The organism is Pseudomonas sp. OTU5201 (assembly GCF_038440135.1).
GTDB lineage: Bacteria > Pseudomonadota > Gammaproteobacteria > Pseudomonadales > Pseudomonadaceae > Metapseudomonas > Metapseudomonas resinovorans.
In genome coordinates this window covers 1-43504 of record NZ_JASATC010000045.1, presented here as the reverse complement: position 1 = coordinate 43504, position 43504 = coordinate 1, and the positions used below count along the sequence as shown (strand labels likewise).

The 43504-nt window shown below is 64.8% G+C and carries 42 protein-coding genes and 1 pseudogene; 21 read left to right on the top strand and 22 right to left on the bottom strand.

The window, feature by feature from the left end:
• Positions 1-91: 91 nt before the first annotated feature.
• The 8 genes from AAHM40_RS22765 to AAHM40_RS22730 all read right to left on the bottom strand — a co-directional run bounded on the left by AAHM40_RS22765 (position 92) and on the right by AAHM40_RS22730 (position 8698).
• On the bottom strand, positions 92-1564 hold the full coding sequence (locus AAHM40_RS22765) for an inorganic phosphate transporter (protein ID WP_342246700.1): 1473 nt from the start codon (positions 1562-1564) through the stop codon (positions 92-94).
• Positions 1565-1718: 154 nt separating this feature from the next.
• Positions 1719-1916 (bottom strand): hypothetical protein, encoded by a 198-nt coding sequence (locus AAHM40_RS22760; RefSeq protein ID WP_028628576.1) that lies wholly within the window; start codon positions 1914-1916, stop codon positions 1719-1721.
• Between the two features lie 303 nt (positions 1917-2219).
• Positions 2220-3641, bottom strand: a complete 1422-nt coding sequence (gene mapR, locus AAHM40_RS22755; RefSeq protein ID WP_342246702.1) for a GntR family transcriptional regulator MpaR — start codon at positions 3639-3641, stop codon at positions 2220-2222.
• A gap of 81 nt (positions 3642-3722) precedes the next feature.
• Complete coding sequence (ccoG, locus tag AAHM40_RS22750) at positions 3723-5138, bottom strand: cytochrome c oxidase accessory protein CcoG (protein ID WP_342246699.1); 1416 nt, start codon at positions 5136-5138, stop codon at positions 3723-3725.
• A 234-nt stretch (positions 5139-5372) separates the two neighbouring features.
• Positions 5373-5546, bottom strand: a complete 174-nt coding sequence (locus AAHM40_RS22745; protein WP_342246698.1) for a hypothetical protein — start codon at positions 5544-5546, stop codon at positions 5373-5375.
• A gap of 43 nt (positions 5547-5589) precedes the next feature.
• Positions 5590-6174 carry an ADP compounds hydrolase NudE gene (nudE, locus tag AAHM40_RS22740; RefSeq protein WP_342246697.1) on the bottom strand — a complete coding sequence of 195 codons (585 nt, stop codon included), beginning with the start codon at positions 6172-6174 and terminating at the stop codon, positions 5590-5592.
• A gap of 238 nt (positions 6175-6412) precedes the next feature.
• The gene (locus AAHM40_RS22735) at positions 6413-7543 is read right to left on the bottom strand and encodes a LuxR C-terminal-related transcriptional regulator (RefSeq protein ID WP_342246696.1); all 1131 of its coding nucleotides are present in this window, start codon (positions 7541-7543) and stop codon (positions 6413-6415) included.
• Positions 7544-7651: 108 nt separating this feature from the next.
• A complete protein-coding gene (locus AAHM40_RS22730; protein ID WP_342246695.1) occupies positions 7652-8698 on the bottom strand; it encodes a Rieske 2Fe-2S domain-containing protein in 1047 nt (348 codons plus the stop codon).
• 180 nt (positions 8699-8878) lie between these two features.
• On the opposite strand from AAHM40_RS22730, the gene AAHM40_RS22725 reads away from it, so the two are divergent.
• The 9 genes and pseudogenes from AAHM40_RS22725 to AAHM40_RS22690 all read left to right on the top strand — a co-directional run bounded on the left by AAHM40_RS22725 (position 8879) and on the right by AAHM40_RS22690 (position 15975).
• Positions 8879-9211, top strand: a complete 333-nt coding sequence (locus AAHM40_RS22725) for a hypothetical protein (RefSeq protein WP_342246694.1) — start codon at positions 8879-8881, stop codon at positions 9209-9211.
• Positions 9201-9839 carry a Dabb family protein gene (locus AAHM40_RS22720; RefSeq protein WP_342246693.1) on the top strand — a complete coding sequence of 213 codons (639 nt, stop codon included), beginning with the start codon at positions 9201-9203 and terminating at the stop codon, positions 9837-9839. Before AAHM40_RS22725 ends, AAHM40_RS22720 begins: the two co-directional genes overlap by 11 nt.
• 148 nt (positions 9840-9987) lie before the next feature.
• Positions 9988-10143 (top strand): annotated as a pseudogene (locus AAHM40_RS27365) (alcohol dehydrogenase catalytic domain-containing protein); the annotation flags it as partial.
• 51 nt (positions 10144-10194) lie between these two features.
• Positions 10195-10827 carry a zinc-binding dehydrogenase gene (locus AAHM40_RS27360; protein WP_446731607.1) on the top strand — a complete coding sequence of 211 codons (633 nt, stop codon included), beginning with the start codon at positions 10195-10197 and terminating at the stop codon, positions 10825-10827.
• A gap of 87 nt (positions 10828-10914) precedes the next feature.
• The gene (locus tag AAHM40_RS22710) at positions 10915-11730 is read left to right on the top strand and encodes an SDR family NAD(P)-dependent oxidoreductase (protein WP_342246691.1); all 816 of its coding nucleotides are present in this window, start codon (positions 10915-10917) and stop codon (positions 11728-11730) included.
• An 11-nt stretch (positions 11731-11741) separates the two neighbouring features.
• Positions 11742-12668, top strand: coding sequence for an alpha/beta hydrolase (locus tag AAHM40_RS22705; protein ID WP_342246690.1), 927 nt, complete (start codon positions 11742-11744; stop codon positions 12666-12668).
• Between the two features lie 11 nt (positions 12669-12679).
• Positions 12680-13768, top strand: a complete 1089-nt coding sequence (ribB, locus tag AAHM40_RS22700; protein ID WP_342246689.1) for a 3,4-dihydroxy-2-butanone-4-phosphate synthase — start codon at positions 12680-12682, stop codon at positions 13766-13768.
• Positions 13765-14976 (top strand): NADH:flavin oxidoreductase, encoded by a 1212-nt coding sequence (locus AAHM40_RS22695; RefSeq protein WP_342246688.1) that lies wholly within the window; start codon positions 13765-13767, stop codon positions 14974-14976. The genes ribB and AAHM40_RS22695 overlap by 4 nt, the downstream gene beginning before the upstream one ends.
• 228 nt (positions 14977-15204) lie before the next feature.
• Positions 15205-15975, top strand: coding sequence for an SDR family NAD(P)-dependent oxidoreductase (locus AAHM40_RS22690; RefSeq protein ID WP_342246687.1), 771 nt, complete (start codon positions 15205-15207; stop codon positions 15973-15975).
• 156 nt (positions 15976-16131) lie between these two features.
• Here the strand turns inward: AAHM40_RS22690 and AAHM40_RS22685 are convergent, their stop codons facing one another.
• The 3 genes from AAHM40_RS22685 to AAHM40_RS22675 form a co-directional block, all read right to left on the bottom strand.
• Complete coding sequence (locus AAHM40_RS22685) at positions 16132-17124, bottom strand: 5'/3'-nucleotidase SurE (RefSeq protein ID WP_342246686.1); 993 nt, start codon at positions 17122-17124, stop codon at positions 16132-16134.
• A 111-nt stretch (positions 17125-17235) separates the two neighbouring features.
• A complete protein-coding gene (locus tag AAHM40_RS22680; RefSeq protein ID WP_342246685.1) occupies positions 17236-18612 on the bottom strand; it encodes a DUF1329 domain-containing protein in 1377 nt (458 codons plus the stop codon).
• A gap of 23 nt (positions 18613-18635) precedes the next feature.
• Entirely contained in the window at positions 18636-20273 is a 1638-nt protein-coding gene (locus AAHM40_RS22675; protein WP_342246684.1) for a DUF1302 domain-containing protein, read from the bottom strand.
• A gap of 285 nt (positions 20274-20558) precedes the next feature.
• Between AAHM40_RS22675 and AAHM40_RS22670 the strand changes: the two genes are divergently transcribed.
• The 4 genes from AAHM40_RS22670 to AAHM40_RS22655 all read left to right on the top strand — a co-directional run bounded on the left by AAHM40_RS22670 (position 20559) and on the right by AAHM40_RS22655 (position 25120).
• Positions 20559-22352, top strand: a complete 1794-nt coding sequence (locus tag AAHM40_RS22670; RefSeq protein ID WP_342246683.1) for an FAD-binding protein — start codon at positions 20559-20561, stop codon at positions 22350-22352.
• A gap of 32 nt (positions 22353-22384) precedes the next feature.
• On the top strand, positions 22385-23221 hold the full coding sequence (locus AAHM40_RS22665; protein WP_342246682.1) for an SDR family NAD(P)-dependent oxidoreductase: 837 nt from the start codon (positions 22385-22387) through the stop codon (positions 23219-23221).
• Between the two features lie 37 nt (positions 23222-23258).
• Positions 23259-24137, top strand: a complete 879-nt coding sequence (locus tag AAHM40_RS22660) for an SDR family NAD(P)-dependent oxidoreductase (RefSeq protein WP_342246681.1) — start codon at positions 23259-23261, stop codon at positions 24135-24137.
• Positions 24138-24214: 77 nt separating this feature from the next.
• Positions 24215-25120: an NAD-dependent epimerase/dehydratase family protein gene (locus AAHM40_RS22655; protein WP_342246680.1), complete on the top strand. Its 906-nt coding sequence runs from the start codon at positions 24215-24217 to the stop codon at positions 25118-25120.
• A gap of 278 nt (positions 25121-25398) precedes the next feature.
• Here the strand turns inward: AAHM40_RS22655 and AAHM40_RS22650 are convergent, their stop codons facing one another.
• The 4 genes from AAHM40_RS22650 to AAHM40_RS22635 all read right to left on the bottom strand — a co-directional run bounded on the left by AAHM40_RS22650 (position 25399) and on the right by AAHM40_RS22635 (position 28247).
• On the bottom strand, positions 25399-26175 hold the full coding sequence (locus AAHM40_RS22650; RefSeq protein ID WP_342246679.1) for an SDR family NAD(P)-dependent oxidoreductase: 777 nt from the start codon (positions 26173-26175) through the stop codon (positions 25399-25401).
• 14 nt (positions 26176-26189) lie between these two features.
• Positions 26190-26945 carry an SDR family NAD(P)-dependent oxidoreductase gene (locus AAHM40_RS22645; protein ID WP_342246678.1) on the bottom strand — a complete coding sequence of 252 codons (756 nt, stop codon included), beginning with the start codon at positions 26943-26945 and terminating at the stop codon, positions 26190-26192.
• Positions 26946-26959: 14 nt separating this feature from the next.
• Entirely contained in the window at positions 26960-27727 is a 768-nt protein-coding gene (locus tag AAHM40_RS22640; protein WP_342246677.1) for an SDR family oxidoreductase, read from the bottom strand.
• A 94-nt stretch (positions 27728-27821) separates the two neighbouring features.
• Positions 27822-28247 carry a nuclear transport factor 2 family protein gene (locus AAHM40_RS22635; protein ID WP_342246676.1) on the bottom strand — a complete coding sequence of 142 codons (426 nt, stop codon included), beginning with the start codon at positions 28245-28247 and terminating at the stop codon, positions 27822-27824.
• 185 nt (positions 28248-28432) lie between these two features.
• Here AAHM40_RS22635 and AAHM40_RS22630 point away from each other — a divergent pair, with 185 nt between their 5' ends.
• Positions 28433-28912 carry a nuclear transport factor 2 family protein gene (locus AAHM40_RS22630; RefSeq protein ID WP_342246675.1) on the top strand — a complete coding sequence of 160 codons (480 nt, stop codon included), beginning with the start codon at positions 28433-28435 and terminating at the stop codon, positions 28910-28912.
• 15 nt (positions 28913-28927) lie between these two features.
• Here AAHM40_RS22630 and AAHM40_RS22625 read toward each other — a convergent pair whose 3' ends face one another.
• Entirely contained in the window at positions 28928-29887 is a 960-nt protein-coding gene (locus AAHM40_RS22625) for a GlxA family transcriptional regulator (protein ID WP_342246674.1), read from the bottom strand.
• A 98-nt stretch (positions 29888-29985) separates the two neighbouring features.
• On the opposite strand from AAHM40_RS22625, the gene AAHM40_RS22620 reads away from it, so the two are divergent.
• The 3 genes from AAHM40_RS22620 (at position 29986) to pbpG (ending at position 31901) form a co-directional block, all read left to right on the top strand.
• On the top strand, positions 29986-30426 hold the full coding sequence (locus AAHM40_RS22620) for a thioesterase family protein (protein ID WP_342246673.1): 441 nt from the start codon (positions 29986-29988) through the stop codon (positions 30424-30426).
• Positions 30427-30438: 12 nt separating this feature from the next.
• Positions 30439-30825 carry a DUF488 domain-containing protein gene (locus AAHM40_RS22615; protein ID WP_342246672.1) on the top strand — a complete coding sequence of 129 codons (387 nt, stop codon included), beginning with the start codon at positions 30439-30441 and terminating at the stop codon, positions 30823-30825.
• A gap of 179 nt (positions 30826-31004) precedes the next feature.
• Positions 31005-31901 carry a D-alanyl-D-alanine endopeptidase gene (gene pbpG, locus AAHM40_RS22610; RefSeq protein WP_342246671.1) on the top strand — a complete coding sequence of 299 codons (897 nt, stop codon included), beginning with the start codon at positions 31005-31007 and terminating at the stop codon, positions 31899-31901.
• A 71-nt stretch (positions 31902-31972) separates the two neighbouring features.
• On the opposite strand, the gene AAHM40_RS22605 is transcribed toward pbpG, so the two are convergent.
• The 4 genes from AAHM40_RS22605 to AAHM40_RS22590 form a co-directional block, all read right to left on the bottom strand.
• On the bottom strand, positions 31973-33238 hold the full coding sequence (locus AAHM40_RS22605; protein WP_342246670.1) for an MFS transporter: 1266 nt from the start codon (positions 33236-33238) through the stop codon (positions 31973-31975).
• A gap of 43 nt (positions 33239-33281) precedes the next feature.
• Positions 33282-34355 carry a sugar phosphate isomerase/epimerase family protein gene (locus tag AAHM40_RS22600; RefSeq protein ID WP_342246669.1) on the bottom strand — a complete coding sequence of 358 codons (1074 nt, stop codon included), beginning with the start codon at positions 34353-34355 and terminating at the stop codon, positions 33282-33284.
• 117 nt (positions 34356-34472) lie between these two features.
• Entirely contained in the window at positions 34473-35969 is a 1497-nt protein-coding gene (pdxR, locus tag AAHM40_RS22595) for a MocR-like pyridoxine biosynthesis transcription factor PdxR (RefSeq protein WP_342246668.1), read from the bottom strand.
• Positions 35970-36051: 82 nt separating this feature from the next.
• A complete protein-coding gene (locus AAHM40_RS22590) occupies positions 36052-36978 on the bottom strand; it encodes a LysR family transcriptional regulator (protein ID WP_342246667.1) in 927 nt (308 codons plus the stop codon).
• A gap of 119 nt (positions 36979-37097) precedes the next feature.
• Here AAHM40_RS22590 and lysA point away from each other — a divergent pair, with 119 nt between their 5' ends.
• The 3 genes from lysA (at position 37098) to AAHM40_RS22575 (ending at position 41423) form a co-directional block, all read left to right on the top strand.
• Complete coding sequence (lysA, locus tag AAHM40_RS22585; RefSeq protein WP_342246666.1) at positions 37098-38336, top strand: diaminopimelate decarboxylase; 1239 nt, start codon at positions 37098-37100, stop codon at positions 38334-38336.
• Positions 38337-38493: 157 nt separating this feature from the next.
• The gene (gene zapE, locus AAHM40_RS22580; RefSeq protein ID WP_342246665.1) at positions 38494-39600 is read left to right on the top strand and encodes a cell division protein ZapE; all 1107 of its coding nucleotides are present in this window, start codon (positions 38494-38496) and stop codon (positions 39598-39600) included.
• Between the two features lie 92 nt (positions 39601-39692).
• Positions 39693-41423, top strand: a complete 1731-nt coding sequence (locus AAHM40_RS22575) for an AMP-binding protein (RefSeq protein WP_342246664.1) — start codon at positions 39693-39695, stop codon at positions 41421-41423.
• On the opposite strand, the gene AAHM40_RS22570 is transcribed toward AAHM40_RS22575, so the two are convergent.
• Positions 41401-41991 (bottom strand): Crp/Fnr family transcriptional regulator, encoded by a 591-nt coding sequence (locus AAHM40_RS22570; protein WP_342246663.1) that lies wholly within the window; start codon positions 41989-41991, stop codon positions 41401-41403. The genes AAHM40_RS22575 and AAHM40_RS22570 overlap by 23 nt on opposite strands.
• 164 nt (positions 41992-42155) lie before the next feature.
• On the opposite strand from AAHM40_RS22570, the gene AAHM40_RS22565 reads away from it, so the two are divergent.
• Complete coding sequence (locus AAHM40_RS22565; RefSeq protein WP_342246701.1) at positions 42156-42575, top strand: hypothetical protein; 420 nt, start codon at positions 42156-42158, stop codon at positions 42573-42575.
• A 54-nt stretch (positions 42576-42629) separates the two neighbouring features.
• Here the strand turns inward: AAHM40_RS22565 and AAHM40_RS22560 are convergent, their stop codons facing one another.
• The gene (locus tag AAHM40_RS22560; protein WP_342246662.1) at positions 42630-43349 is read right to left on the bottom strand and encodes an EthD domain-containing protein; all 720 of its coding nucleotides are present in this window, start codon (positions 43347-43349) and stop codon (positions 42630-42632) included.
• Positions 43350-43504: the final 155 nt, after the last annotated feature.

Genomic DNA, 43504 nt, shown 5'->3' with positions numbered 1-43504 from the left:
TCCTACAAGGCTCTTGGCCGAATGGGAAATTTCTCGCAACAGCCAAACGAAGAAGGGCGCCCGAGGGCGCCCTTCTTCAAGCTCGTCCGGATCAGACGATAAAGGTAATGGCCACCCAGAACAGCGCTGCGGAGAGCAGGATCGTGGTGGGTAGGGTAAGCACCCAGGCCATCAGGATATTGCGCACAGTCCCGCCTTGCAGGCCGCTGCGGTTGGCGACCATGGTACCGGCGACGCCCGAGGACAGCACATGGGTGGTGGACACCGGCAGGCTGTAGATGTTGGCCATGCCGATGGCGCATGCGGCGGTGATCTGGGCACTCATGCCCTGGGCATAGGTCATGCCCTGCTTGCCGATCTTCTCGCCGACGGTGCGCACCACGCGTTTCCAGCCAACCATGGTGCCGATGCCCAGTGCCAATGCCACGGCCAGGATCACCCAGAACGGGGCGTACTCGGTGGTGGCGGTCAGGTCCTTGCGCAGCTTCTCCAGGTCGGCCTTTTCGCGAGCCGGCAGTTCAGAGAGCTTGCCCACCTTCTTGGCGGTGTCGTCCAGGCAGAGCAGGTAGCGGCGCACCTCGACGCGAGTGTCGTCGTTCAGGTCGTTGTAGTTGGCCACGCCGTTGAGCTTCTGGAGCAGGGCGTTGATGGTCGGCTCGGTCTGCTTCGGATCACAGCGATAGAGCTGCGGCATCTCGCTGCCATTGCTCTTGCCCAGGGCCAGCATCTCTCCAAGGGTGTCGGTGTGACGCTGGTAGAACTGGCTCAGGTGATTCGCCGCGTCGCGGGTACGCTCGATCTGGTAGGTGGTGCTATTGAGGTCCAGCACGAACTTGGCCGGAACGATACCGATCAGTACCAGCATGATCAGGCCGATGCCTTTCTGGCCGTCGTTGGAACCGTGAACGAAGCTCACGGCCATAGCGGAAAGCACGAGGACCAGGCGGTTCCAGAAGGGCGGATGCTTCTTCTCGTCCAGCTCCTTACGGGTTTCCGGCGTCTTGTGCATCTTCGATAACGGGTACATCCACTTCAGGCCCAGCAGCAGCAGGGCTGCGACCAGGAAACCGGCCGCCGGGGAGAAGATCAGCGACAGGCCGATGTCGATGGCTTTGCCCCAGTTCACACCTTCGCCCAGGGGCAGGTCGGTGAGCAGTGCGTTGGCCAGGCCGACCCCAAGGATCGAACCGATCAGGGTGTGCGAGCTGGAAGCCGGGATACCGAAGTACCAGGTGCCCAGGTTCCAGGCGATGGCCGCGGTGAGCAGGCTGAACACCATGGCCAGGCCATGGCCGGTATTGACGTTGATCAGCAGCTCCACCGGCAGCAGGTGGACGATGGCATACGCCACGCCGACGCCGCCTAGCAACACACCGAGGAAGTTGAAGATCCCCGAGAGGATCACCGCCCGGTAGGGCGACATGGCCTTGGTGTAGATGACAGTGGCCACCGCGTTGGCGGTGTCATGGAAACCGTTGATGAACTCGAAGGTCAGAACGAATGCCAGGGCGAGACAGAGGCTCAGCACCAGCCAGGCATCTAGCCCGCTGAATAGATCGAACATGAAAGTTTTGTGACTGGCTCATGGAGGGGCCGCGATTATGCCAGAAAACCGGTCGTCGCCCAGACCCGGGCGTCGAGCGGCTCCTGGCATTTCCTACTCAAGTTGTCGCAAATCTATACGGAAGATTTCCCAACTGACCGGGTGCGACAAATTGTCAGGGTTCCTCTCTGAGCTCTTTCTCGATCTTCTCGAGCTCTTTCTCGAAGCTCTTGTCGAGCAGGCTGGGTTTCTTGCGCCAAGGCTTGCGCTCAGGATCCCTTTGAGCGGCATAGGTTGTGACCTCGCCGCCGTATACATCCTTGTAACGTTGCGCCTGGCGCTCAAGTTCGGCGCGCAGTTCGTCTTTCGTCACGTGGTTTTTCCGTCTCTTTGATCAATGGTCTTAAGGTAGAACGGGCGATCTAGAGGTCTCGGCCCCCATAGCGTCAGTCGCCCGGTCGAGGCCGTCGTCGCGGCCTTCTTGTAGGACAAAGTTCGATGGTCGCAACTACGGTGGACTTTCCTACGCACTACGGAAAGACCCTGCGACAGTTCCGGGAATAGAAGTCGATTTCTCTGAAGGCCCGGAACGAACATTAGGAAGTATAACAAGCAAACGGGAAAGCTCCATTACAGAAGAATCCCATGAGCGTGAAGGATATCTATTCTCCGGGAATCAGGGATTGCCCATAAGAGACCGAATAATCCTGCCGAGAGTTTCCATCGCCTGCTCGCTGGAGTTGCTCCAGGGATGACCATAGTTGAGGCGGGCGCAATGGCCGAAACGCCGTGTTGCAGAAAAAATCGGCCCCGGAGCGATGCTGATGCCCTGGGCCAGGGCGAGCTGGAACAGGCGCAGAGAATCTACCTGCTCGGGGAATTCCAGCCAGAGGAAGTAGCCCCCTTCGGGCCGGCTGACGCGGGTTTCTTCAGGGAAGTGCCGGGCCACAGCGGCCAGCATGGCGTTGCGCTGGCTTTCCAGGGCGTAGCGCAACTTGCGCAAGTGACGGTCGTAGCCGCCGTGTTGCAGGTAGTCGGCGATGGCCGCCTGGGCCGGCACCGAGGCGGAGATGCTGGTCATCAGCTTCAGCCGTTCTATCTGCCCGGCGAATCGTCCACCGGACACCCAGCCAACCCGGTAGCCGGGCGCCAGGCTCTTGGAGAAGGAGCTGCAGTGCATCACCAGACCTTCGCTGTCGAACGCCTTCACCGGTTTGGGCGCCTGCTGGCCGAAGTACAACTCGGCGTAGACATCGTCCTCGATCATCGGCACCTGGTGCTTGGCGAGCAGGGCCGCCAGATGGCGCTTCTTGTCTTCGGAGAGACTTGCCCCCAGCGGGTTCTGGAAGTTGCTCATGAACCAGCAGGCTTTGATCGGCAGCCGCTCAAGGCTGTCCTCCAGCACTTGAAGGTCGATACCGTCGCGCGGGTGCACGGGGATTTCCACGGCTTTGAGCTTCAACCGCTCCAGCACCTGAAGGCTGGCATAGAAGGCCGGTGCCTCAATGGCCACCAAGTCGCCCGGACGGGCCACGACCTGCAGGCAGAGATTGAGTGCTTCCAGCGCCCCGTTGCAGATCACCAGTTCCTCGATGGGCAGCGGAAGGCCGCCGACCATGTAGCGCAGGGCGATCTGTCGGCGCAGGGCATGATTACCCGGGGTCATATCGGCCACTGTGGAGCGCGGGTCCATCTCGCGAACCGCGTGGGCCATGGAGCGGGCCAGGCGCTGTAGGGGGAAAAGCTCAGGGCTGGGGAAGGCCGAACCGAAGGGCACCGTGTCCGGGTCCTTGATGGAACTCAGCACCGAAAACACCAGTTCGCTGACGTCTACTTCCGTGGTCGCCGCCTCCCGTGGGCCTGGCTGCGGCTCCGGCAGCGGCCGGCGCACGTGTTCGCAGACGAAGTAGCCGGAGCGCGCGCGGGCCATGATCAGCCCGCGGCTTTCCAGCAAGTAGTAGGCCTGGAATACCGTGGATGCGCTTACACCGTAGGTGCAGCTGGCGTGGCGCACCGAGGGTACTTTCTGCCCAGGGGCCAGGACCCCGGTGCGGATCAGTTCGGCGATGTCGTCAGCGAATTTCTCGTAGCGCTTCATCTTTTCCTGGTTGGGTAGCGGCCAGCTGGTGCCCAACTCTAAGCGCTCGACGTGTTCGCCGCCATCATCCCAGGCCATGCGTCAGCGCCTCGGACTGACGAAGGTGCTGCTGGCGCTGGTTATGGTGCCCGGTTCATCCAGGCTGCGCACCACGAAGCGCAGTGGACGCGACCCGGCGGGGCCGCTGTCGTCGGTCAGTGCAACCGAGACTGGCAGCGACACGATCTCGCCCGCGCCGATGTTCACTTCGTGCTCGCCCTGCAGGCGGAAACCCGGGACCTCCTCAAGTTCCACCACGTAACGCTGTTCCCGCTGGGTCTTGTTGATCAGCTTGAGGTTGTAGATGTTCTCGATCTCGCCGGCGGCATTCTCGCGGAACATGCCGCGGTCCTTGATCACATCCACCGACAGCTGCGAACGGGTCGCGCCCATCCAGGCCAGGACGACGATCATCAGCAGCAGGGCGACGGCATAGCCGATCAGGCGCGGACGCAGCAGCCGGGTCTTGCCGCCTTCCAGCGCGCGTTCCGAGCTGTAGCCCACCAGGCCACGGGCGTACCCCATGTGGTCCATGATCGAGTCGCAGGCATCGATGCAGGCTGCGCAACCGATGCAGGCGATCTGCAGTCCATCGCGGATGTCGATGCCGGTGGGGCAGACCTGTACACACATCTGGCAGTCGATGCAGTCGCCCAGGCCCTGGGTCTTCGGGTCACTGCCCTTCTTGCGTGGGCCGCGGGATTCGCCGCGGTTGGCGTCGTAGGAGACGATCAGCGTGTCTTTGTCGAACATCACGCTCTGGAAACGGGCGTAAGGGCACATATGGATGCACACCTGCTCGCGCATCCAGCCTGCATTTATATAGGTGGCGGCGGTGAAGAAGATCACCCAGAACAGTGCGGTGCCGCCGATCTCCCAAGTGATCAGGTTGGCCACCAGTTCGCGCACCGGGGTGAAGTAGCCGACGAAAGTGATGGCCGTGGCCAGGCTGATCGCCAGCCAGAGGCTGTGCTTGACCGTGCGCCGCAGGAACTTGTTGAGGCTCCAGGGCGCGGCGGACAACTTGATGCGCTGGTTTCGGTCACCCTCGGTGACCTGCTCGCACCACATGAAGATCCAGGTCCAGACGCTCTGCGGGCAGGTGTAGCCGCACCAGACACGACCGGCGAACACCGTGATGAAGAACAGGCCGAAGGCGCAGATGATCAACAGCCCCGACAGCAGAATGAAGTCTTGGGGCCAGAAAGTGGCGCCGAAGATGAAGAACTTGCTTTGCTCCAGGCTCCAGAGCACCGCTTGGCGGCCATCCCAGTCGAGCCACAGCGTGCCGAAGAAGAGCAGGCACAGGAGCCCCGCGCCAAGGCGGCGCAGGTCTCGGTAGAAACCTGTGAAGCGGCGGGTGTGGACAGGTCCGTTGGAGGCGGAAAGGGGTTTGCTTGCAGCGGGCGGCAGGGAGGGAGCTACCTCAATGACCTGCGCCGGGATTCTCTCGCTCATGATCAGTGCCCATCAGGCTGTTACGGCGAGACGGACTATAGGAAGGCACTGATGGGCAAAACAGATTCAGATCAGCCGGTAAAAACCATATCAGATGTTTCGGAACAGGGCGCCAGGCCGCAAGGCGCATGAATTGGGCACCTGACAGCAGAATCCGTGGCAGCTGTGCGGCATCCGGTCGCGGGCGTCGAGCGGGTTGGCCGCTCAGTGTGGCTCAGAGCTGACAGCGTCCGCTCAGGGCAGCATCGTTCCAATGGTTGGAACTGGCATGAAACAGCTAGGGTAGGCGGGCGGGCAGTATTGCGTGGCAGCCAGCGTCGGTGGCAGGGGACGCATGATCATGGCGGTGTAGGCAGCGCCGAAGCCGCAGATGACAAGGGCGAGGTACAGCTTTTTTCTTGTTTTCATGGTCATTCCTCTACACAGGAGGGACATGTTGTTTGGGGCAAGACTAGGAACCGCTGCGACAGGCCGCCTCGTCCGAATGGACTAGATGTCGGATTGGCCGACTAAGTGCCATGAACAGCGCAGCAATGGCGCGTGCTTCCTGCAGCTCTCCTGAAGCCACCAGGGCCGGCAGCTTCGATACGGGTACGCGCACGACCTCCAGGGGTTCCGGTTCATCACCCTCGGCTGTACAGGGCTGGAGGTCTTCGGCCAGTACCACGCGGCAGCTGTGGCACAGGTGGCCGGGGGCCAGGGTCAGCAAGCCCAGTTCCTGCACTCGGTTGGCACGCAGGCCGACCTCCTCCATGAGTTCGCGAGTGGCGGCCTGCTCCGGGCTTTCGTCGCCTTCGACGCCGCCCTTGGGCAGACCCAGGACCCGTTGCTCGACCCCCACCGCGTACTCGCGCACCAGCAGGACATGGTCGGGATCGGGTTGTGCCACCACGATCACCGACTGGTAGCCGGAGCCACGCAGGCGCTCATAGATCCGCTGCTGGCCGTTGCTGAATTCAAGGTGCAGAGCTTCGATCTGGAACCAGTCGCTCTTGGCCAGGAGTTCGGTCTTCAGGATGGTGGGCAAGCTGCGCATGGCGGGCTCCCGTGGCGTGACCAGGCAGAGCGTCGCGCGCATTGGGTGTCGGGGCATCGTCTGGATGGACTAGCACGGCGAGGGTCGGCGGGACCGTCCCGTTGGGTGGGCAGCGCGTTCTATCCACCCGTCGGCGCAACGGAGAAATCCCCATCATCCGAATCGCGGGAGGGGCCCGGTTTTGAATCGGTGGAAATCCCATGACGGATTTCCACCCGGCGACCCGGTGCCGACGGGCTCAACCCAGTGTCGCCACACTTCGCAAAATCAACCGCACCAGCATGGTCTGCCGCGTGACCCCGGTCTTGGAGAAGGTCGAGCGCAGATGCGCCCGCGCGGTGTTGCGACTGATGCCGAGGGCGTCGGAGGCTTCATCCAGGGTCAGGCCGTTGGCCAGAAGCATGGCCAGCTGCGCCTCCGCCGGGGTCAGGTCGAACAGCGCCTTGACGATCTCCTGGGGTGCGCTGGACTCCTGCTCCGGGTCGCTGATGAAGATCACCACCGAGGGGCACTGCTTGCCCTCGTTCCAGGCCGACAGCGGTACTGAACGCACGATGATGCCCAGGTCTGTCTTGCCCGATGGCCGCTGGACCCGCAGCGCCTCCACCACCGAAGGCAGGTTGTTCTTCTGCGACTGCAGGGCCTGCTTCACCAGCCGGCGGAACTCCTGAGTGTCGCGCGGGTTGCCCACCTGCAGGCCGTCATTGACCAGCTTGAGGCCGTCCTTGTCATGCAGCAGGCGCTCGGCAACGCGGTTGGTCTGCAGCACCTTGCCGTCTTCGTCGAGGATGATGGTGCCCACCGCCAACTGGTCCACGGCGCCAGCGTAGAGGTTACGCTCGGTCTCGATGCGGTTGAGCTGCATATGAATCTTGATCGAGCGTTCCAGGTGCGGAATGAACCGCGCCACCAGGGCCTTGTCGTCCTCGGTGAAGTCAGGCTCCTCCGGGCCGCGGCTGATGCGAATGCGGCACTGGGCGCCGTCGCTGGTGCGGATGTCGGCACCGAGGATGTGAAACACCCCGACGGGCTCCAGGAAGCTCTTGTAGAACTCCGACTCCACCCACTCCTGGCGCGAGAGGAACTCGCCACTGGTGACCACCTGGCGGTTGGGCAAGTCGACGAAAGGGTCGAGGGCGAAGAAGTGCTTGTTATAGGAGGCCGTTACTTCCGAAGAGCTGCCGGTGGTGTTCACCATCAGACCTTCGGCATGTTCGCTTGGAGGGCGCAGGATGAAGGTGACGTACTTGCTGTGCAGATACAGGTTCAGTTGATTGAGGAATGTCGCCCATGGGACGTCTTCCAATGGCCCCTGGTAGAGGTTGCCGAGCATCTCACTGAATTCGTCGAGCAAGGGAGTGTGTGCCATATCTGAACCGCTTCTTATTTTTGTAGGGAGCTTCTTACCGGCTTATGGGATGGTTCATCAAGCTGGATCGTCCCCCGTTGATCGGGAGACGATCGGCCCAGTCCGGACTCAGGCGGTTTCGGTTTCATCCAGTACGACGAAGGAGCGTGGCTCCTTGATGTTGGCGGGCAGTTCGGCGACATCGGTGTAGAACTGGTCGTACCACTTGCGCAGCTGATAGACCGGGCCATCGCCGTCGCACAGCAGCGGGTTGTCCACACGGGTCTTGCTGTGCCAGATGGCGACGTCTTCATAGAAGGCCGCCTGCGCCTGGGCCACATAGGCCTTGGCCATCTCGCGGTTCTGCTCTTCGGTCAGACCAGGAACCTTCTTCACCAGTACGCCGTAGCGCAGCGTGAAGCTGTGCAAGTCGATGGGCACGTGGCAGTTGAGCAGGATGGAGTGGATCTGCACGCCGTCCATAGCGCCGGTCATCTCGGTGATCTGGTAGGCCGGGCCGTAGTAGGTAGCGACCGTGGTCAGTTCACTTTCGCCGGACAACCGGGCACTGCTGCCACGCATCACCTGCACCGCCTTGTGGCCTTCGAAGGTGTTGCTGAAGTGGTTGAGGTCGGTGCCGTGTACGGAATCGAAGTGCGCCATGTCGGAGACGTTGTCGATCAGCTCACGGCAGTTGGTGTCGATCTTCAGTTCGGCCACTTCCCAGTCGGCCCATTCGTCGCTGAAGCATTCGTCGATTCGCGGAATGGCCTGCTCGGCAATGGGCGGGTTGCCCTCGGGGTCGTTCCAGACGAACAAAAGCTGGTTCTGTTCCAGTACCGGCCACGACTTGATCTTCGCGCGGGGCGGAATGCGCTTGGCGTAGGGAATGTCGTCGCACACGCCGTCGGCGCGCCAGCGCCATTCATGGAAGGGGCAGCGAATGGCATCACCTTCGACGCAGCCCTGGCTCAGGTCGGCGCCCATGTGCGGGCAGTAACCGTCGAGGATGCGGATCTGTCCATCCTCCCCGGCAAAAGCCACCAGGCGGGTGCCGAAAGCATCCAGCCGGTGGGCCTTGCCATCGCGGTACTGCCCGGCCAGCCCCAGGCAATGCCAGCCACGGGCGAAACGCGGTTCCAGTTGCTTGGTTTCGATTCGGTGCAGGGTACTCATCTTCTTGTTCTCCCATCAGGGTTCTCGTGGGCTGCATCCGGCTTCTGAGAGCCGCTGCGGCACATGCACTGACGGGATTCTGCGGTGCCAGCATTTCCCGGCATCGTCTGATCGGACGATGGCCCCGAACTGTCCCCCGGTTTTACTGCGCGGCAGAACAACAATCAGGGGCGCCTGAAGGTGATCCACATACTCGATGAGATTCCGCTCGTCGCCGGGCGCGTCGCTCAGGTGCTGGAGGCGCTGGACAGGCTCTACCTGCCGGCCTGCTCCGGTCGGGGCCTGACCCTGGAACAGCGCTGGGTGTCGCCGCCGGTCGTGGTGCCGGGGCAGCCCAATACCCTTTGGCTGCTCTGGCGCGTGGCCGATGTCCCGGCTTACTACGCCATGCGCAGCGCCGCAGGCGCCGAGGTACGTGCCTTCTGGGACCTGGTGGAGGAGGGCGGCAGTTGCCGTCGCCGCCATGTGCTCGGATCGGCGGACCACCCCCTGGAGGCTCCCGATGTCGAGTGAATCGCTGCAGCTGAACTTGTCCGGCGGCGTTGACCCCGTGGAATTCGAAAACCGATTGCGTGAGCACCTCCAGGCTTTGTCCGGTCTCCTGTATTTCGGGTTTGGCCGCAACCTGCCTGGCAGTTGGGGGGCCGCCGATTGCACCCTCGACCTGCTGTTTGCCGATACGGCGCCGGCGAACCTGGATAGCGTGCTCGGTGAGCTACCCGGCATTGCCGGCGTCGACCGCGTGGCGTACCGGCGCATTGGTGGTGGCTTGCGCGAGCCGGGCCTGACGGGTGGCATCTGGCGCACCTTGCTACTGCGGGTTCGCCCGCAGGCCACGGCCGAACAGCGCGCGGCCCTGGAGCGGGACCTGCTGCGGATGCCGGACTACATCGGTGGCATCCGCAACTGGCAGCTCGCCCGGGTCTCGACGCCGGGGCGCTGGACCCATGTCTGGCAGCAGGAATTCGCCTGTGTCGACGACCTGCTGGGCGAGTACCTCATTCACCCCTATCACTGGGCCTGGGTGGACCGCTGGTTCGACCCCGACTGCCCGGACTGGACGGTGGACGCCATCGCCCATGCCTTCTGCCCCTTGCAGTCCAGCCTGCTTGGCCGGGCCGCCTCAAATCCAGACAACTGACCGGGAGACTCGCATGCGCGCAGTGGTCATCGAACGCCTCGGCGGAGCCGAGGTGTTGCAACTGAAGGAAGTCGACCGCCCACAACCCGGCCCCGGCGAAGTCCTGGTCCGGGTGGTCTGCGCCGGGGTCAATCCTGCGGACTGGAAATGCCGCGAGGGCTACCTCGGAGCCTTCCTCACCTATCGTTTCCCCTTCGTGCTCGGCTTCGATCTGGCCGGCACGGTCGAATCCCTGGGCGAGGGCGTCGAGGACCTGCCGCTCGGTATCCGGGTGTTTGCCCAGAGCGATGTCGGTGCCGGCAAGTGGGGCTCCTACGCCGAGTACGCCTGCGTGTCCCGTGCCGCGCTGGTGCCCATGCCGGACAACCTCGATTTCGCCGCCGCAGCGGCCGTACCGACCCCGGCCCTGGCAGCCTGGACCGGCCTGTTCGACGAAGGTGGCTTGGTGCCCGGGCAGACCGTGCTGATCCACGGCGGCGGCAGCGCGGTGGGCGGTTTTGCCATCCAGTTCGCCCGCTGCGCCGGAGCGCGCATCGCCACCACCTGCGGCGCGGACAATGCCAGGCAGGCGCGAGCCCAGGGTGCCGAATGCACCATCGACTACCGCACCGGAGATATCCACAAGACCCTGCGCCAATGGGCGCCGGACGGCGTTGACCTGGTGCTCGATTGCATCGGCGGCGGCAGCCTGCCCAATGGCCTCGACCTGTTGCGGCCGGGCGGCATCCTGGTCGCCATTCTCACCCTGGCGCCGGGGGATGCCGGCCCCGACCATGCCGCGGCGGCCCAGCGCGGGCTGCGCACGGCGATGGCCTACAGCCGCATGCCCAGCGGCGAGCTGCTGGGGCGCATCGCCAGCCTGCTGGCCGCCGGGCGGGTGCGTCCGCCTGCCATCGACCTGTTGCCACTGGCCGAAGTGGCCGGTGCCCACGAAAGTCTCCAGCAGGGGCGGGTGCGGCGCAAGCAGGTGCTGCAGGTCGCCGGCTGAACGTGCCCTCGTCCGCACGGACGATGGCCGACCGGACTGAAGCGGCTCTACTGGCGAGCACTACAACAATAGGAAGGGGAGTCACCCATGCGAATCGAACGGGGCCAGGTGGCGGTGATCACCGGAGCGGCCGGTGGCATTGGTCGTGGTCTGGCGGAGGAAGCCGGCGCGCGTGGCTTGCGCCTGGTGTTGAGCGATGTGAGCGGCGAGCGCCTCACGGCCCTAGCCGAAAGGCTGCAAGGGCAGGGCGTGGAAGTTGCCAGCCTGGTGGTCGATGTGGGTGACTCGAAGCAGGTGGATGCCCTGCGCGATCTCGCCGTGCAGCGCTTTGGCGGCGTCGACCTGCTGTTCAACAACGCCGGTGTGATGCAGACCGGCTTCAGTTGGGAAATCGACAGCGCCCAGTGGCAGCGTCTGCTGGCCATCAACCTGGGCGGCGTGATCAATGGTGTCCGCAGTTTCGTGCCGCTGTTGCTCGGCCAGCAACGGCCGGCCCGGGTGGTCAACACCGCGTCCCTCGCCGGGCTGATCTGCAGCCCCATGCTCGGCCCCTACACCGTCAGCAAGCAGGCGGTGGTGGCGCTCTCCGAGACCCTGCACTACGAACTGGCCATGCTCCAGTCACAGGTGGCGGTGGCCGTGCTCTGCCCGGGGCCGGTGGCCAGCGACATCATGGCCTCCAACGAGGCTGGCGGCGCCGCCACGCAACAGCTCGATGACCTGCTCGACAGCAGCATCCGCCAGGGCATGGACCCGCGCGAACTGGCCCGCGAAGTGTTTGCCGGCCTCGAGGCCGGGCGCTTCTGGCTGCTGCCCCACAAGAATTTCAAACCGGCGCTGGAACGGCGCCTGTCCAGCATCCTCGACGAGACCAATCCGGTCTTCCAGATGGCCGACGCCTAAGGAAATCCAGCATGTCCCTCGACCCCCAGATCGCCGCCGTGCTCCAGCAGTTCAGCGGCATGCCGCAGCCGGACTACAGCCAACTCGACCCGGTCCAGTACCGCCAGTTCTCCGACAACCTGATGCCGCCCATGCCCGGCGAGCGCCTGTTCGAGGTGCGCAACCTGCGCCTGGCGGGCGCCGAGGGCGAGCTGGACGCGCGCCTCTATCGTCCGGAAGACCGTGAGGACCTGCCCCTGCTGGTGTTCTTCCACGGCGGCGGCTTCGTCATCGGCAATCTCGATACCCACGACAACCTCTGCCGCAGCCTGGCCCGCCTGACCGGCGCCGTGGTGGTTTCGGTGGGCTACCGGTTGGCCCCGGAGCATCGTTTCCCGGCCGCCCCGCATGATTGCTACCGCGCCACCTGCGACCTGGTGGAGCGGGCCCGTGAACTGGGCTTCGACGCTAGCCGCCTGGCCCTTGCCGGTGACAGCGCCGGGGCCAACCTGGCCATTGCCGTGAGCCGCCTGGCGCAGATCCGCAAGGGCCCGCGCATCGCCTCGCAGTGCCTGTTCTACCCGGCCACCGACGCCCGTTGCGAGAGCGCCTCCCAGCGCGAGTTCGCCGAAGGCTACTTCCTCACCCGCGAACAGATGCAATGGTTCTGGCGGCAGTACCTGCCACGCGCGGAGCAGGGCGACGATGCCCTGGCCTCGCCGCTGCGTGCCGAGGAACTGGCCGGCCTGCCGCCGACCACGGTGTTCAGTGCCGAGTACGACCCGCTGCGCGATGAGGGCGAGGCCTTCGCCCGGCGCCTCGAACAGGCGGGAGTGAAGACCCGGCTGGAACGCTGCGCGGGCATGATCCACGGCTTCATCAGCATGGCTGCTTTCGTCTCCGGCGCTCAGGCCGTGCTGGAATCCGCCGCGGCCGACCTGCGCCACGCGCTGAACTGAAGGGGCACTCCATGGACAGCCCGCAACGACTGATCGAGGCCATGGCCAGCGGCACTATGCTGGTGGTCACCGACGACGAGGGAGATGGCGAAGGTTCGCTGGTGATCGCCGCCGGTCGCGCCGATGCTGCCGCCGTCAACTTCATGGCCCGCGAGGCGCGTGGGCTGATCTGCCTGGCCCTGACCGAAGAGCGCTGCCAGGCCCTCGGCCTGGAACTCATGGTGCCCAACTCGCGAGCCCGTCACGGCATGGGCTTCACCCTCTCCATTGAGGCCCGCAGCGGAGTTTCCACCGGAATCTCCGCGGCCGACCGCGCCCACACCATCGCAGTGGCCGTCGACCCGAACAGCACCGCGACCGACCTGGTACAGCCCGGCCACATCTTCCCCCTGCGTGCGCAACCCGGCGGGGTGATGCAGCGCGCCGGCCATGTGGAGGCGGCCTGCGACCTGGCACGCCTGGCCGGACTGATGCCCGCCGCGGTGCTGGTGAGCATACTCGACGAAGACGGCGAACCCGCACGCGGCCTGGCCCTGCGCGACTTTGCGCAACGGCACGGTCTGCCGCTGGGCAGCGTTGCTGACCTGATCCACTACCGCATCCTCCACGAGGGCACCATCCGCCGTTCGGGCGAGTACCCGATCCAGACCCGTCACGGCGAGTTCCGCGTCGTCACCTACCTGGACGACTACCAGGGGCAACTGCACCTGGCCTTGGTACGTGGCGAAATCCGCCGCGACCGGCCGACACTGGTGCGGGTGCAGGCTGCGGAAACCCTGCGCGACTTGCTGGACAGCCATCCCGACCAGTGGAACCTCGAACGCTCCCTGGCGAAGGTGGCGCAGGAAGGCGCCGGCGTCGTGGTGCTGCTGGCCCATCAGGAAACGCCGGCCGCCTTGATCGAACAGCTCCAGCAGGGCGCGTACAAGCCTCGCCCGCCAAGCTTTCCGCAGCGCGCGCTGGGGATCGGCGCGCAGATCCTGCGGGACGTCGGCGTTCGCAAGATGCGCCTGCTGAGCTTCCCTGTGAGCTACAAGGCGGTGTCCGGCTTCGAGCTGGAAGTCGCCGAATTCGTCCCCTTCGATCGGCAGCAGGCATGAACCCGTACCTCGACAGCCTGCTAAAGCCGGCTCGACTGGCCGGCCTTCAGCTGCGCAACCGACTGATCAAGACGGCCACCTTCGAAGGCATGTGCCCCGGCGGGGTTCCCGGCGACGACCTGATCGAGCATCACGCGACCATGGCTCGCGGCGGCGTCGGTCTGACCACCGTTGCCTATTGCGGCGTCTCGCCCGACGGCCTGACCTTTCCCGATCAGATGTGGATGCACGCCGGCATCTTCCCGCAGCTGCAGCGCCTGACGTCTGCGGTGCATGCCGAGGGGGGCGCCATATCCGCCCAGCTCGCCCACTGCGGCTACTTCAGCCGCAATCGTCCGCTCAACATTCCACGGCCGCGCGGTCCCAGCACCTGCATCAACCCGTACGGGCTGTTCTCCGGCATTCCATTCGGAGGTGCCATGAGCATCGCCGATATCGGCCGCACGGTCGCTGAGTACGCCGCGGCGGCCAGCCTGGTCCGCGACGCGGGTTTTGATGCCATCGAAATCCACATGGGTCATGGCTACCTGCTCAGCCAGTTCATCTCGCCGGCCCTGAACAAGCGTCGCGATTCCTACGGCGGCATGCTGGAGAACCGCATGCGCCTACCACTGCAGGTGCTGGCGGCGGTGCGGGGTGTGGTGGGGCGCGATTTCCCGATTCTGGCCAAGCTCAATCTCAGCGATGGCTTTGCCGGTGGCCTACAGATCGAAGAAGCCTGCCAGGCCGCGCGCCTGCTGGAAGAGGCGGGGCTGGACGCCGTCGTCATGAGTGGCGGGCTGGTCAGCCGCACGCCGATGTTTCTCTTCCGGGGCGCGAGCCCGTTGGCGCAGATGGTGCCGCTGGAGAAGAACCCGCTGCAACGCACCGCCATGAAGTGGTTTGGCGGCGCCAGCTTCCCCGACCTGCCCTTCGAGGAACTCTACTTCCTCGATTTGGCCCGGCAGATGCGGCGCACCGTGAGCATGCCGCTGGTTTACCTGGGTGGCGTGGCCAGCGGCGAAGGTATGGCGCGGGCGGTGGAGGAAGGCTTCGACTTTCTCGCCCTTGGGCGCGCCTTGCTCAATGACCCGCACCTGCCGCATCACCTGCAGCATCAAGGCGCGACCTGGCGCAGTGCCTGTACCCACTGCAACCAGTGTGTGGCCAGCATGGGGCTCCCCGGTGGAATTCGTTGTGTGCTTAACCAGCCGGCGGTCTTCCGGTAGGGGCGAAGAATTTGCGATGTCTGCGTTAGCTGTTGCGAGAGATTTACCCTCGGGCCAAGAGCCTTGTAGGCGCTGGCTTGCCAGCGAAACGGGGCCATTCGCCGGCAAGCCAGCTCCTACGGGCCATGCAGCTGCGTGCACCACGTAATGCAGACATAGGCAATGATTTCGCCCCCCCAGCCAGCAGCCTCTATCTCCGAGTTCATCCCACAAAAAGAAGGAACACTCATGACTCGTGAAGCATTCCCCGAAGGCGTCGCCCTGGTAGTGGGCGGCAGCGGTGGCATGGGCCAGGCAATCTGCGAGCGCCTGGCCGATGCCGGCACGGACCTGGTGCTGACCTATCATTGCAATACCACTCGCGCCGAAGCTGTGGTGGCCGCAGTGCGTGAACGCGGGCGCAATGCACAAGCGCTGCAACTGACCCTCGGCGACGAGGCCTCGGTCACCGCCAGCCTGCAGAAGCTCACGGAAGGACGGCGTATCCATACCCTGGTGGTGGCATCGGGGTCGGATATTGCCCAGCCGAAGATCAGCGAACTGAACCTGGCGCAATGGAAGCGGGTGATCGATGCCGACCTCAACGGTTTCCTCAACCTCGTGCTCGGCGTGTTGCCGCACATGCGCGCCCACGGCGGCGGCTCCATCGTGCACATCAGCTCGGCCGGACTGTTCCGCTGGCCGGAGGGCGACGTGCTGTCGGTGGCGCCCAAGGCGGCCATCGAGTCGCTGATCCAGGGCATCGCCAAGGAGGAGGGGCGTTTCGGTATCCGTGCCAACAGCGTGGCCATCGGTGTGATCGATGCCGGTATCTTCCATCGCCTCTGGGCTGACGGCACGTTCGACGAGCAGTGGAAGCAGGCGGTGCAGGGCAAGCTCTGCATCAAGCGCTGGGGCATGGCAGAGGAGGTGGCCGAGGCTGTGGCTTTCCTGGCCTCCAGCCGCGCCGGCTACACCACGGGCCAGGTGCTGGCGGTGGACGGGGGATATGGCGTCTGACACGCGTCGGCAAGGAACCTGGACGCAGGACATCGGATGGGTAGAGGTACGAAACCCATCGAGATGCGGTGACGGATTTCGCTACGTAACGCCGCCTGACCCCCTGCTACGCATGAAAAAGCCCCGTCAGGGGCTTCTTCTTTCATTGATCAAACCTCAAGGTTTTACGCCACCCAGCATCAGCTTGGCTTGCGCCTGCACCAGTGGCGACGCGGTGTAGTTGCCGTCGATCGGGGTGATCACTGCCTTGCCCAGCGATAGCTGGTAGGCGTCGCCCTGTTTCTGTTCGGCGGTCGGCGCTGACGGGGCGACGAGGTTCATCCGCACTACACCGTCGGCACCCTGCTGCGGGGCGAAGACCACGCTGCCCCAATCGCCGATGGGCGCAAAGGCCACGCCCGTTACCTGGCCAGCTTCCAGCGCCGGGTAGTTGATGTTCAGCCCGGTGATGCCCGGCAGGCCGATCACGTTGGTTTCGCAGTAAGCCTTGGCGTTGCCGCGGCTCTTCTCGCAGATGCGCTTGGCTTCGGCGCCGATGGCGGCGGCGCGGTTGATCACGCGGACGGCGAAGCGCGCAGTGTCGTCCATGGCATTGAGGGTCTTGAGGTAGCCGGCCTGCTGGTCCTGGGCGATCAACTGGAGGTCGATGGCGGTGGATACGGCCACCGCTGGCACGCCCTTGAACATGGCGCGAACAGCAGCGTTGACGGTGCCCGACATCTGCGTCAACGGGCCAACGTTGTCACCGAAGTTGGTGCCGGAGACCACCAGGTCCGGGCGGCTGTCTTTCAGCAGCAGGTCGAGGCCGACGTTCACCGCATCCACCGGAGTGCCGATGGCCGATGTCTTGCCGGCCGGCGGTGTGTAACCCGCAGGGGCACCGACGCAGTACTTGTCCTGGGCGAGTTGGGTGATGGCGACGGCCTGGCCGGGCACTACCACGCTGGCGGCGCCGATGCCGCTGCTGTCGTTCTGCGGGCCTACCAGCGTCACTTGGTGACCGGCAGCGATCAGTGCCTGGTAGACGGCATCGATGCCCGGTGCGCGGCAACCGTCATCGTTGGTCAGGAGGATGTTAAGGGCGTTGGCCTGGAGCGAAAGGGACAGGGCGGCCAGGCTGATGGCGGATTTCAACAGCGTGTGTGTCATCTCGTTTCCTCTGTTGAGAGAAGGGAGCCTTGGGTCGACTGCTGGCTGAACGAAGGCAGCTTCGCGGGGCACAAAAAAGCGAGGCCCGGGGGCCTCGCTCGATCAGGGCATTTATTTGCCCAATTTGCGCAGGTTGGCGACGGTGAAGTAGTCGGCTTCGTAGTCGCTGCTGTTCAGCTTCGCCGGCGGCTTGCCGTTGAGCAGGCGGTCGGTCAGGTACGAGCCTGCGATCAGGTCGTGGAAGATCGCCACCCGGGCCTGGAAGCCTTGCAGGTCGTAGGCGTATGCGGTGGTCTGCATGTTGCTGCGCCAGAGCTGGCCCTTGCCGTCGTAGTTGTCGGCCATCACGGCGATCCAGGAGTCCTCGTCGATGTACAGCACGCGCTTGCCATAGATGTGGCGTTTGCCGGGTTTGAGCGTGGCTTCCAGCACCCAGACACGGTGCGGCTCGTAGCGCATGAACTCGGGGTTGATGTGGCCGTTGGTGGACAGCAGGTCGTCGAGCTTCAGGCTGGGGTCGTCGAGCTTGTAGTTGTTGTAGGGGATGTACATCTCCTGCTTGCCCACCAGCTTCCACTCGTAGCGATCCGGCGCGCCGTTGAAGAGGCGGTCTTCGTCCATCACGCGGAAGCCGCCGGCGCCGAACGGCGTGTCATAGGCCACGGTCGGCGCGCGACGCACGCGGCGGTTGCCCGGCAGGTATTGCCAGGACTGCGACGGCGAGGCGATCGGGTCGGTGAAGGTATGGGCAAGGATGATCTCGCCTTTCTTGCGGGTCGGTTCCAGGGTTTGCACAAGCGCAAAAGCCTGCTGGCCGCCGAAGGATTCCACGGTTTCCTTCGGGGAGTCCCACACCGAGAGGATCTTGTAGTCCATGGACTCCAGCGAGCGGGTCCCGTTGGCCAGGGTGAGGGCCATGGTGTAGATGGCGTCTTCCTTCCAGGCGCGGGCCGGCAGGTTGAGGTTCCACATCAGCTCGTAGCCGTTCTTCGGAATCGGGAAGGGCGAGGCGCCGATGGCATTGATCACACCGTTGCCCTCGCTGACCAGCTCCGCGCTGGTGGCATTGGCGAGGGTGCGCTGCAGGACCCGGTCGGAGTAGCGGAAGTCGCGGTGGCTGGGATAGACCGGGATCTTGAAGCTGCTCGGATAGCGCTGGAACAGCGCCTTCTGGCCTTCCGAGAGCTTGTCGGCGTACTGCGCCATGTTGGCTGCGGTGATGACGAACAGCGGCTTGTCGCCGGCATAGGGGTCGCCATAGGCGGTGCCCGAGCCTGCGTAGTTGACATGGGGCGGTGCCCCCAGCCATTTGCCGCTCCAGGCGGGGATGCTGCCGTCGGCGTTGCCGGCTTTTTCCGCCCCCATGGGGGTGAGGTCGTTACCCAGGCGTTTGGCCTCCTCCGGGCTGACCTTCGCCAGGACCGGAGCGCTGGCGAGGGCTGCGGCGAGAACGCCTGCGAGGAGCGGGGTCTTGTTGTTCGTGCGCATCTTGAGTCTCCTGCGGCAGTGGATCAGAAGCTGTACTTGACGTTGATGCCGACGTTGTCGCGGTCAGCGAAGGGGGTATCGCCGGCATCGCCGAGGAAGGCGTTGTAGCGGGCCTCCAGAGTCAGGTTGTTGAGGTAGCGCCAGGTGGTGCCGACGCCCAGGCGATGGTCGCCTTCGCCCATGCCGAAGGTGCCCGGCAGGGAGGAGTCGCCGCCCAGGTTCTGGCTGAAGATCAGCGGTACGGTGAGGTCCCAGCCGTTGAAGATGTTCAGGTACTCGAGTGAGAGGTTGAGGGTGTAACCCCAGGAACTCTTGTCGAAGTACAACTCGTCGGTGTTCGGCGTGGTCAGCGGGAAGAAGCCGCCGGCACCGTCCGGCACGAAGGCGGTGAAGCTCTCGGCGCGGTCGTTGTCGAGCACTTCGTTGTAACCGACCTCCCCGGTCAGGATGGTGTTGTCGGCGATCGGCAGGGTTCCGAACGAGTGGATGAAGGACACCTGCGCCTGCATGGTCTCGGCGCGCACCGGGTGCGGCACCAGGCTGGTATCCACCAGTACCGGTTGGCCGTCGCGGTAGCTGATTTCGCCGCTGACGTTGGTGTCGCCGACCACGGTGGAGAAGCTCGCGCCGTAGAGGTCGATGTTGTCGAAGTAGCGGACCTGGTAATTGGCGGTGTTCCAGTCGGTCAGGAAGTCCAGCTGCGGCGCCTTGTCGTGGAAGCGCACGTAGTACAGGCCGAACTCGGTGTTGTTCAGCGACTCCGCCACGTAGTTCAGGGCAACGCCGTACTGGCCGCTGTCACTGGGCTCGTCGTCCGACAGCCGACGGGTGATACCGAAGGCGTCGGTGAAGCCACCTTCATCCATCTGGTCGGTGACGGAGAAGAAGCTGCCGACACCGTCGATCTCGGTCTTCTCCCACTTGTACTGGTAGTAGGCCTGCAAGCTGAGGCTGTCGGTCAGGTCGATCTGGCCGAACACCTGGCCTACCGGCAGGAAGAGTTCCTTGAGTTCCACCCCGGGTGTGTTGGCCTTGGTGGCATCCACCGGGGCCATGGCACCGGAAATGCCGTTGCCGATGAACAGGCTCTCACCCCAGCTCACCACCTGGTCGCCGACGCGCAGGTTGAGGTTGTGCCCGGCCAGGTCCCAGGCGCCATAGACATAGGCATCGAGCAGGCGAATGTCCTTGCCGTGCTGGTCGATGGTGTCGTCGGGGAAGTGGTTGGGCTGCGAGCAGCGGCCGCCGGCGAAGCAGTTGGAGGTGCCGGTGCCGTTGTCGTTGCTGCGGTTGTAGACCTCGTCGTAGAAGCCGCTGGCACGCATGAACAGGCCGAAGTCCTGTTGCCAGTTGAGGTTCATCTCGGTGAGGAAGCTGGCCCGGTTGGTGATCAGGCTGCCCTTGTCGAAGGCGTTGTTGCCATCGTCGATGTTGGCGATGGCTGGGTTCGGGAAGCCATTGGACAGCGCGTGGTCGCGAGACTCGGTGCGCCAGGCGAGGCCATAGGTGAGGGTGGTGTTCCAGTCGAGCTTGAGGTCATCGTTGGGCTGGAACGACAGTGCCTGGCTCTGGCTGGCGCAGCCGGTCGCTAGACCGAGCAGCGCAATGCGGATCGCGGTCTGAAGGGAACTGCAGGTTTGGCGTCTTGTTGTTCTTGTCATGTTGTTGCTCTCGGCACTGCTGGGCACAGCTCGGTCCGCCAGGCCCAAAGTTGAGTTGAGTGTGGCGAGGTGACTATGTGGTCGCGGTCGAGGCAGGGGCATCGTCTGAAAGGACTAAGGGGGACGCAGGAATTCAGGAAGGTATGTTGTTGAGGTTTCTGATCCGGGGCTGGGGAGCGGTTCGGTCACCCATTGCGTAGTCCCATCGGACGATGTTGCCGGGTAGGTACGCGCTGAGAATCCGGTCCGATTGCGCACCACCAACAACAACAAGGGAGCAACCCGATGAGCGCGAACAGCCCGCAATGGGATCAAAGCTGCGACGTACTGGTAGTGGGGTCGGGAGCCGGCGCCATGACCGCCGCGCTGCGTGCCCATGACCTTGGCTCGAAGGTACTGGTGGTGGAGAAGAGCGACCGCTACGGCGGCACGTCTGCCATTTCCGGCGGCGGTATCTGGATTCCCTGCAACCACCGCATCGAGGCCCTGGGTGGGCAGGATTCGGCCGAGGAAGCCATTGCCTATATCCGCGCCGTGACCCATGGCGAAATCGACGACGGTCGTATCGAGGCCTATGTGGAACACGGCCACCAGGTGGTGCGCTATCTCGAAGAGCGCTCGCGCGTGCGCTTCGAGGCCCAGCCCCGTTACTCGGATTACTACCCGGAAGTTCCCGGCGGCAAGCCCGGCTTCCGTTCCATGGACCCGCTACCCTTCGATGCGCGCCAGCTCGGCGAAGAGTTCGCGCTGATGCGCGAACCGTCCCCCGGCACCCTGATGATGGGCCGCATGGCCATGACCATGAAGGAAGCCCAGGTGCTGCTCTGCCGAGGCCCGGGTTGGCTCGGGTTGACCCTGAAGATCCTCTGGCGCTATTGGCGCGACCTGCCTGGTCGCCTCCGTTCGAAGCGCGACCGTTTCCTCACCCTGGGCAATGCCCTGGTCGCCGCCCTGCGCTGCTCGCTGCAGGACCGCCAGGTGCCGGTCTGGCTGGACTGCCGCCTGGAGCGATTGATCGAAGAGCAGGGCCGGGTGCTGGGCGCCGAGGTGACCCGCGCCGGCCGTCGCCTGCTGATCCAGGCCCGCCTCGGCGTGGTCCTGGGGGCCGGTGGCTTCGAGCGCAACCAGGCCATGCGTGCGCAGTACCATCCACAACCGTCGCGCAGCGACTGGAGCGCGACGCCGCCCTACAACACAGGTGACGCGATACGCGCGGGCCAGGCCCTGGGTGCCACCACGGCGCTGATGGACCACAGCTGGTGGGCGCCGACCACCCATGTCGAGGGTGAGGAGAAGCAACGCGCACTGTTCGTCGAGCGCACGCTGCCCGGTTGCATCATGGTCAACTCGGCGGGCCAGCGCTTCGTCAACGAGGCGGCGCCCTATACCGACATCGTCTACGCCATGTACGATGGCAATCGCGAGGGCGCGGCCAGCGTGCCCTGCTGGCTGATATTTGATGCCGATTTCCGTCGCAAGTACCCCTGCGGTGCGCTGCTGCCGGGCTACGCCATGCCCGACAGCCGCCTGCCCAAGCACCTGCACAGCTACTTCCACAAGGCCGACAGCTTCGTCGAGCTGGCACAGCAGATCGGCGTCGACCCGACTGGCCTGTTGCGCACCATCGAACGCTTCAACCCCATGGCTGAAGCGGGCAAGGACGAAGATTTCCGCAAGGGCGAGTCGCTGTTCGACCGCTACTACGGCGACCCCACCGTACAGCCCAACCCCTGCCTGGCACCGTTGCTTAAAGCACCTTTCTATGCGGTGAAGATCGACGCCGGCGACATCGGCACCAAGGGCGGCCTGCTCACCGACGTGCATGCCCGCGTGCTGCGCGAGGACCGCACCCCCATCGCCGGGCTCTACGCCATCGGCAACAGCGCCGCTTCCATGATGGGCCGCACCTACCCGGGCGCCGGCTCCACCATCGGCCCGGCGATGGTCTTTGGGTTCCGCGCGGCCGAACACATCCACGCCGCAGGCGAAAAGACTGTAGGGGCGAATTCATTCGCCAAGCAGGCCGAAGGCCTGCCCTGCACGAACCCAGGGGGCAGCTACGCCGCCCTTGGCGAATGAATTCGCCCCTACAACAAGAAGAGGATGACGAGATGATCGATTTTTCCGGCAAGACAGTCCTGGTCACCGGTGGTGGCGTGGGTATAGGACGGGCCATGGTCGAGGCCTTCGCCCGTGCCGGGGCGCGCATGGCAGTCGCTGAAGTGGACGGCGAGCGTGCCGCTACCCTGTGCGACTGGTTGGCCAGCCAGGGTGGCGAGGCGCTGGTGGTACAGACCGATGTCACCGATAGCGCCCAGGTGGCCTCGCTAGCCGAACAGGTGGAAGCGCGTTTCGGCGGGCTCGACGTGCTGATCAACAACGTCGGCGATTCGCTGATGATCGCCAAGCCCTTCGACGGCTACAGCGACGAGGACATCGACCGGCTCTACGCGGTCAACCTGCAGCACATCTTCCGCGTGACCCGCGCCATGTTGCCCATGCTGCGCCGCCAGGGCGCTGGCGGCAGCATCATCAGCGTTTCCTCCATCGAGGGTTTCCGCGGCATTCCCAACTGCAGCGTCTATGCCGCCTTCAAGGCCGCCATCACTGGCTTCACCAAGAGCCTGGCGCTGGAGCTGGGGCCGGTGGGCATCCGCGTCAACCAGATCGCCCCCGAGTCCACCGAAACCCCGCAACTGCCCATGTCGCTGATGATCGCACCTGAGCACCGCGCCCAGATGCCGAACTGGATTCCGTTGGGCCGCTTCGGCCAGCCGGAAGACATGGCCGGCGCCGCGCTGTTCCTCGCCAGTCCGTTGTCGGGCTGGGTCACCGGCACCACCCTGCACGTGGATGGCGGCGCCCTGGCAGCAGCCGGCTGGTACCGCGACCCGAAAGGTATGTGGACCAATGTGCCGGTGATTACCGGCAACGGTTTCAACTTCTGATCCTCCAGCATTTGCTGACCGCAAGTAGGAATCCCAGATGAACGCGAAGAAATCCCAAGTTGCCGTGGTCACCGGCGCCAGCCGTGGCGTCGGCAAGGGCATTGCCATCGCCCTTGGCGCGGCGGGCATGACCGTCTACCTGAGCGGCCGTTCGGCCACCCAGAGCAACAGTCAGCTGCGCGGCAAACCCTTGCCCGGCAGCCTGGCGGAAACGGCCGAAGCCGTGACTCGCGCGGGCGGCAAGGGCATCGCCGTCCCCTGCGACCACCGTGACGACGAACAGGTGCGCGAGTTGTTCGCCCGCGTCGAACGCGAGCAGGGCCGCCTCGACCTGCTGGTGAACAACGCCGCCTTTCTCCACGAGAACCTGATCGACCCCGGCCCCTTCTGGGAGAAGCCGCTGGAGCTGGTCGACATCCTCGACGTCGGCCTGCGCTCGGCCTATGTCGCCAGCTATCACGCCGCAAGGCTGCTGGTACGTAACGGCCATGGACTGATCGCCTTCGTCTCCTCCTTTGGCGCAGGGTGCTACATGCACGGCCCGGCCTACGGTGCGCAGAAGGCCGGCTGCGACAAGTTCGCGGCGGACATGGCCATCGACCTGGAGGGCACCGGCGTGGCCGCACTGTCGTTGTGGTTGGGACCGCAGCGCACCGAGCGCACGGCCATCGCCGGTGCGGAACGAGCCGACCAGTACGAAGCCTTCATGGCCATGGCCGAGACCCCCGAGTTCAATGGCCGGGTCATCCATGCGCTGCTCAACGACCCGGAACTCCAGGCACTGTCCGGCCAGACCCTGATCACCGCCGAAACGGCGCAGGGCTACGGCATCACCGAAGCCGAGGGCCGCCAGCCGCCGTCCTACCGCGAAATGCTCGGCGCGCCGCGCCCGCAGCACCCCGCGCGGGTGATCTGATCGATCCGTTTCCGGGCCTTGGCCCGGTGCCTCAACCCAGGGGCCTGAGTCCAGGCCCCAGCAGGAGTGTCTACGCGATGAAGATTCTTGTGATTGGCGGAACCGGCCTGATCGGCGGCCACGCGGCGCTTTACCTCAGGGACCATGGGCACGACGTGACCATTGGCGGACGCAAGCCGGCTGCTGCCGGCAGTGCCTTGGCCGAACTCAAGCAGCTGCAGGGGGACTATGTTGCCGGCACCTTCAGCCGCGACGACCTGGCGGGTTACGACGCCCTGGTATTCGCTGCCGGCAGCGATATCCGTCACGCCCCGCAGGGCGGCGACCTCGATGCGCACTGGCAGCGCGCCAACGTCGAGGCCATTCCGCGCTTCTTCGAACTGGCCCGCAGCGCGGGCGTCAAGCAGGCGGTGCTGGTGGGCAGTTTCTATCCGCAGGTGGCGCCGGAACTGATCGACAGCATTCCTTACGTCCGCTCGCGGCACCTGTCCGACCAGGCCGTGCGTGCGCTGTGCGCTCAGGACTTCAAGGTGTGCAGCGTCAATGCGCCGTTCGTGGTCGGCGCCGTGCCGGGCCTGAAGGTCGAGATGTTCGAGGCTTACACGCGTTACGCCGAAGGCAAGTTCGCGCCGCTGCCGTTCTTTGGTCCTGCCGGCGGCAGCAACTTCATTTCCACCCGCTCGCTGTCCCAGGCGATCCTCGGCGCGCTGCTGCACGGCGAGCCGGGCAAGGCCTACCTGGTGGGCGATGAGAACCTCAGCTACGCGCAGTATTTCCAGGCCTTCCTGCGCGCCGCCGGCAACGCGTCCGAGGTGCCGTCGCTGGACCAGGAACACCCATTGCTGCCGGACATGGCCCTGTATACCGGGCGCGGCAATACCGTCAGCTACGAGCCGGATGCCACCGACACGGCGCTGCTGGGCTATGTACGCAATGACATCCAGCGCGCGGTGAATGAGGTGGTGGCGCAGTATCGGGGGTGAGGCTTCCGGGGCCGGCCCTTGGCCTGCTTCGCGAATGAGTTGGCGATGTCTGCGTTAGCATAAGGAAAAAGCGCCGCTTGCCCTTCAACAGGTAAGCGGCGTTTTTGCTTCGGCGCCATTCGCAACGATTGATTCGAGGCGTATATCCCACGTAGGAGCGAGCTCTGCTCGCGAACCAGCCTCTTTCGCGAGCAAGCTCGCTCCTACACCAATCGCTGGCATCGTCTAAGTGAACAGCATTACCGCATCAGCGGGCCTTCTGCTTTTTACCGGGTCGCTCAGATGGGCGAGCCGGGCAGGCCCTGGTAGTAGAAGCCGGCCATCATCCCGCCATCCACCGACAGCTCGCTGCCATTGCAGTAACTGGCCTCGTCGCTTGCGAGGAAGAGCGTGGCGCGGGCGACTTCCTCCGGCGCGCCAATGCGCTGCAGCGGCACCATGCGGTATTGCTCGGCGAGTTCTTCCCGCGGCGTGCCGGTGGGGTTGGACATGACCGTATCCACGCCACCCGGATGCACAGAGTTGACCCGTACGCCATGCGGGCCGAGTTCCAGCGCCGCGACCTTGGTGAGTCCGCGCACGCCCCATTTGCTCGACACGTAGGCCGCCAGGGCATTCACCCCGCGCAGGCCGTCGACGGAGGAGATGTTGACGATGGAGCCGCCGCGCTGCTCGCGCATGAGCGGTGCCACGCTGTGGATGCCGAGGAAGGTGCCGGTGAGGTTGATTGCCAGTGCGCGCTCGAACTCCGCCTTGGACAGCTGTTCGATGGCGCCGAACACCAGCACGGCCGCATTGTTCACCAGAACGTCGATACGGCCATGGCGCTCTACGGTCTCGCTGACCAGGCGTTGCCAGTCTTCTTCGTTGCTTACATCCAGGCGGCGGAAGCTGGCCTTGTCGCCCAACTCAGCCGCCAATGCCTGGCCTTCGTTTTCCAGCAGGTCGGCGATGACCACGGTCGCGCCTTCCTCGACGAACAGCCGCGAGGTTTGCGCGCCCATGCCGCGTGCGCCGCCGGTGATGATGGTTATCTTGTTTTCCAGTCGTTTCATGCCTTTTTCCTTGATTAACCCCAATAGGCTTGGCCGCCATCCAGCGGGATGGTGGCGCCGGTCAGGTAGCGGGCGTTGTCGCTCACCAGGAAGGCCACGGTGCGGCCGATGTCCTGTTCGCAGTCGCCGACGCGGCGCAGCGGAATGCTGTTGAAGAAGGCTTCGGCCTCCTGCGGGTTACCCTCGATCCAGCCGCGCAGGCCGGGCGACAGGGCGTGGGGAGCGATGACGTTGACGCGGATGCCGTCCACGCCCCATTCACAGGCGGCGCCGCGGCTGAGGGAGCGGATCGCTTCCTTGGTGGCGGCGTAGTGGCCGTAGCCCGAGGCATCCCAACGCACGGCGGCCGAGGAGGCCAGGTTGATCACCGCCCCGTCGCCCTTGAGGTGGGGGTAGCAGGCGCGCATCAGGCGCAGTGTCGCCACCGGACCTGAGTCGATGCCTTGCATGAAGGCTTCGTCGGTCACATCGAGGATGCGCCCGAGCGGCACGATGTGGGCGTTGTTGACCAGGATATTCAGGCCGCCGAAGGCCTCCACCACCTGGGCGACGCAGCGGTCGATGTCCGCCTGGTTCATCACGTCGCACTCCACCGCCAGGGCGGTGCCGCCGCGACGACGGATTTCCGCGCAGGTTTCTTCCAGGGTGGCGAGGGTACGGCCGGCGACGGCCACCTTGGCACCTTCGGCCGCGAGCGAATAGGCGATGCCCTGGCCGACGCCCTGGCCGCCACCGGTGACCAGCGCTACCTTGCCTTGCAACATGTTCATCGTGGTTGACTCCTTTATTTGCCGGCGATACCGGAGATCAGTTGCGCGTTGTCGATGCGCAGCTCGGCGCCGTTGATGAAGCGCGATTCGTCCGAGGCGAGGAACAGCACCAGGTTGGCGACATCCTCGGGCATGCACATGCGCGCCATGGGGTTGTCGCCGATGCCCAGCGCTGCGGGGTCGAGGCCCGGCACCAGCGCCTGGGTCATGGGCGTCCAGATGCCGTCCGGATGGATAGAGTTGCAGCGGATGCGATAGCCGCTGTTCTTGCAATGCACCGCCACGCTGCGGGTCAGCGCGGTGACTGCGCCCTTGGAGGCGCTGTAGGCGCACATGGGCGGGAGCCCGCCAAGGGAGGCGATCGACGACATCATGATGATCGAGCCGCCGCTGGCATTTCGTTTCATCGCCTCGATGCCGTGCTTGCAGCCAAGGAAGTAGCCATCGGCGTTCACCCGCATCACGCTGCGCCACTGCGCCAGGCTTGCTTCTTCGACAGTACCTAGCGGGCAGATGGCGGCGTTGTTGACCAGCACGTCGAGGCGGCCGAAGGTCGCCAGGGTCTGCTCGATGACCCGTTGCCAGTGCTGTTCCTCGGCGACATCGAGTTCGACGAACAGGGCGTTGGGGCCAATCTCCGCAGCCAGTGCTTCGCCAGCCGCGCAGTCGATGTCGGCGAGCACCACGCGGGCGCCTTCGGCGGCCAGCAGCAGGGCATCGGCCTTGCCGACGCCGCTGGCGGCGCCGGTGATCAGTACGACCTTGTCTTGAACGCGTTTCATGCGGGGTTCCTCGAGGTTTCCCTACCGGTCAGGGCTGCGCGCAGGGCGCCGGTGTCATCGGTGATCAGGGCGGTCTTGCCCGCAAGCGGCGCCCTCATGGCGCAGTCCCTTGCACGGGCAGGTCCTGGCTCCAATCCAGCAGCAGCTCCCGCTGGGTGATGCACCAGAGGCCGTCGATGCAGGCGAAGCGGTCGCGGTAGCGGATGCCCCAGTCGAGCTTGCGGGTGATGCCATCGGCGTCATACAGGTGGTTGGCGACGCAGTAGGTCTCTGCGCTGGCTTCCAATTCGTCCACCTCGGCCAGGTGGTTATGCACATGGTGCTGGGTGATGCTGAAGCGGCCGAGGCCGTTCATGCCGTCGACTATGGCCGCCACGCCATCGAAGCTGAATCCCGGCCCCTTGAGGACCGCGTCGGCGCTGAACAGGCGAGCCAAAGCCGCCCAGTCGCGTTGATCCACCGCTTGTGCATAACGACAGACGAGTTCATAGAGCGCTTGCTTGTTCGATGCCTCGGACATGCTGTGAAGTCTCCTTATCCATCCTGCGCGGGTGCAGGTGCGGGGAAACTCGCATCGGCAGCGCGGTGGGGCATCGGCCGATTGGACTACTGCAGGCTTGCACGCGGGATCACTAGTCCCCTTGGACGATGAGTCGGCGCCGGCAGGCTCCTAACCTGCGGCATCCCCCAATCGGAGCACCCGCGATGGCCAATGCAGTTGAGACTTACCTCGAGATCGAGCAGATCCGGCAACTCAAGTACCGCTACTTCCGCGCGCTCGACTGCCACGACTGGGCGCTGTTCGCCACTTGCCTGGCCGAGGATGTGACCACCTCGCTGGACAGCGGCACGTACAGCTTTTCCGGTCGCGAGGCCTTCGTCGCCGGCCTGCGCGAGCTGATGGACCGCCCAACGCTGCTGTCCAAGCACCACGGCCACCACCCGGAGATCGAGCTGCTGGCCGCGGATCGGGCCCGGGGCACCTGGTACCTGGAGGACCATGTGATCGACCAGGAGAACAGCTGGATGGTGCACGGCACGGCGCTCTATCAGGACGAATACGTCAAGCGCGAGGGCGTCTGGCTGATCCACGCCACCGGCTATCGCCGCGTGTTCGAGACGGTCACCGCACCGATCCCGGAGCAGTTCAAGGTGATTTCCAGCTGGTTCGGCCTGCCCGGCTGAACCCAGGCGCGCGCATCAACCGGCGCGCAGTTCGCGGATGCCCTTGCCCAGGCGCTTGCGCAGCAAGGTGCGCAGGGTCACGCCATCGGCGTAGCCCACCAGGCCGGCGACCTGGTCGACGCTGTGCTCGCTGGTCTTGAGCAGATGAACGGCGCGCTCGATGCGCAGGTCCTGTACATAGGCCAGGGGCGTTTTGCCCAGCACGTCGTGGATGCGCCGGGCGAGGGTGCGCTTGCTGGTCGCCAGTTCCCGGGCCGCCACATCCAGGTTGAAGCCCTCCGCCAGGCGCTCGCGGACCCAGCGGTCGAAGCGCTGCACCAGCGGATCGGCATGGGCCAGGTGGTCGGAGAGGGCGTAGGCCGACTGCGAGGGGCGCGAGTCGACGATCAGGTAGCGCGCCACCAGTGCGGCGAGTTCCGGACTGGTCTGGCGGATCAGCCAGAGGGTCAGGTCCAGGTGGCTCAAGGCGGCGCCGGCGGTCACCAGTTGGCCGGTGCTGACGATCATGCGTCCGGCATCCAGTTGCACCTGTGGATAACGTTGCCGGAACAACGGTGTCAGCCACCAGGTGGTGGTGGCTTCATGGCCGTCCAGCAGACCGGTTTCCGCCAGCACGAAGGTGCCGATGCAGGCTGCGGCGATGCGCGCTCCGCCTGCGGCCCAGTCGTGCAGGGCGACGACGGCGTCGGCCACATCGTCTCGGGCCAGGGCCTGCTGCAGCGGTTCGGGCATCTTGTAGCCCATGGCCGGGACTATCACCCAGTCAGGGGGCGGGCAGTCTTTCACCGGGCGCACCGGCACGCCGAAGCCGAGCGAGCTGTTCACCTCGGGCCGCACCCCGGCGAGGGATACCTGGAACTGTGGAGCGGGCAGGGCATGCAGGACTGCCAGCTCGTTGGCGGTGGCCAGGGCGTCGAGCACGGCGGACAGGCCGGTGTCGAAAACCCCTTCGAGGGCGAGGACGGTGATCTTCATGGCGCGATCGCTACCAAAGTTGTCAATCGCGCCAGTATTGCAGAGGGCCCGGTCGCCCTACAGTGGATGCCACCACTGCACGCCACCGGAGACCACTCATGTACCAGAAGACCCTCACCGCCGGCTGGGGCGACATGGACTTCAATTCCCACATGCGCAACACCGCCTACCTCGACAAGTCCGCCGACGTGCGCATGATGTATTTCGCCGACTTCGGTTTCCCCATGTCCGAGTTCCGCCGCCTGCGCCTGGGCCCGGTGGTGATGAAGGACGAGATCGAATACTTCCGCGAATGCCACCTGCTCGACGAACTGCAGATCACCATGAGCGCCGCCGGCCTCTCGGCCGATGGCAGCCGGATGCTGCTGCGCAACGAGTTCTTCCGCAGCGGCACCCTGGCGGCACGGGTGACCTCCACCGTCGGCTGGTTCGACCTGGAGCAGCGCAAGCTGGTCACGCCAACGGCCAAGCTGCTGGAGGCCCTCCAGGCCATGGACAGGAGCGGGGATTTCCGCGAGCTGCCCGGCAGCAGCCGCTAGGGAGGAGGGGAAATGAGCATCAGCATCGTCCAGCTGGGTACGCCACGGGCCGCAGGAGAGGGGGTGCGCATCGGCACGGTGCGGCGGCCGCCGCGTGGCGTACCCAAGGCCGAGTTCGCCAGCCGCGACTACTACGACACCTGGCTACCGCTGCTGGCCCCCAGCGCCGAGCTGATGGCCGAGGGCAAGGCCGTCGAAAGTGACGCCGACTGGGCGCGCTTTGCCAAGCGTTACCGCGCTGAAATGGAAGGCGGGGAGGGCTCGCGGGTACTCGACCTGCTGGCAGCCCTGTCCCATGGCAGCGACTTCGCAGTGGGCTGCTACTGCGAAAACGAGGCGCGCTGCCATCGCTCCCTGTTGCGCCAGCTGCTGGCTGAGCGCGGCGCCTCGATTCGCTGATCCTCGTGGCGAAGCTCGCCCACGCTCTCCCTCTGGCGGACATTCGACCAAAGGCGCAAAATCGCGCCCCGTCGACGGAAGGCACTGAGTGCTTTTGCTCCTTCATTCCTATACTTGCCCGGTATCGGTCCTACATTTCATTTCATTTTTTCTTCATTACTTACGTTACTGGACGCATCGTGAAAATTCGCAGTTCCATCGCCAAACTGTTCGTCCTGGGTTCCTGCCTGTTCGTTTTTGCAGGTTCGCCAGCCCAAGCCCAGGAACAGTCCTTGCCGGCACGTGACCCGGCCAAGCTGCAACTGTCGTCACGCAGTGCTGCACTGGTGGACCTCAACAGCGGCAAGGTGCTCTATGCACGCAATCCGACCCGCGTGATGCCCATCGCGTCGGTGACCAAGTTGATGGTTGCGGTGGTGGTGCTGGAGTCCAAGCAACCGCTGGACGAAGTGCTGACCGTCACCATTCGCGACAACCGCGAAATGCGCGGGGTCTATTCGCGGGTGCGCCTGGGCAGCCAACTGAGCCGCCGCGAATTGCTGCACATCGCCCTGATGTCTTCGGAAAACCGCGCCACCTCGACCCTGGCCCACCACTACCCGGGTGGTTACCGTGCCTTCATTGCCGCGATGAATGCCAAGGCGCACGCGCTGGGAATGAAGAGCACGCGCTATGTCGAGCCCACCGGCCTGTCGCCGATGAACGTATCCACTGCCAACGACCTGGTGGTGCTGTTGAAGGAAACCCGCAAGTTCCCGCTGATGACCCAGCTCAGCACCACCGAGAGCAAGACCGTCACCTTCATCAAACCGCGTTACAGCCTGGGGTTCCGTAATACCAACGGCCTGGTGCGCAAGCCGAACTGGAGCATCCAACTGACCAAGACCGGCTTCACCAATGACGCCGGCCATTGCCTGGTGATGCTGACCCGCATGAATCAGCGCCCGGTGGCCATGGTGCTTCTGGATGCCTACGGCAGGTACACCCATATGGCCGACGCGACGCGCATGCGCCGCTGGCTGGAAACCGGCACCAGCGGCAAGGTGCCGTCGGGGGCTTTGGCCCATAGCCGCTAGCGCACCCTGCGCAAACGAAGAAGCCAGCCCCTGGGGCTGGCTTCTTCGTTTCGGGCCGGGGTGGAACGGCTTCAAGCCTCGGCCGCCATTCCCTCCGACAAGGTATCGCCGCGCTTGCGCACTGCGCGGTGCAGCAGGCTGGAGACCATGAAGCCGATTACCGCCAGCACGCTCATCAGCCCGAACACGTAGGTGTAACCCTGTTCCCCCGGGTAGTGGTCGAGGATGGCGCCGTAGATGACGTACGCGAACATGCCCGGTGCGTAGCCGATCAGGCAGCCGATACCGAAGGCAGAGCCGGTGATGCGCGAGGGAATGCCTACCTCGCTCATGGGTGCCCAGAACACGCCGCGCATGGTGAAGACGATCAGCGCGAACGACAGCGTGGCCGCCATCCCGGCGTAGATGAAGCTTTCCCCTGTGGGAATCGTGAGGATCACTGCCATGACCGGCAGCAGCGCCAGGAATGCCCACTTCAGGTAGCGGCTCGGGCTCTGGAAGCCCTTGTCCGCCATGAAGCCACCGGCCGGACCGCCGAGCACCTTGAGGAAGTACTGGTTGATGATCCCGTAGGCACCGACCAGCGCGACCGGCAAGTGGTACATGTCCTTCAGGTAGGGGATGAAGTAGGTCAGGCCGCAATAGACGATGTAGACCATGAACACGTTGAGGCTGACCAGCCAGATGCCCGGTACTCGTACCGCTTCCAGCAGGCCGGCCAGACCAATGGTTTCAGTCCTGGCAGGGCCTTGCTTGCTTTCCTTGAGCAGGAACCAGGTGAGCAGGCCTGCGCCGATATCGATCACCGAATAGAACACAATGGCCGATTTCAGGCCGGCTTCGCCCGAGCCCATGGCGACGAACACGCCCAGTGCGGAGAAGGCCACCAGGGTATCGACCACACCACGGCCACCTTCCAGGAAACCGAACATCCGTCCCTGCTCGGTGTCGTCGCCCAGGTTGCGAACGGCCTTGAGCAATGCGGGCCAGTAAATGCAGTCGGCGCAGATGGCGAACAGGCTGAACACGATCAGCAACTGGCTGTAGCCGGGGAAGGTTGCCAGGTAAAGGCCCAGCGCGCCGGTGCCGATCAGGCCCAGGGGAATCAGTTTGCGGGTGTCGAAGCGGTCCGCCAGGAAGCCGCCGACCACGAACAGGGCGGTGGCGATGATGGCGTTCGCGCTGAGCAGGGTACCGATCTCGGTGTGGCTCAGGCCCATGTGTTCCTGCATGGGCACGTAAAAGGCGTCTTTCAGGTTGGCGAGCTTGTAGATGGTCCCGCCGCCGAGGACGAGGATCAGGAATCTGAGCCACTTGGCCTTAGCCTGTGCTGTCATTTTTGTTCTCCACAGTATCAAGGGGTGAATTGCTGGCGGCGGGTCAGGCGCAGGATTGGCCGGCCTCGGTCAGCGTGAGTTCGGCCAGCACGCGCAACTCGGTGAGCAGCCCGCGGACATACCGGATCTGGTTGTTCGCCCAACGGTGCTCGTCGGCCATCATGCGGTCGGCCGTGTAGCCGGGCGGAAGGGCGGTTTCGCTCATCTCCCGGTAGGGAATGAAGGGGTCTTCCACCTCGTCCGATTGACGGAACGACGGGGCGATGTAGTGGTTTTCCTGCTCCAGGATGAAGGCGATCACCTGGGGCGCGTGTTCGCCGAGCATCAGCAGTTCGAACAGCATCCGTGCGCCGGGCAGGTCATCTTCGCGGCTGCCGTGGAGGACGCCGTAATGGCCGAAGCCGTTCTGTTCGGGGACGATGCGCACGCCTTTGAGGTGTACCTGGCGGATGTACGGGGAAAGTGTCTGAAGCGCCGGCAGCGGTTGCTCGCAGGCGTTGATCATGTTGCCGAAGTCGAACAGTGCATTCAGGCGCGGGTTGCCGGCTTGGCGCAGCAGTTGCGCAATCTCGCCGCTCTTGAGCTCCTCGTGCTGTTCGAAGTCGAAGTGCAGGTCGTGCTGGTCGGCCAACTGGCCGATGTACTGGAGGTCTGCCTCGATCAGTGCCATGACCCGCGAGAGGTGACCCTCGTAGCGCGAGTAGACGCGGATGTTGCGGGTGCCTATCGCCTGGGCGACGGCCACCACCTGGTCGACGTCTTCGCGGCGCGTGCTGCTGATCTCCAGGTGCACGTCCAGTCCCAGGGCGCGCGCCTTGTCGGCGAAGACGCGGAGCTGGGCCGGGCTCATCTGCGACAGGCTGTTCTCTTCACCGTCCAGCAGGTGCAGGGAGAGGCCCTGCAGTTCATGGCGGTAGGCGAAGTCCAGCAGGTCCTCGGGCTTGAGCCGGCCGTGGGTGAGGTTGGTCAGAAGCGGGTAGCCGTGGGCGAACAGGCGGAGGCTTTCGAGGCGTGCCAGCAGACGGGTGGCGAGCTTGGGCGTCAGGGCCGGAGGCGGGGCTTCACTGCTGGCGTTCTGGCGCAGCAGCGCGGTAAAGCGTGCTTGGATAGCGTTCATTCTTGTCATTCCTGAAAAAGGTGCCGGGTTGGCCGGCGCTGCCTTTATCTCTCCGGAATGGCGCTATCGATATAGCCATTATTCTTTAATTGTTATGACCACTTTGGGTGGGCGCCGCTACAGGCGGCAGCCGAGATTCGCCAGGGCCCTTGCCAGGGCCTCGACTTTCTCGGCGGCCTGTTCCTCGGGGGTGCCGGCAAAGCCGATCAGCAATCCCGGGGGCAGGTAACGCTTGATGCAGTAGTCGCCCAGGCCATAGGTGTAGATCTGCTGCCCGGCCAGCCCTTGTGCGACGGCGTTGTCGTCCTCGGCCTCGTCGAGCCAGCCGATCAGGTGCAGGCCCGCTTCCACGGGGTTGACCCGCATGAAGCCGCCCAGGCGGCGCTGCAACTGTTCCAGCAGGCGTGCCTGGCGGCCCTGGTAGAGCGCGCGCATGCGGCGGATGTGACCGAGGAAGTGTCCCTCGACGATGAAATCTGCGGTGGTTGCCTGGTGCAGGGTGGAGGGGCTGCGGTCCATCACCGCGCGGATGGCACAGAAGGGCTCCACCAGGGCCTCCGGCAGGATCACGTAGCCCAGGCGCAGCGAGGGGTAAAGCACCTTGCTGAAGGTGCCGACGTAGATGACCTTCTGCCATTGATCCATGGCGAACAGCGCCGGCAGCGGACGACCGACATAGCGGAATTCGCTGTCGCAGTCGTCCTCCACTATCCAGCCATGGCCACGGCCGGCCCACTCGATCAGTTCCAGGCGCCGGGCATAGCTCATGGTGGTGCCGAGCGGATGCTGGCGCGAAGGTGTGGTGAACGCGAGGCGGGCGTCCGGACAGTCGCGCAGGCCTTGCTGCACGTCCAGGCCCTGATCGTCGATGCGCAGCGGAACCAGCCGGCAGCCCTGGGCCTGGAAGGCGATGCGGGCGGCGATGTGGCCGGGGTCTTCCATCCACACGCCGTCCTGCGGGTCGAGCAGCAGCATGCCGAGCAGGTTGAAGGCCTGCTGGGCGCCGGAGACGATCACCACCTGGTCCAGGCTGCACTCGATGCCGCGGGCGTCGAAGACGTATTCGACGATGGCTTCGCGCAGGCGCTGCAAGCCCTTGAGTTCGCCATAGCCGAGCAGCGCCTTGGTCGGCTGGCGCAGGTGGCGGTTCATCAGGCGCTTCCACACCGGCAGCGGGAAGGCGTCGTAGGCCGGGTGGCTGGGCAGGAAGGAGGTCGGGCACTCGGGCGCCCAGGTGGCATAGGACACCCCGCCGAAATGTTCGCTGCGCAGGGAATGCACGGACTGACTCAGGCTCGACAGGCGCGGCGGCTTGCGCGGGCCATCGGCAGCGGCATCACGGCGTTCCCATTCGTCGCCGACATAGGTGCCGGCGCCGGTGCGCGGTGCCAGGAAACCTTCGGCGGTCAGTTGGTCGAACGCGTTGAGGATCGTGATCCGCGACAGCTCCAGCTCCTTGCACAGCGTGCGGGTAGAGGGCAGTCGTGTGCCGCCCGGTAGCCGGCCGCTGAGGATCTGCTTGCGCACTTGCAGGTAGAGCTGGCGGTAGAGGGGTACGGCGCTGGTGCGGTCCAGTTCGATACAGGTGAGCAGCATGCCGCCGGGGGATTTCATTCTGTGCCTGCCTCGTCGTGTCGAACTCGGTGCGGGTTTCTATTGTGCGTCAGCCTGGCCAGGGTAAGTGGCACGGCATCGTTCAGTCCGTGCGCTGCAGCCGTGCTTCCAGCGTCCTGATCAGGCTTTGCGCCTGCTCGCGGAGTATCTCAGTGGCGGTATCCACCAGCACGGAGGAGGGCCGGTACTCCGGGCGGATCAGCTGCACACGGAAGGGAATTGACGTGCGCAAGCGCCGCATCTGCAGGCCCCGGCCCGCTTCGTCCAGGGCACTCAGCGGGTTGACGATGGCCAGCCCCAGGCCCTGGCGGACCATGGCGCAGACCGAGGCGGCGGTGCTGGTTTCCACCACCATCCGGCGTTCCACCCCGGCGGCGAGGAAGTGGGCGTCCAGGCTCTGCCGATAGATGTCCAGGCCGGCCAGACTGATGAAGGGTCGCCCATGGAAGTCCGCCAACTCCAGCTCGGGTCGCGTCAGCAGTTCGTGGCCTTCCGGCAGTACGCAGACCATATCCGCAGCGAACAGCGTCGAACCTCGGGTTCCGCGCGGCAGGATGTCGGTTTCCGAAAGCCCAAGATCATGACGCTGGCCACTGAGGGACTCTTCCAGTAACGGCGACTCCTGAGCGCTTATGGCCAGGCGCACGCCGGGATGGCGTTCGAGGAAGGCCTGGCAGAAACCGGGCAGCAGGGTCTGGGCGAACACCGGCAGGCCAGTGATGGCCAGTTGGCCCTGGTCGAATCGACGGATGGCCTGGGCGGCACCGACGATGCGTTCCAGCCCGGCGTAGGAGCGTTGCACTTCATCGAACAGCGCCAGGCCCTGTGCGGTGGGCGCCAGGCGGCCGCCCTCACGGTCGAACAGGCGGAAGCCCAGCAAGTGCTCGAAACGCGCCAGTTCGCGGCTCACCGTGGGCTGCGAGGTGAACAGCAGGCGCGCGGCGCCGGTTACGCTGCCGGCGGTCATTACCGCGCGGAAGACTTCGATATGGCGGATGGAAAGGTCCATGGGGCGCTCGGAAACAGGTGACTGTACATATCAATAATGAATGGTGTGTGCACAAATTGGTATTTTATTGAATCGATCGGCCTCGCCATCATGGCGCCATTCCTTCCCTGGAGGTCGCCATGCGCCCGAATATTCCCGCCGCCACCCTCGCCAACCTTGCCCGTGAACACGGCACCCCGCTGTGGTGCTATGACGCTGCGGTGATCCGTGAGCGCATCGCCCAGCTCAAGGGTTTTGATGTGATCCGTTTTGCCCAGAAGGCCTGTTCCAACCTGAGCATCCTGCGCCTGATGCGCGAGGAAGGCGTGCAGGTGGACGCGGTGTCTCTCGGCGAAATCGAGCGTGCGCTGCTGGCCGGCTATTCGCCCAAGGGCGAGCCGGCCGGCGTGGTGTTGACCTGCGACCTGCTTGACCGCCCGACCCTGGCCCGCGCCGTGGAACTGGGCATCGAGGTCAACGTCGGCTCCATCGACATGCTCACCCAGCTTGGTCAGGCAAGCCCTGGCCACCGTGTCTGGCTGCGCATCAACCCCGGCTTCGGCCATGGCCACAGCCAGAAGACCAATACCGGCGGCGAGAACAGCAAGCACGGCATCTGGCACAGCCAACTGGATGCGGCGATGGCGGTGATCCGCGACTACGGCCTGGTGCTGGTGGGCCTGCACATGCACATCGGTTCGGGCGTGGATTACAGCCACCTGGAAGAAGTCTGCGGTGCGATGGTCGGCGCGGTGCGTGACCTGGGCTGCGACCTGGAAGCCATCTCCGCCGGCGGCGGCCTTTCCATTCCCTACCGCGATGGCGACCCGGTGGTGGATATCCCGCGCTATGCCGAACTTTGGAACCAGGCTCGTCGCGAGATCGAAGGCATCGTCAAGCATCCGGTGCGCCTGGAACTGGAGCCGGGCCGCTTCTTGGTGGCCGAGTCCGGCTGCCTGCTGAGCGAAGTACGTGCCACCAAGGATGTCGGCAACAACCACTTCATCCTGGTGGACGCCGGCTTCAACGACCTGATGCGCCCGTCCATGTACGGCAGCTTCCACGCCATGACCCTGCTGGACAATGCCGGCAATCTGGTCAACGCCCCCAGCCGCCCGACTGTGGTCGCCGGCCCACTGTGCGAGTCCGGTGACGTCTTCACCCAGCACGACGGCGGTCTGGTGGCTCCGCGAGAGCTGCCGGCTGCGCAAGTCGGCGATTTGTTGCTGATCCACGACACCGGTGCCTACGGTGCGTCCATGTCGTCCAACTACAACAGCCGTCCGCTGCTGCCGGAGGTACTGATGGATGGCGACGAGGCTCGCCTGATCCGCCGTCGCCAGGCCCTGGCCGACTTGCTGGCGCTGGAGCAGTTCTGAGTGCTCTGCTCCCCTCTCCCACCGGGAGAGGGGCCGGGGGTGAGGGTTGTTTTCGCCACGCGGAAGTATCCGAGGCCGGATGCGTTGGGCTTCGCTGCGCTTTGCGCCAACCGACAAACCTTCCCCATGGCGCCTGCAACCTCCACAATGCTGCGCCATGACTTTCGACTCCCCCCTTGCCGCCTACCGCCATGCCCTGGAGCAAGGCGGTTTCCAGCCGGATGCCGCCCAGCGCCATGCCGTCGACTGCCTGCAGGCCTGCCATGAGGCGTTGCATCGCGCCGGTGAAGTGACCGGCGTCTACCTCTGGGGGCCGGTCGGGCGCGGCAAGACCTGGCTGATGGACCGCTTCCATCAGAGCCTCAAGGTTCCGGCGCGGCGCCAGCACTTCCATCACTTCATGCGCTGGGTTCACCAACGCCTGTTCCAGCTCACCGGCACACCGGACCCGCTGCAGGCTTTGGCGCGTGAGCTGGGGCAGGATGTACGGGTGCTGTGTTTCGATGAGTTGTTCGTCAATGACATCGGCGACGCCATGCTGCTAGGCCGCCTGATGCGGGCGATGTTCGAGGAAGGCGTGGCCATGGTTGCCACCTCCAACCAGCCGCCGCAGCAGCTCTATGCCGACGGCTTCAACCGCGAGCGCTTCCTTCCAGCCATCGAGGCGATCGAGCGGCATATGCAGGTCGTAGCGGTGGATGGCGATCAGGACCATCGGTTGCACCCCGGTGCGGCTCATCAACGCTACTGGGTGGCCGAGCCTGGTCGACCCGGCGCCCTGGCTGAGGTGTTCGAACGGCTGGCGGCGGGCCAGGGCAGTTCTCGCGCTGCCGTGGAGCTGGGCCATCGTCCGGTGCCGGTCGTGCGCCGATGTGCGACGGCGGTCTGGTTCCGCTACGAAGACCTGTGCCAACAGCCACTCGCCGCGCTGGATTTCATCGCACTGTGCGACCGCTTCCAGGCGATTCTCCTGGGAGAAGTGCCCAACCTCAGCGCTGCCCGTCGCGAAGGGCGCATCGCGCGTGGCACCGAAGATGGTGCTGAGCGAGTGGCCGCTGGCGATCGGGAGCTGCCGCAGCTGTCCGTACATGACGATGGTGTGCGCCGCTTCATTGCCCTTGTGGACGAGTGCTACGACCGTCGTGTGCCGCTTTACGTGGAGGCCGCCGTGGCCATGGACCGCCTCTACACCGACGGCTATCTGGAGTTCCCCTTCCGTCGCACCTTGAGCCGGCTGCGAGAGATGCAACTGGAACGCTTCTAAGCGGCGTCCACCTTCTTAACATTTGTTAATGCCACCGCTGCATCGGTCCCCAACAATCGGCGCACAACAACGCGCAGGTCCAGGAGGCCGCCATGCTTAGCCAAGCTCCCACCACTGTCTACGAACTGTTGCAGGCCTCGGCGTCGTGCCACCCGGAGCGGACGGCCCTGACCTTTATCCACAGCCTGGGAGCGGAGATCGGTGAGCAGAACCTGAGCTACGCGGCGTTCTTCGCCCAGCTCAACCGCAGCGCGCGGCTGTTGCTGGAGCTGGCAGGAACCCGCAAACCGGTGATCACCCTGTTGCTGCCGAACATTGCGCAGAGTCAGTGCCTGCTCTGGGCGGCGACCAGTATCGGCATCGCCAACCCGATCAATCCGTTGTTGAACGAAGACGCTCTGGTCAGCTTGATGGAAAAGGCTGGCACCGATCTGGTGGTGGCCCTCGGCCCGGTAGCGGGTTCCGACCTGTGGCAGAAAGCCCTGGGCGCCTCCCTGCGTTTACCGAACAGGCCGAAGTGCGTATCGGTGCTGACGCAAGGCGGCGAGTTCTTCTATGACGGTTTGCTCGAGGGTTACAGCGACGCTGCGCTGGAGCCTGCTCTTTTGCCTCGGCCAGAGGATAGTGCTGCCTACTTCCACACCGGCGGCACCACAGGCCTGCCCAAGCTGGCCCGGCAGACCCATGCCAACCAGGTGGCGGCCGCCTGTGCCTATCGCGCTTGCATGGAAGCCGGCCCGGAGGACGTGGCATTGAATGGCCTGCCAATCTTCCATGTGGCCGGCGCCCTGGTGAACAGCCTGGGCGGACTGGTCAGCGGGCTGCGCATGCTGCTGCCGACTCTGGGTGGTTTCCGCAATCCAGAGGTGATCCGCCAGCACTGGCGGCTGGTGGAGCACTACGGCATCACCCTGAGCGGCGGCATACCCACCTCGGTTGCGGCCATGCTCGAAGTGCCCATCGACGGACGCAGCATCGGCAGCCTGCGTTTCATGCTCTCCGGCGGCGCGCCCGTGCCAGCGGTCCTGTGCGAGAAGGTGAAGGCGGTAACCGGGCTGGAGCTGTACCAGGCCTATGGCATGACCGAATGCACCGGGGTGATCGCCTTGCCCAACCTGGCCAGCCCGGCGATTCCCGGGAGTGCCGGGCATGTAGCGCGGCCCATCGAGGTGAAAATCGACGGTGGGGAAATCTGCGTTCGCGGGCCCACGGTATTCGCCGGCTACCTGGGGCAGGACATTCCAGCCCTGGAGGGCGGCTGGCTGCGCAGTGGCGACCTCGGGCATCTGGACGAGCAGGGCAACCTGTTCATTACTGGGCGTGCCAAGGACCTGATCATCCGCAGTGGCCACAACATCGACCCGGCGCTGATCGAAAGTTGCCTGGAAAGCCACCCGGCGGTGTCCTTGGCTGCCGCCGTGGGCATGCCGGACGAGTATGCAGGCGAGTTGCCGGTGGTGTACGTGCAACTGCGCCAGGGGCAGACGGCAAGCAGCGATGAGTTGCAGCAGTTCGCGTTCGACCATATCGACGAACGCCCGGCCTGCCCGAAGCGGGTGTTCCAGGTGGAAGCCCTGCCGGTGACCGTGGTGGGCAAGATCTTCAAGCAGCGTCTGCGGGAAATGGCGGCGACCTGTGTCTATCGCGAGCGGGTCGCCAGTCGCTGCCCGACGCTGGGCTGCGAGGTCGTGCAAGGTGCTGATGGCGGTCTGTGGATAACGCTGACGGATGTCCCGGCCGAGCAGCACGACTTCTGTGCGGAGCGTGCCGAGGCCCTGGGTTTGCGGGTACGGGAGATGGTCAGCGGTCCTGCCGGCGCTTGACCCGCGAGAACGATACCGGGTCCATCCCCAGATAGCTGGCCAACTGGTACTGCGGCACCCGATCCAGCAGCCAGGCTTCGTGCTCCATCAGCCACTGGTAGCGCTGTTCGCTGTTGCTTGTCAGCAGCAGCGCCTCGCGGTCCTCGTTACGCAACATGATCTGGCGAGTCACCAGATCCTGCATCTGCTGCAGTTGGGGGAAGCGCTCGCCCTGCTGACTGAGAATCGCCAGCGGCAGGCTGGCCAGCCGGCACCGTTCCACCGCGGCGATGCTGTAGGTGCAGGGCTGCTGCTTGAGGTGGGCGCTGAGGGAACCGATCAGTTGGCCTTCGCGGAAGAAGGTCTTGTTCCACTGCCGACCTTCGGGGGACAGGTAGTAGTAGCGGGCTACGCCGGAAAGGATCGCGTAGAAGTGGGTGGGACGTTCGCCTGCGCGGATGATCAGCTGGTCGCGGTCGTAGTCGCGCAGCTTGAGCGCCTGCATCAGGCAATCCTGTAGCGCCGGGTCGGTCATGCCGTGGACACGGAAGATGTCTTGCAACTGGACCAGGGTATCGGCGGGGATCATGAGGCTCGGCCTGTGGGCGATGGTTTTATCTAAGCACAGGCGCGCACGTTGCCCCCAATCGAGAATTGCCCGCCGCTCTACCGTGCCTGACACTAGACTCCTTTTCAGCCCCAACCAAGAAGGATCACCTCGTGTCCCCAAGCCAACAAGACAGCTGGGCCCAGATCTGCCTCGCCGCCGGCCTTGATCCGGAAAAGCGCCTGGCCGCCCGTCAGGCCGTACTCGACCATGCCGATGCCCTGGACTGCACCCTCTATCGCCCCGATGAGAATGACCTGGACGCCGAAGAGGAAGACCTCGGTGATGCGCGTGTTCTGTTTACCGGGCCTTTCCAGGCCCCGGCCGAATGGAACGAGCAGGATCACGAAGACTACTTCGGCGACATCGACCCCTCGTCCTTCGTCACGGCGCTGATCGAGTGCCAGGCCGATCCGGCGACCCGCGATTTCTTCCTCGCGGATGCCGGCGATTTCGTCGCGGTAGTCACCGCCACCGGCGATGTGCAGATGTTCTACCTCTACGACTGCAGCGAAGACGATGACGGCCTGCACTGTGTGCTGGTGCGGGAAGATGAGGAAGCCTGATTCCTCCGGAGGACTTAACCCCCGGCGGGAGATACGGCACGGTTCGTGCCCGGCTCAACCCGCCGTTGCCGTCTTCAGCACGTACTGACTGGTGGGGAGCACATCGATCTTGTCGAAATCGATGAAGCGGTTGCAGCTCTCCATCATGGCCGCAAGGTTCTTCTGGAACTTCTCCTCGTCACCCACTGCGTCGAAGAACGCCATGGGATCGGTCATCGCAGCCGGCGGGAAAGCTTCTTCCACAATGGCGTCCAACGGCGCGGCGCCGTGGGTCAGGGCTCGTACCACCAGGTTCTGCACGTAGAGGAAGTTGTCCTGGGTATCGATGGCTACCTGGGTGTGGTAGTTGCGCCAGGTATCCAGCCAAGCGTCCCGGGTCAGGCGCGGTGGGCAGCTGAGGAAGGCGATCTGCGAAAAACCGTGGGTGCGCTGGCCAGGGTGGGCGGGGAAACGCGTATTGCGGATCGCCACCGACTCGCATACCAGGTAGGCCGCCAGGCGGCTGCTGGTCGCTGCCAGGACTTCATCCAGGGGCCGACGGCTCTGAGCGTTGGCGCTGTCGACCCAGATCGACACGACCGCATCCGCCAACGGCCGGTTGTTTTCCTGTCGCAGTCCGGCGGCGGGGGCGACATCGGCGTCGGCCAGGTTCACCTGCAGGCCACGGCCGCCCAAGGTGAAGAGTTGCTCAGCAACGCCACCCCGCAGGCGCTGGGAAAAGGCGTCGAGGCTGTCCGACGGATTACGCCACAGGGTGTAGATGATCTTTTCCACGGCAAGGTCCCTCAATAGGCAGTGAGTTCGGCCGGGTTTCGGCCGGGCTGACAGAACATGCAACGCGCGCCGGGGCGCCGCATCGTCTGGCCGGACTAGCAGAAAAGAAAGAGGCCAGGCGGAATCTGTAGGGGCGAATTCATCGCCAGAAAAAC

What these genes read in the sequence shown, in the direction of transcription:
- AAHM40_RS22765 (WP_342246700.1), bottom strand. Translation starts at nt 1,564, where the DNA reads ATGTTCGATCTATTCAGCGGGCTAGATGCCTGGCTGGTGCTGAGCCTC.
- mapR (WP_342246702.1), bottom strand. Translation starts at nt 3,641, where the DNA reads ATGAAGCGCTACGAGAAATTCGCTGACGACATCGCCGAACTGATCCGC.
- ccoG (WP_342246699.1), bottom strand. Translation starts at nt 5,138, where the DNA reads ATGAGCGAGAGAATCCCGGCGCAGGTCATTGAGGTAGCTCCCTCCCTG.
- AAHM40_RS22745 (WP_342246698.1), bottom strand. Translation starts at nt 5,546, where the DNA reads ATGAAAACAAGAAAAAAGCTGTACCTCGCCCTTGTCATCTGCGGCTTC.
- nudE (WP_342246697.1), bottom strand. Translation starts at nt 6,174, where the DNA reads ATGCGCAGCTTGCCCACCATCCTGAAGACCGAACTCCTGGCCAAGAGC.
- AAHM40_RS22735 (WP_342246696.1), bottom strand. Translation starts at nt 7,543, where the DNA reads ATGGCACACACTCCCTTGCTCGACGAATTCAGTGAGATGCTCGGCAAC.
- AAHM40_RS22730 (WP_342246695.1), bottom strand. Translation starts at nt 8,698, where the DNA reads ATGAGTACCCTGCACCGAATCGAAACCAAGCAACTGGAACCGCGTTTC.
- AAHM40_RS22720 (WP_342246693.1), top strand. Translation starts at nt 9,201, where the DNA reads ATGTCGAGTGAATCGCTGCAGCTGAACTTGTCCGGCGGCGTTGACCCC.
- AAHM40_RS27360 (WP_446731607.1), top strand. Translation starts at nt 10,195, where the DNA reads ATGCCGGACAACCTCGATTTCGCCGCCGCAGCGGCCGTACCGACCCCG.
- AAHM40_RS22710 (WP_342246691.1), top strand. Translation starts at nt 10,915, where the DNA reads ATGCGAATCGAACGGGGCCAGGTGGCGGTGATCACCGGAGCGGCCGGT.
- AAHM40_RS22705 (WP_342246690.1), top strand. Translation starts at nt 11,742, where the DNA reads ATGTCCCTCGACCCCCAGATCGCCGCCGTGCTCCAGCAGTTCAGCGGC.
- ribB (WP_342246689.1), top strand. Translation starts at nt 12,680, where the DNA reads ATGGACAGCCCGCAACGACTGATCGAGGCCATGGCCAGCGGCACTATG.
- AAHM40_RS22695 (WP_342246688.1), top strand. Translation starts at nt 13,765, where the DNA reads ATGAACCCGTACCTCGACAGCCTGCTAAAGCCGGCTCGACTGGCCGGC.
- AAHM40_RS22690 (WP_342246687.1), top strand. Translation starts at nt 15,205, where the DNA reads ATGACTCGTGAAGCATTCCCCGAAGGCGTCGCCCTGGTAGTGGGCGGC.
- AAHM40_RS22685 (WP_342246686.1), bottom strand. Translation starts at nt 17,124, where the DNA reads ATGACACACACGCTGTTGAAATCCGCCATCAGCCTGGCCGCCCTGTCC.
- AAHM40_RS22680 (WP_342246685.1), bottom strand. Translation starts at nt 18,612, where the DNA reads ATGCGCACGAACAACAAGACCCCGCTCCTCGCAGGCGTTCTCGCCGCA.
- AAHM40_RS22675 (WP_342246684.1), bottom strand. Translation starts at nt 20,273, where the DNA reads ATGACAAGAACAACAAGACGCCAAACCTGCAGTTCCCTTCAGACCGCG.
- AAHM40_RS22670 (WP_342246683.1), top strand. Translation starts at nt 20,559, where the DNA reads ATGAGCGCGAACAGCCCGCAATGGGATCAAAGCTGCGACGTACTGGTA.
- AAHM40_RS22665 (WP_342246682.1), top strand. Translation starts at nt 22,385, where the DNA reads ATGATCGATTTTTCCGGCAAGACAGTCCTGGTCACCGGTGGTGGCGTG.
- AAHM40_RS22660 (WP_342246681.1), top strand. Translation starts at nt 23,259, where the DNA reads ATGAACGCGAAGAAATCCCAAGTTGCCGTGGTCACCGGCGCCAGCCGT.
- AAHM40_RS22655 (WP_342246680.1), top strand. Translation starts at nt 24,215, where the DNA reads ATGAAGATTCTTGTGATTGGCGGAACCGGCCTGATCGGCGGCCACGCG.
- AAHM40_RS22650 (WP_342246679.1), bottom strand. Translation starts at nt 26,175, where the DNA reads ATGAAACGACTGGAAAACAAGATAACCATCATCACCGGCGGCGCACGC.
- AAHM40_RS22645 (WP_342246678.1), bottom strand. Translation starts at nt 26,945, where the DNA reads ATGAACATGTTGCAAGGCAAGGTAGCGCTGGTCACCGGTGGCGGCCAG.
- AAHM40_RS22640 (WP_342246677.1), bottom strand. Translation starts at nt 27,727, where the DNA reads ATGAAACGCGTTCAAGACAAGGTCGTACTGATCACCGGCGCCGCCAGC.
- AAHM40_RS22635 (WP_342246676.1), bottom strand. Translation starts at nt 28,247, where the DNA reads ATGTCCGAGGCATCGAACAAGCAAGCGCTCTATGAACTCGTCTGTCGT.
- AAHM40_RS22630 (WP_342246675.1), top strand. Translation starts at nt 28,433, where the DNA reads ATGGCCAATGCAGTTGAGACTTACCTCGAGATCGAGCAGATCCGGCAA.
- AAHM40_RS22625 (WP_342246674.1), bottom strand. Translation starts at nt 29,887, where the DNA reads ATGAAGATCACCGTCCTCGCCCTCGAAGGGGTTTTCGACACCGGCCTG.
- AAHM40_RS22620 (WP_342246673.1), top strand. Translation starts at nt 29,986, where the DNA reads ATGTACCAGAAGACCCTCACCGCCGGCTGGGGCGACATGGACTTCAAT.
- AAHM40_RS22615 (WP_342246672.1), top strand. Translation starts at nt 30,439, where the DNA reads ATGAGCATCAGCATCGTCCAGCTGGGTACGCCACGGGCCGCAGGAGAG.
- AAHM40_RS22605 (WP_342246670.1), bottom strand. Translation starts at nt 33,238, where the DNA reads ATGACAGCACAGGCTAAGGCCAAGTGGCTCAGATTCCTGATCCTCGTC.
- AAHM40_RS22600 (WP_342246669.1), bottom strand. Translation starts at nt 34,355, where the DNA reads ATGAACGCTATCCAAGCACGCTTTACCGCGCTGCTGCGCCAGAACGCC.
- pdxR (WP_342246668.1), bottom strand. Translation starts at nt 35,969, where the DNA reads ATGAAATCCCCCGGCGGCATGCTGCTCACCTGTATCGAACTGGACCGC.
- AAHM40_RS22590 (WP_342246667.1), bottom strand. Translation starts at nt 36,978, where the DNA reads ATGGACCTTTCCATCCGCCATATCGAAGTCTTCCGCGCGGTAATGACC.
- lysA (WP_342246666.1), top strand. Translation starts at nt 37,098, where the DNA reads ATGCGCCCGAATATTCCCGCCGCCACCCTCGCCAACCTTGCCCGTGAA.
- zapE (WP_342246665.1), top strand. Translation starts at nt 38,494, where the DNA reads ATGACTTTCGACTCCCCCCTTGCCGCCTACCGCCATGCCCTGGAGCAA.
- AAHM40_RS22575 (WP_342246664.1), top strand. Translation starts at nt 39,693, where the DNA reads ATGCTTAGCCAAGCTCCCACCACTGTCTACGAACTGTTGCAGGCCTCG.
- AAHM40_RS22570 (WP_342246663.1), bottom strand. Translation starts at nt 41,991, where the DNA reads ATGATCCCCGCCGATACCCTGGTCCAGTTGCAAGACATCTTCCGTGTC.